The sequence below is a fragment of the Marinococcus sp. LNHM3E3-2.2 genome, from assembly GCF_056034385.1.
Genome location: NZ_JBQLIC010000001.1, coordinates 285,014 through 342,684 on the forward strand (window position 1 = coordinate 285,014; position 57,671 = coordinate 342,684).

General features: G+C 44.2%; 45 protein-coding genes (1 of these 45 cut by a window edge). 30 read left to right on the forward strand and 15 right to left on the reverse strand.

Features of this window, described 5'->3' with window-relative positions; all coding sequences use genetic code 11:
• Positions 1–2,447, forward strand: partial view of a helicase-related protein gene (locus ACTRXF_RS01475; RefSeq protein WP_474260601.1) — the 3' portion only. It extends 892 nt beyond the left edge of the window; the window shows 2,447 of its 3,339 coding nt (coding positions 893–3,339); its start codon lies beyond the left edge, outside the window; its stop codon occupies positions 2,445–2,447.
• 9 nt (positions 2,448–2,456) lie between these two features.
• Positions 2,457–5,711, forward strand: coding sequence for an Eco57I restriction-modification methylase domain-containing protein (locus ACTRXF_RS01480; RefSeq protein WP_474260602.1), 3,255 nt, complete (start codon positions 2,457–2,459; stop codon positions 5,709–5,711).
• 200 nt (positions 5,712–5,911) lie between these two features.
• Here ACTRXF_RS01480 and ACTRXF_RS01485 read toward each other — a convergent pair whose 3' ends face one another.
• Together ACTRXF_RS01485 and ACTRXF_RS01490 are read right to left on the reverse strand one after the other, a co-directional pair.
• Entirely contained in the window at positions 5,912–7,003 is a 1,092-nt protein-coding gene (locus ACTRXF_RS01485) for a DNA sulfur modification protein DndB (protein WP_474260603.1), read from the reverse strand.
• Entirely contained in the window at positions 7,003–8,076 is a 1,074-nt protein-coding gene (locus ACTRXF_RS01490; protein ID WP_474260604.1) for a DNA sulfur modification protein DndB, read from the reverse strand. The genes ACTRXF_RS01485 and ACTRXF_RS01490 overlap by 1 nt, the downstream gene beginning before the upstream one ends.
• A 677-nt stretch (positions 8,077–8,753) precedes the next feature.
• On the opposite strand from ACTRXF_RS01490, the gene ACTRXF_RS01495 reads away from it, so the two are divergent.
• From ACTRXF_RS01495 to ACTRXF_RS01540, 10 genes are all read left to right on the forward strand, one after another.
• A complete protein-coding gene (locus ACTRXF_RS01495; RefSeq protein ID WP_474260605.1) occupies positions 8,754–11,654 on the forward strand; it encodes a PD-(D/E)XK nuclease family protein in 2,901 nt (966 codons plus the stop codon).
• Entirely contained in the window at positions 11,647–14,787 is a 3,141-nt protein-coding gene (locus tag ACTRXF_RS01500; RefSeq protein ID WP_474260606.1) for a UvrD-helicase domain-containing protein, read from the forward strand. The genes ACTRXF_RS01495 and ACTRXF_RS01500 overlap by 8 nt, the downstream gene beginning before the upstream one ends.
• Before the next feature lie 30 nt (positions 14,788–14,817).
• Positions 14,818–15,243 (forward strand): PD-(D/E)XK nuclease family protein, encoded by a 426-nt coding sequence (locus tag ACTRXF_RS01505; protein WP_474260607.1) that lies wholly within the window; start codon positions 14,818–14,820, stop codon positions 15,241–15,243.
• The gene (locus ACTRXF_RS01510; protein ID WP_474260608.1) at positions 15,228–16,190 is read left to right on the forward strand and encodes a hypothetical protein; all 963 of its coding nucleotides are present in this window, start codon (positions 15,228–15,230) and stop codon (positions 16,188–16,190) included. Before ACTRXF_RS01505 ends, ACTRXF_RS01510 begins: the two co-directional genes overlap by 16 nt.
• 48 nt (positions 16,191–16,238) lie before the next feature.
• Positions 16,239–17,162 (forward strand): restriction endonuclease, encoded by a 924-nt coding sequence (locus ACTRXF_RS01515; protein ID WP_474260609.1) that lies wholly within the window; start codon positions 16,239–16,241, stop codon positions 17,160–17,162.
• Between the two features lie 38 nt (positions 17,163–17,200).
• Complete coding sequence (locus ACTRXF_RS01520) at positions 17,201–17,899, forward strand: CBS domain-containing protein (protein WP_474260610.1); 699 nt, start codon at positions 17,201–17,203, stop codon at positions 17,897–17,899.
• A 215-nt stretch (positions 17,900–18,114) separates the two neighbouring features.
• The gene (locus tag ACTRXF_RS01525; protein WP_474260611.1) at positions 18,115–18,501 is read left to right on the forward strand and encodes a hypothetical protein; all 387 of its coding nucleotides are present in this window, start codon (positions 18,115–18,117) and stop codon (positions 18,499–18,501) included.
• 446 nt (positions 18,502–18,947) lie between these two features.
• Positions 18,948–20,984 (forward strand): BglG family transcription antiterminator, encoded by a 2,037-nt coding sequence (locus tag ACTRXF_RS01530; protein ID WP_474260831.1) that lies wholly within the window; start codon positions 18,948–18,950, stop codon positions 20,982–20,984.
• 18 nt (positions 20,985–21,002) lie between these two features.
• Positions 21,003–21,269, forward strand: coding sequence for a PTS sugar transporter subunit IIB (locus ACTRXF_RS01535; protein ID WP_322524744.1), 267 nt, complete (start codon positions 21,003–21,005; stop codon positions 21,267–21,269).
• Between the two features lie 32 nt (positions 21,270–21,301).
• Positions 21,302–22,669: a PTS ascorbate transporter subunit IIC gene (locus ACTRXF_RS01540; protein WP_474260612.1), complete on the forward strand. Its 1,368-nt coding sequence runs from the start codon at positions 21,302–21,304 to the stop codon at positions 22,667–22,669.
• Positions 22,670–22,729: 60 nt separating this feature from the next.
• On the opposite strand, the gene ACTRXF_RS01545 is transcribed toward ACTRXF_RS01540, so the two are convergent.
• The 5 genes from ACTRXF_RS01545 to ACTRXF_RS01565 form a co-directional block, all read right to left on the reverse strand.
• Positions 22,730–23,701, reverse strand: coding sequence for a PD-(D/E)XK nuclease family protein (locus ACTRXF_RS01545; protein ID WP_474260613.1), 972 nt, complete (start codon positions 23,699–23,701; stop codon positions 22,730–22,732).
• A gap of 161 nt (positions 23,702–23,862) precedes the next feature.
• Complete coding sequence (locus tag ACTRXF_RS01550) at positions 23,863–24,993, reverse strand: DUF418 domain-containing protein (RefSeq protein ID WP_474260614.1); 1,131 nt, start codon at positions 24,991–24,993, stop codon at positions 23,863–23,865.
• A gap of 128 nt (positions 24,994–25,121) precedes the next feature.
• Positions 25,122–26,840 carry a gamma-glutamyltransferase family protein gene (locus ACTRXF_RS01555; RefSeq protein ID WP_474260615.1) on the reverse strand — a complete coding sequence of 573 codons (1,719 nt, stop codon included), beginning with the start codon at positions 26,838–26,840 and terminating at the stop codon, positions 25,122–25,124.
• Between the two features lie 361 nt (positions 26,841–27,201).
• Complete coding sequence (locus ACTRXF_RS01560; protein ID WP_474260616.1) at positions 27,202–27,369, reverse strand: hypothetical protein; 168 nt, start codon at positions 27,367–27,369, stop codon at positions 27,202–27,204.
• A 320-nt stretch (positions 27,370–27,689) separates the two neighbouring features.
• On the reverse strand, positions 27,690–28,463 hold the full coding sequence (locus tag ACTRXF_RS01565; protein ID WP_474260617.1) for an MBL fold metallo-hydrolase: 774 nt from the start codon (positions 28,461–28,463) through the stop codon (positions 27,690–27,692).
• Between the two features lie 165 nt (positions 28,464–28,628).
• Here ACTRXF_RS01565 and ACTRXF_RS01570 point away from each other — a divergent pair, with 165 nt between their 5' ends.
• From ACTRXF_RS01570 to ACTRXF_RS01590, 5 genes are all read left to right on the forward strand, one after another.
• On the forward strand, positions 28,629–29,402 hold the full coding sequence (locus ACTRXF_RS01570) for an SDR family NAD(P)-dependent oxidoreductase (RefSeq protein WP_474260618.1): 774 nt from the start codon (positions 28,629–28,631) through the stop codon (positions 29,400–29,402).
• Positions 29,403–29,551: 149 nt separating this feature from the next.
• Entirely contained in the window at positions 29,552–31,903 is a 2,352-nt protein-coding gene (locus ACTRXF_RS01575; protein ID WP_474260832.1) for a glycoside hydrolase family 31 protein, read from the forward strand.
• 463 nt (positions 31,904–32,366) lie between these two features.
• Positions 32,367–33,395, forward strand: coding sequence for a LytTR family transcriptional regulator DNA-binding domain-containing protein (locus ACTRXF_RS01580; protein WP_474260619.1), 1,029 nt, complete (start codon positions 32,367–32,369; stop codon positions 33,393–33,395).
• 124 nt (positions 33,396–33,519) lie between these two features.
• Complete coding sequence (locus ACTRXF_RS01585) at positions 33,520–34,368, forward strand: ABC transporter ATP-binding protein (RefSeq protein WP_474260620.1); 849 nt, start codon at positions 33,520–33,522, stop codon at positions 34,366–34,368.
• 2 nt (positions 34,369–34,370) lie between these two features.
• A complete protein-coding gene (locus tag ACTRXF_RS01590) occupies positions 34,371–35,078 on the forward strand; it encodes an ABC transporter permease (RefSeq protein ID WP_474260621.1) in 708 nt (235 codons plus the stop codon).
• Positions 35,079–35,172: 94 nt separating this feature from the next.
• On the opposite strand, the gene mqo is transcribed toward ACTRXF_RS01590, so the two are convergent.
• Complete coding sequence (mqo, locus tag ACTRXF_RS01595) at positions 35,173–36,669, reverse strand: malate dehydrogenase (quinone) (RefSeq protein ID WP_474260622.1); 1,497 nt, start codon at positions 36,667–36,669, stop codon at positions 35,173–35,175.
• 207 nt (positions 36,670–36,876) lie between these two features.
• A complete protein-coding gene (locus ACTRXF_RS01600) occupies positions 36,877–39,012 on the reverse strand; it encodes an MMPL family transporter (RefSeq protein WP_474260623.1) in 2,136 nt (711 codons plus the stop codon).
• Positions 39,013–39,272: 260 nt separating this feature from the next.
• Between ACTRXF_RS01600 and ACTRXF_RS01605 the strand changes: the two genes are divergently transcribed.
• The 5 genes from ACTRXF_RS01605 to ACTRXF_RS01625 all read left to right on the forward strand — a co-directional run bounded on the left by ACTRXF_RS01605 (position 39,273) and on the right by ACTRXF_RS01625 (position 43,770).
• A complete protein-coding gene (locus tag ACTRXF_RS01605; RefSeq protein ID WP_474260833.1) occupies positions 39,273–39,833 on the forward strand; it encodes a TetR/AcrR family transcriptional regulator in 561 nt (186 codons plus the stop codon).
• Between the two features lie 139 nt (positions 39,834–39,972).
• Positions 39,973–41,193 carry an MFS transporter gene (locus ACTRXF_RS01610; RefSeq protein WP_474260624.1) on the forward strand — a complete coding sequence of 407 codons (1,221 nt, stop codon included), beginning with the start codon at positions 39,973–39,975 and terminating at the stop codon, positions 41,191–41,193.
• Positions 41,194–41,426: 233 nt separating this feature from the next.
• Complete coding sequence (locus ACTRXF_RS01615; protein WP_474260625.1) at positions 41,427–42,257, forward strand: STAS domain-containing protein; 831 nt, start codon at positions 41,427–41,429, stop codon at positions 42,255–42,257.
• A 733-nt stretch (positions 42,258–42,990) separates the two neighbouring features.
• Positions 42,991–43,248, forward strand: coding sequence for a GlsB/YeaQ/YmgE family stress response membrane protein (locus ACTRXF_RS01620; RefSeq protein ID WP_474260626.1), 258 nt, complete (start codon positions 42,991–42,993; stop codon positions 43,246–43,248).
• Between the two features lie 123 nt (positions 43,249–43,371).
• Positions 43,372–43,770, forward strand: coding sequence for a hypothetical protein (locus tag ACTRXF_RS01625; protein WP_474260627.1), 399 nt, complete (start codon positions 43,372–43,374; stop codon positions 43,768–43,770).
• Between the two features lie 297 nt (positions 43,771–44,067).
• On the opposite strand, the gene ACTRXF_RS01630 is transcribed toward ACTRXF_RS01625, so the two are convergent.
• Positions 44,068–44,568 carry an NUDIX hydrolase gene (locus ACTRXF_RS01630; protein ID WP_474260628.1) on the reverse strand — a complete coding sequence of 167 codons (501 nt, stop codon included), beginning with the start codon at positions 44,566–44,568 and terminating at the stop codon, positions 44,068–44,070.
• A 319-nt stretch (positions 44,569–44,887) separates the two neighbouring features.
• On the opposite strand from ACTRXF_RS01630, the gene ACTRXF_RS01635 reads away from it, so the two are divergent.
• From ACTRXF_RS01635 to ACTRXF_RS01645, 3 genes are all read left to right on the forward strand, one after another.
• Entirely contained in the window at positions 44,888–45,202 is a 315-nt protein-coding gene (locus ACTRXF_RS01635; RefSeq protein ID WP_474260629.1) for an ArsR/SmtB family transcription factor, read from the forward strand.
• Positions 45,203–45,282: 80 nt separating this feature from the next.
• Positions 45,283–46,509 (forward strand): MFS transporter, encoded by a 1,227-nt coding sequence (locus ACTRXF_RS01640; protein WP_474260630.1) that lies wholly within the window; start codon positions 45,283–45,285, stop codon positions 46,507–46,509.
• A 297-nt stretch (positions 46,510–46,806) separates the two neighbouring features.
• The gene (locus tag ACTRXF_RS01645) at positions 46,807–47,631 is read left to right on the forward strand and encodes an STAS domain-containing protein (RefSeq protein ID WP_474260631.1); all 825 of its coding nucleotides are present in this window, start codon (positions 46,807–46,809) and stop codon (positions 47,629–47,631) included.
• 121 nt (positions 47,632–47,752) lie between these two features.
• On the opposite strand, the gene ACTRXF_RS01650 is transcribed toward ACTRXF_RS01645, so the two are convergent.
• Both ACTRXF_RS01650 and ACTRXF_RS01655 read right to left on the reverse strand, forming a co-directional pair.
• A complete protein-coding gene (locus ACTRXF_RS01650; RefSeq protein WP_474260632.1) occupies positions 47,753–48,310 on the reverse strand; it encodes an NADPH-dependent FMN reductase in 558 nt (185 codons plus the stop codon).
• A 12-nt stretch (positions 48,311–48,322) separates the two neighbouring features.
• Positions 48,323–49,381, reverse strand: coding sequence for an LLM class flavin-dependent oxidoreductase (locus ACTRXF_RS01655; protein WP_474277451.1), 1,059 nt, complete (start codon positions 49,379–49,381; stop codon positions 48,323–48,325).
• 406 nt (positions 49,382–49,787) lie between these two features.
• Here ACTRXF_RS01655 and gvpJ point away from each other — a divergent pair, with 406 nt between their 5' ends.
• The 3 genes from gvpJ (at position 49,788) to ACTRXF_RS01670 (ending at position 51,404) form a co-directional block, all read left to right on the forward strand.
• A complete protein-coding gene (gene gvpJ / locus ACTRXF_RS01660) occupies positions 49,788–50,024 on the forward strand; it encodes a gas vesicle protein GvpJ (RefSeq protein ID WP_474260834.1) in 237 nt (78 codons plus the stop codon).
• 230 nt (positions 50,025–50,254) lie between these two features.
• A complete protein-coding gene (locus ACTRXF_RS01665) occupies positions 50,255–50,695 on the forward strand; it encodes a universal stress protein (RefSeq protein ID WP_474260634.1) in 441 nt (146 codons plus the stop codon).
• 160 nt (positions 50,696–50,855) lie between these two features.
• Entirely contained in the window at positions 50,856–51,404 is a 549-nt protein-coding gene (locus ACTRXF_RS01670) for a dihydrofolate reductase family protein (protein WP_474260635.1), read from the forward strand.
• 170 nt (positions 51,405–51,574) lie between these two features.
• On the opposite strand, the gene bioB is transcribed toward ACTRXF_RS01670, so the two are convergent.
• Positions 51,575–52,588 carry a biotin synthase BioB gene (bioB, locus tag ACTRXF_RS01675; RefSeq protein WP_474277453.1) on the reverse strand — a complete coding sequence of 338 codons (1,014 nt, stop codon included), beginning with the start codon at positions 52,586–52,588 and terminating at the stop codon, positions 51,575–51,577.
• Between the two features lie 3 nt (positions 52,589–52,591).
• A complete protein-coding gene (locus ACTRXF_RS01680; protein ID WP_474277456.1) occupies positions 52,592–53,188 on the reverse strand; it encodes a biotin transporter BioY in 597 nt (198 codons plus the stop codon).
• A 252-nt stretch (positions 53,189–53,440) separates the two neighbouring features.
• Here ACTRXF_RS01680 and ACTRXF_RS01685 point away from each other — a divergent pair, with 252 nt between their 5' ends.
• Complete coding sequence (locus ACTRXF_RS01685; RefSeq protein WP_474260638.1) at positions 53,441–54,490, forward strand: homocysteine S-methyltransferase family protein; 1,050 nt, start codon at positions 53,441–53,443, stop codon at positions 54,488–54,490.
• An 81-nt stretch (positions 54,491–54,571) separates the two neighbouring features.
• Here the strand turns inward: ACTRXF_RS01685 and ACTRXF_RS01690 are convergent, their stop codons facing one another.
• Positions 54,572–55,384, reverse strand: coding sequence for a hypothetical protein (locus ACTRXF_RS01690; RefSeq protein ID WP_474277458.1), 813 nt, complete (start codon positions 55,382–55,384; stop codon positions 54,572–54,574).
• A 444-nt stretch (positions 55,385–55,828) separates the two neighbouring features.
• Here ACTRXF_RS01690 and ACTRXF_RS01695 point away from each other — a divergent pair, with 444 nt between their 5' ends.
• On the forward strand, positions 55,829–56,686 hold the full coding sequence (locus ACTRXF_RS01695; RefSeq protein ID WP_474277461.1) for an alpha/beta fold hydrolase: 858 nt from the start codon (positions 55,829–55,831) through the stop codon (positions 56,684–56,686).
• The last annotated feature ends 985 nt before the right edge of the window (positions 56,687–57,671 follow it).

The window sequence follows — 57,671 nt, forward strand, 5'->3', positions numbered from 1 at the left end:
AGGAGGAGTTTGATTCCGCTCTTATTATTGTTCCTAAAAATTTAATAGCTATGTGGGAAAAATATGTGAAAAATTACGAAATAAGAGCTAAGGTCATATCTTTAAGTATGGCTCATAAGTTAGAAAATTTAAGGAAATTTAGATTAGTAGTAATTGATGAGAGCCATAACCTAAGAAACAGAGAAGGAAAAAAATATAAAGATATTCAAAATTATCTTTTTAAACATGAGTCCTACGTAATTTTATTATCGGCTACCCCTTATAATAAATCATATTATGATTTATCTAATCAATTGCGTTTATTTGTAAATGATAATGAAGATTTAGGGATTAGTCCTGAAAAATTTATCAATGAAATTGGCGAAACAGAATTTATCAGAAGATATCAGTGTCATTTACGTTCTATTAACGCTTTTGAAAAGAGTCCCTATCCTGAAGATTGGCGCGAATTAATGAGTTTATTTCTTGTGAGGCGTACGCGAGGATTCATACAAGAAAACTATGGAAAAGTGGATAAGAATTCAAATAGGAAATATTTAGAATTTCAAGATGGTAGTAATTCATATTTCCCTGAGCGTGTTCCTAAGACAGTCAATTTCACCATGAATAAGGTTAATAAAAGTGATATTTATGCCCAATTATACGATGAAGCAGTAATAGATACTATTAATGATTTAAAATTACCGAGGTACGGATTAGCAAATTATGTTTCTTCTCAGAAGAAAGTTAATCCAAAACCAGAAGAAACAAAAAAAATAGCGGATCTTTCTAATGCTGGTCCACATTTAATTGGTTTCTCTAGAACTAATTTGTTAAAAAGATTAGAAAGCAGTGGCAAAGCTTTTAACAAATCTATTGAGCGTCATATTTTAAGAAACTATGTTTTCATTCATGCTTTAGATAATAATTTACCGATTCCTATAGGTACACAAGGCGCAAGTTTACTAGATGGAGATAATGAACAAGAAGAGTTAGAGATAGGAAATATCTTAACGGAAGAAAATAAAATATTTGAATCAAGTAAAACAAATGATAATTTTGAAGAAAAAGCAGCTACGATATACAATTTATATAAAAATAATTATTATAATAAGTTTTCATGGATAAATTCAAAACTATTTAAAAAGACATTAAAAAAGAATTTATTGAGTGATAATGATAAATTATATAGTGTTTTCGAAAAAAGTTTTTTATTAAATTATAAAAATGATAGTAAATTCAATGCTTTATTAAAATTAATAACAGAAAAGCATGCTGAAGATAAAATATTAGTTTTTACTCAGTATACAGATACAGCTGAATATTTAGAGCAATCATTAAAAAACTGTGCTATAAAAAAAGTAAAGAGCGTAACAGGTAATACTGAAAATTCTACTGAAATTGTAGAAAGATTTTCTCCTAAAAGTAATAACGAAGCCGTTGCTCAAGGTGACGAAATCCGTGTACTAATAGCTACTGATGTTTTGAGTGAAGGACAAAACCTTCAAGATTGTTCTATCGTAGTGAATTTTGACTTACCATGGGCAATAATTCGCTTAATTCAAAGAGCGGGACGAGTTGATCGTATTGGCCAACAAGCTCAAAAAATACTATGTTATTCGTTCTTACCTGCAGAAGGAATCGAAAGCGTAATTAGTCTGAGAAGTCGGGTTAAAGATAGATTACATATTAATTCGGAGGTTCTTGGCACAGATGAAGAATTCTTTGAAGGAGATGGACAAGGAAAAATTATTGATTTATATAACGAAAAAGCGGGAGTTTTAGATGAGGTAGACAATTACAAAGTTGACCTTTCTTCTTTTGCATATGAAGCTTGGAAAGAGATAATAGAGGTTAAGCCAGAGCTTGAAGATATAATTCCAAGTTTACCTCCGGTAATTTATTCTACCAAACACCATGAACCTAACACTTTAGAGCCAGAAGGGGTTCTTGTTTACTTCAAAAATAGTGACGGTAATGATGGATTGGCTTGGATTGATAAGGAGAATGATAAAATAATTACTCAATCTCCATTTACGATTTTAGAAGCAGCAAAATGTGAATTTAATGAAAAAGAAAGACCCCGTGACCGATTTCATCATGATTATGTAGAAAAAGCTGTATCGCAATTAGTGAATATCAATACTTCTTCAGGCGGACAATTAGGGCGACCTTCTGGTGCGAGATTTAAAACTTATGAACGTTTAAAGATTTTTCTTGAAGAGGGTTTACTCCTTGATTTCGAGAAGAAGCAAGTGAATACTGTTATTCAAGCAATATATAATTATCCGTTGCAACAACAAGCAATAAATACTTTAAATAAAAATTTAAAAAAAGGATTTGATAAGGAAGAATTATTTAATTTGGTTTTTGGTCTTTATAATGAAGAAAGTTTAATTATTGACTCAAAAGAAAATATTAAAGAAGAGCCGTTAATTCTTTGTTCTATGGGATTATTCATGAAATGAGGGGAAGTAATGATAAATAAAAAAAGAACACAAAAATTATTAGATCATTTTGATTTTGAAACATTATTTATTGAAGAGATGGGGTGGGTTAGCTTTAATGATAAAGCTATGAATTTTGAAATTGAAAAAGAATTTTTTACACTCACCCCTATTGCTAGGATGGGCGAATTTACAGTTTTTAAATGTTCTCCTGATAAAGAAGGCAATATACCCTTAAATAAAGTAAGGAAAAAAATAGAAAAAAGGGTGTCTCAATCTTATTATGAAAATTTTATTATTTTCATTAATGAAATTCAAACTGAACAAGTTTGGCAATGGGTGAAAAGAAAATCAGGAGTTAGTGAAATTTCAAGGCATATTAGGTACGAGCAAAATAAAAATTCAGAGTTGCTCATCCAAAAATTAAGCGCTATGTCTTTCTGGATAGATGAATTTAATGAGAGTGGAGAAGTAGAAGGTTATGAAGTGCGTAGCAGAGTAGAAAACAGCTTTGATGTAGAAGAAGTAACGAGAAAATTTTATGAACAATTTAAAAAAGAAAGAGATTCCTTTGTAGAGTTTATAGAAGGCATACCAGATAACGAATTAAAAAGTTGGTATGTTTCAGTTATTTTAAATCGTATTATGTTTATTTATTTCATACAAAAAAAAGGATTTCTAAATGATGATTATAATTATTTAAGGACTAAGCTTAATAAAAGTAGGGCACAAGGGGAAGACTTATTCTACAAAGAATTTTTAACAGCTCTATTTTTCGAAGGTTTTGCAAAAAAAGAAGAAAATAGAAATGAAATTATTAATAAAGTATTAGGTAAAATACCATTTTTAAATGGTGGTTTGTTTGCTGAACACGAAATAGAAAAAAAATTTCCCGATATTAAAGTAGAAGATAAGGCTTTTGAAAAAATCTTTGATTTCTTTGACAAATTTGATTGGCACTTAGATACAAGAAGATTAAGTAAAGGTAATGAGATTAACCCAGACGTTATCGGTTACATCTTCGAAAAATATATTAATCAAAAAGAGATGGGTGCTTATTATACTAAAGAAGATATAACCAATTATATGTGTAATAATTCTATATTGCCAAAATTACTTAAAAATTCTCTGGAAAAAAATTCATTACTTGAAGAAAATAATGAATTAAAGTTTAATTTAAGAATAAATCCTGATCGTTATATTTTTAATGCCTTGAAACACGGATGTTCGAATAAACTTCCAGATTACATAAGTAAAGGGATTCACGATATTAACCAGAGAGAAAATTGGAATTATGTTGCTAACAATAAATTTGGCCTTCCAAATGAACTTTGGAGAGAAGTAGTAGAAAGAAGAACGCATTATGAAGAAATAAAAAATAAGCTCATTACTGGAAAAGTTAATACAGTGGATTCGTTTATTTATTACAATTTAAATCTTTTACAGTTAACTATAGATTTAGTTGAGGAAACTGATAATACGGATTTAATTATATCATTTTATAAATCTGTAGAAAAAATAACTATATTGGATCCTGCTTGTGGTTCAGGGGCTTTTTTATTTGAAGCTATGAACACCCTGCAACCTGTGTACGAAGCTTTAATAGAAAAAATGGAAATAATAAACTATGAGCAGGTTTCTAATGAAAATTCAATGGAAAAAATTCCACTTTTTGAAAAAGTTTTAAATGAATTAAATAAACATGAAAATAAAGAATACTACGTATTGCGTAGTATAATTATAAAAAATCTTTATGGTGTAGATATAATGGAAGAAGCAACAGAAATTTGTAAATTAAGGTTATTTTTAAAACTAGTGGCACAATTAAAAGACGCTAATTATATAGAGCCCTTGCCTGATATAGATTTTAATATTAGAGCAGGTAACAGTTTAGTTGGTTTTGCTACTCAAAAAGAACTTGAAATAGCTATGAATACTAAATTAGACATTGATAATGAAAAAGAAATAATTAAAGCCAATGCTAACAAGGTAGCTACTCTTCATAACAAATTCCGCAATATTCAAGAAGGAAGTAGCTACAACAGTAAATGTATACAAGAAATAAAAGAAAATTTAAATGAGGAAATGAAAGACCTCTCTGAAAGACTGAACAAGTATTTAGCTCAAGGAAGATATGGAATTGACGTAGAAAATAATCTAAAATATGAAGAATGGATAAAAACACATAAACCGTTTCATTGGTTTATAGAGTTTTATGACATTGTAAATGCGAAAGGTTTCGATGTGTTGATAGGCAATCCCCCATATGTTGCTAAGAATAAGGTGAATTATAGTTTAATAGATTTTGAAACAAATTCCTGTAATGATATATATGCTCCATTTGTTGAGAGATCATTGTGCTCTTTGATAAATAATAAAGGTTATTTTTCTATGATTATTCCAATATCTAACGTATCTACAGAGGGTTATAAAAACTTAAGAGAAATTTATAGAAAAACAAATCGAACTTACTTTGCTGCGAATTTTGGAGTAAGACCATCAAAACTTTTCAACGGAGCTGATAAAAGAGTAACTATATTAACAGCCACAGAAAGGAAAAATGAATTCTCTTTTAATAATACGTCCTATAAGAGGTGGATGAGTTCAGAAAGGAAAAATTTGTTTGAACTAATATCGTATACTAGTATAGAAAAAGACTATTTTAATATAAGTGGTTTTCCTAAAATAGGAAGTGATATTGAAAAAACTATTTTAGAAAAGATGGATACAAATAGAAAAAAAATTCAAGCATACTGTAAACCTAAGTCATTTATAAAAGTAAATTATACAAGAAAACTACAGTATTTTATCCAATTTTTCATTGAACCACCGAGTATTTTCGATGAAAATGGAAAAAAAAGGCTTCCTTCAGAACTTAAGTCTTTGAATGTAAAGAATACTTTAGATAGAGATGTAATATTAAGTGTTTTAAATAGTAATTTATTTTTTTGGTATTATATTATCTTTTCTGATTGTCGTAATGTTAATCAAAGGGAAATACATAATTTTCCATTAGATATCGAAAAAATGAACGATGCTATTATATCTAAATTAATTCAACAGGGTAGAAATCTTTTACAAGACTTTAAAATTAATTCAGAAGAAATAGTACGAACAGATCAGCAATTAGGTAAGCTTAGAATTGAATCTTTTCAGCCTAGAGCATCAAAATCAATCGTAGACGAAATTGATTACATTTTAGCTGAACATTATGGCTTGTCGGAAAAAGAAACAGATTTTATAGTTAATCACAATATAAAATATAGGATGGGTCTAATAAACTAGCCTAAATAATATTACTTAAAATGTATCATAGAACTTATTTGCAAAATTACATTACATTTTATTTTTAGAGATTAGTGAAAGTTAGCCTAATATGGGAAAATAAAACATTGTGAACCAATATTTACAAGCATTTAGAAGTTGTAATAGTTCTTACACAAATAAGGAGCTGTGCCAAAAAAAGGCCAGCTCCTTATTTAATATTAAGAATAGATTCTTTGAGCTATAAGTTCTTTAAGGTCTATTGTATTTGAGTAAACATCGTTAAAAGTCATATATTCAAAAGCAGTATCTTTTCTACTAATTGTCATATAAGGTTTCCAATCTCTATTTTTTATAGACCAATTAATATATTGGAGTTGTTGCACATCATCTTCCCAATTCTCTACCCATTCAATACCAGTCTTACAATTAGTTATGATAGAAGTATGAAGATAAAGGGCTATAGAATTTTGAATAGGCTCATGACCTAATACATAATCTTTAACGTTGCCGGGTTCCGAAGGCAGCACTTCCCCTAACACTAGAAATAGCTTATCGAGAAAACTGAATAGCTTATCGTAATTATCTCGAACTAGTTGATCTTCTGTTTTGTTTAATGCAGGAGAACGTGAACCTATACCAGTTTCTCCAAACAAAAGAACTTTTATAAACTTTTTAAACCTAACACTTGTAGTAAAGGTTTTTTTATTTGGTCGAATGATACGGGCTTTTTCAAATTCAATGGTTAATTTGGTTTGAAGAGTCTTATTTGAATTATATAATTCTCTAGTAAGTAAATTCAGTATATCTCTATTATCGAATTTAGTAATTAAAGATCTTGATACTCGTTTAGCATTAGAATTGATATCTGTAAAAAGTTTTTTCTCGTCTTCTATAGATAACCCAAAATAAATTTGAGCAGTCAGATAGCTATTAGAAATTTTTTCTTTCTTCTCATTTAAAGTTTTTTTATCTTGCAAATAACGTTCTAAACCTTTAATTCTGTGCTGCCCATCAAGCACTATTAATTTCGAACTTTCGGGTAAAGTTAATATATTCTTTTCTTCATCCCAAAAAGGAGTAGGATCCTCGCGAAATGAAAATACTAAAGAAGGAAGAAAAATACCTGAATCAGTATCCATACTGTCAAAATAACTTACTAATTTAGGCATACGATGATAACCGAGGTCACGATTAACAGATTTATCAATTTGAGAGAAATTTAATATATCTTTTATTTTCATTTGGGTTGTCATAATAGCTTTATTATTACCGGGTGAAGCTATAGTTCCTTGAATTTCTAAACCTTCCATTAAGATTCACCTCTTATTTTTTCAAATTTATTCTGTAGAAAACTAGATATTTCTCTTATGGCTTTTAAAGAAGAATTAAAGTTATACTTTTTAGTTTTTTTGTTGTAGTTAGCGCTTTTTAAATTTTCGAATTCGCTATTTTTGTGACTCCAATCTACTTTATTTATAACTTTTTGAAACAAATATTCCATAGATGTATTTGGATATTTGAATTGGGTGTCATATATAAAGTAAGCAATTCCCATTATGATATTAGGTGTCATAATTATATATTTATTTCGATTTTCTCCATCAATAGGAGCGTATTTTCTTAATAGTGTTATGAATTCTTCTGATTTTTTCTGATGCATGGAATAATTTTGCTCGTTTAAAGAAGTTTTTTGTCTTAAGTTTAATGCACCATGATTTAAAATACGAGCGGTTTTATAAAAGGTAGAAACTGTCATAAGTTTAGTTGAAGTTGTTTTAGACCTTGTTTCTATGAGGTCTTGAGGTAAATTTTCAATTATTTCACGAATTAACTGTGCGTATAAATCATTTTTATTATACATAATAATCAAAGAAGAATTAACTAACGAAGCTTTTGTATTTATATCAGTGAACAATTGTTTTTCTTGAGTGGTGCTTAAATCTAGAAAAATTTGCACTGTAATAGGAAAGTTCATTATATAGTCATAATTCTTTCCTAGGTCGTCTATTAACTCCAAACGATTTTTAATATATTCAAAGGCTTTTATTCTATGTTGCCCATCTAATATAGCCATCGTTTCATTCATGTTTAAATTAAATTCATTGTTATTTTCATTGAAAAACCCTTTTCCTCTCGCGGAAAATATTAAGGGTGAAAAATATATATCATTACCATCTAATCCATATTGTATGTATTGGGCAATACTAGCTACTTTAACTTCATCTAATTCGCGTTGTACTTCACGATCAACTTCTAAAAATTTAATTACATCGTTTACTTTACATTGTACTGTTACTACATTGTGACCGAACTGATTCCCTTTAAACCCTTTTAACGTAATATAATTTGAATCATTTTTTGTTATCAGGTTAGATAAGTCCATAGTTGTCGCCCTCCTAATTAATTCATAAAAATTTTTCTTATATGAATATATAACTAATTAATAGTATGAAAATAAATCTATTGGACTATTCTATCATATGAATACACAGGTTTGATACTAGTTATTAGGAAGGGATTAACAAATAAAAATTTATTTAAGTACTATTATGCAAGTTCCTAATCTACAAATTTGAAGCATAAAAACCTCTTACATATTCACGATAGCGCATTTAATGTAACGGTCTTCACTAATGATCAGGAATTACATTTTACAATTTGAAACGACAGGTGGGAGGTGAATTATCATCTGCCTGGATCAGCGTCAGAAGGCGATTTTAAATCATTTGCTATAGGAGGATGCAGTCGTGAAAGTAGATCGTTAACGAAGCTGCTTGGTATCTCACAGCGTATCATTTATTACGAACTTCAACACATTAGGGACTGGCTCAAATGAAAAGAAAATTGTAAAATAGCTTCACTATGGGGAGTGGCTTGGGTTATCAAAGTTAGCTGGAAACTAGTTCTTAAGAGCTTTAAGTAAAACAATTCAGTCGATAGTAGTCTTTACTGAAAATTATAAAAAATTAAACTTAAAATTCTTAAAAATATAATATAATTTCTAAATTTGTAGTAGAATAGACCGTAACAATTCCCATTTAGAGGAAGGCGGTCTTTTTTATGTCTTTACACTCAAATAATTCGATATTAATTGTTTCAACATATTTAGAGTCAGAGGAAGTTTTATCGAGTTTAATAAGAAATCCTCTAACCGAAAATTCAATTGAGATAAAAACAATATCGGATACCGCTTATAATATTGTGCTTGAAACAAGAGATGTTCCTTTCTCTTTACTTAATAAAATAAATAATGTTGCTTTGATTGAGTCCCTTATAATAGATATAAATACTAATAATAGATTTCAATATTTTAAAAATATTAGCATTTCTAATGGGTTTGTCACAGCAATGCATCAAATGGTTAGTGAATTACGACTGGATGGCTGGAACAGTGAGAATTTACCAGGTAAAGCCTTTGCGCCAGTAAACAAGGGCGAAGATATTCGTATTCTTCTCGAAGGTTATGAAAAAAAGTTAGCAGAAAACGATTGGTTTGACGAAGCGAGATTGTATTCAGAAACTATCGAAGCTATAGAAAATAATGCGTTAGGTAATAATAACCATACATACTACATCTCACCAAATAAAGCGTGTAACTATCTAGAAACCTGTTTTATAAAACACCTAAAACTGGGGAGCGTAAAAGAATTACCTCTATACGATGCCGTTGCTGTAGACCGCCCAAAATCATTAAACGAGCATGCGGAATGGGAGAATAATAACGAATGGAAAGACTTTTGGGGAGGTAGCTCTCCCTCTATGAATGTGCAATTGTATCGAAGTGCGACGAAAGAGGTAGAAATAAAGGAAGCCTTTCAGCGAATACATCAAAATGCTGCTACTGCTGAGCAAACGCTATGGCTCTTTCCTGAGAACGAAGCTTATGAAAACCACTTGACTCATTTCTTAGATGCTAAAAACATTGCACATACAAGAGCTAATGGATTTTCGGCAATAAAAAGTACGTCTGGACAGTTGATCCAGGGAGTCAGCCAGTGGATTCACAGTCAATATAGTGCTAGTGAGTTATGTGCTATGTTGCGCGAAGGTATCATCAGTACTGAACAGCCAAACAAAATTGCTGCTGTATTAGAAAAAGCCGATATCCGTTGGGGAAAACCACAGTATGAAAAAAAATTAAACTATTATATAAATAGTTTAGAAGACGAGATAAAAATCAAAGAAGCTAGAGATGCCAAACGTTTTATCCGTTCTTTCTTTAAATTTATACCTGAAGAAGTCATCGAAATAGAGCAACAAGAATTTGCTCAAAGCATTATTCAATTAATCAATAAATTTAGTAAAGCATATAGCGCATTTGATGAAGTTTCTAAACAGAAGATCCTCGAATATCTGCAGCAAACGAGTGGATTTAACGAAGAAGCAGCCACTTCAAAGAAATTATTAAACGAACTCATTGAGTGGCTGTCTCCCTTAAAAGTATTGCCTTCAGGACCTAAAGCCGGCCACCTTCATTTAGCCCCTTTTTCCAAAGGACTGTTCGTGCAAAGAAACAACGTGCATTTCTTTGGTATGGACCAATCATCTGTGCCGGGGCAGGTAAGAGAAGATCCATTACTGTTAGATAAAGAACGGGAATCCCTAGGTGGAAGACTAACTACTTCAAAAGAAAAAATGACTGAAAAAATCTTTTGGCTCACGCAGCTCCTCATACAGCAGGAGGGAAAGCATGTAGGGTTAAGCTATACCACCTTTGATGCCATAGCAAATCGCTCTGTCTTTCCATCTAGCTTTTTTCTCCAAGCTTTCCGAAACATCTATCAATTGAAAAAAGCTTCACTAAAAGATATGGAAGAGCATCTGCCAATTTTGGCAGAAACCACAGGAAATACTGCTGTGGAAGAAAACCTTTGGAGAAGGGCACTCAAAAATCAGAAACATGTTCAAATTGGTGAAGATGCACAGGAGTTTTATCCGTTAGAAGCAGCAAAACAAGAACAGCGGGAGGCCCGCGAGAGAGAAACACTAACAGAGCATGACGGGAACGTACCTCTTCAAGAAGAGGCTTATGATCCAAGGGTAAATGAGGAGATTGCCATGAGTGCCGGGAAACTGGAACTACTGGGCAAGTGTTCTTACGCGTATTTCTTAAACAGTGTGTTAAAGGTGAATAAAAAAGAAGTACGGGATTTTGATCCATCCGTTTGGCTAGATGAAGCGGAACGGGGCACACTCCTGCACGAATTATACGAGACCTTTGTAAATAAATCGTTAGAGAAAAAGTCTAACTTATCCTGGGAAGCATTTTCACAGTTGGCAGAAGAAAAAGTTGAAGAATGGAAAAACGAAAATCAGCCGCCAAGTGAGCATGTTTTTGAACGGACGAAGCAAACTATAATACGGGCGTGTTACATCTTCTATCAAAATGAGCAGGAGAATGTAAGTACTAGAGTGCAGGCAGTGGAATACAGTTTCGGAATAGACGAAGATAAATTTGCGAAGATTCCGCTCTCTGATGGGACAGTTTTTCAATTAAGAGGAAAAATCGATCGAATAGAAAAAGCAACGGAGAAGAGTTTGCGCGTAATAGACTACAAGTCAGGAAAACCAACGCGATATTCTTTGATAAAGCCGTTTAAAGGCGGACGTATGCTACAGCATTATTTGTATGCAAAAGCGTTAGAGAACTTACGGGATTACGACGAAAAAGTTGTGGAGAGTGGCTACTATTTCCCCACTGATCGCGGTTACGGAGAAGCAGCAATACATGAAGTGACCAGCACCTATGAAGAACAAGGCGAAAATGTGCTCAATCATATGCTCAATACTGTGAAACACGGCGATTTTGTTATGACAGATGATCCTAAGGACTGCAAGTTTTGCGATTATGCGACCGTCTGCAAACGCGATCATTATGATGCAAATATTTTAAAGAAAAAAAATCAGGATGATAATGCCGCAGGGGTTCGGGCATACAGGGAGGCGAGAGAGGTTGAGTAATACAATAGCCGATCAAAAAGCACGGGAGCGAATCATCGAAGATCTGGACACGAACATGCTGGTAGAAGCGGGAGCAGGCTCGGGAAAGACCACAAGCATGGTTAGTCGAATGGGGGCTCTGATTATAACGGGAAAAGCAGAAGTAGCACAAATAACTGCCATCACGTTCACCAAAAAAGCAGCTGATGAACTGCGGTTTCGCTTTCGACAAACTTTAGAGGGAAAAGTGAAAGAGGCAGTAACGGATTCGGAACAAATAAATAGATGCCAGCAAGCGTTATTTAAAATCGATGAGTGCTTTATTGGCACGGTTCACGCATTTTGTGCTCGTTTATTGAGAGAACGCCCCATTGAAGCCGGGGTGGAGATCGCTTTCCGGGAAATTGAAGAGGATGAAGATGAAGAGCTTTTGTATGAATCATGGGTGGCCCATATTGAAAAACAGCAAGCAGCTTCTTCAGAGCAATATAAAATTCTGCAGGATATTGGTGTTTCAATGCCCGACCTTTTTCAAAATCTAAAATTATTGAGTCGATATCCCGAAGTCCAGTGGGTTCGAGAACAAACGACTAAACCCAATATAGATGCTGAGCTTTGGCAGCAGGTGGTTAATTTGTGTACAGAAGCGCAAAGCAAAATCACTTTGGATGAAAGAAAGCCAGATGACCTGGAAAAAATAATTGTAGAGTTTTTGCGAGAATGTAAATTCGCAGAGAACGATTCAGATAAAATATCTGCATTAGAATATTTTAAGAAATCAACCAAAGTCACACAAAAAAACTGGATCTCAAACGAGGAAGCTAAAGCGTTCAAATCAAACTTTGATGCCGTCATTGAAAGAGAAATTGAACCGCTGCTTACGCAATGGTACGAGTATAACCATTCACATATCCTAGCTTTTTTGGAAAAGGGATTAAAAGAGTATGAGCAGCTTAAATATGAAAAAGGTTGCTTGAACTATCAAGATCTCTTGTTAAAAGCTAAAGAGCTGCTCCAGTCACATACTCATGTGCGTGAAGACTTGCAGGAAAAGTACCGTTATCTGCTTGTAGACGAATTCCAGGACACCGATCCGATTCAGGCGGAAATCATGTTTTTGCTGACTGCGGAAGACCCAACATGTACAGAGTGGCAAACGTGTGTGCCAAAGGAGGCCTCGCTCTTTATCGTTGGAGACCCAAAGCAATCCATCTATCGTTTTCGTCGTGCAGATATTGATATGTATTTATCTGTTAAACAGCACCTTGAAAACACAGGGGGAGAAATACTGGCTTTAACTACAAATTTTCGAACGATTCCAGCCGTAACAAATCCATTTAACAGCTGGCTAGAATCCCAACTACCAGTGGAAGCTCATAAATATCAAGCCGAATACCAGCCGTTAATTCCAGATAAAAGTGATGCTGATAATAGTTGGGAAGGCTTTTTCATAAATGAGGTGGAAACTGGTGGAAATAGTGAAGTGATTGAAAACAGAGATGCTGAACAAATAGCCGCCCATATACAAAAAATGCTTAGTGAAGGACACGAGCCAAAAGATATGCTGGTGCTGCAGCGAAACAATAAATCATTGACCAAATACGCACGAGTTTTGGAAGAGTATGATATTCCGGTAAACGTTAGCGGAGAAATAGTGTATAAAGACATTCCTGAATTTGACGATCTTGCTTCTATTTTTGAAGCTGTAGCGGACGGAAGTAATGAATTAACTGTAGTGGCTGCGCTGAAAAGCGTGTTTTTTGCAGCTTCGGACGCTGAATTTTATGAATGGAATCATGCTGGAGGAGGTTTTCGAACGTACAGCGAGTCTCCATTCGGTGAGGATACTACGATAAATACTGCTTTAGAGAATCTACGTCATTATCAGCGGTATACTCGAAGTTATTCTGCTGCAGAAACAATGGTAGCGATTATTAAGGATATAGATCTGCTCAGACATCTTGCCTTAAATGGACGGGGAAAAGAATCGCTGCAGGGATATGATCTACTGATAGAAACACTAATGCAGAAATCTTTTTCTACATTGACGGATGGAGCCTTCTGGTACCATGTATGGATAGAAAAAACACAAAAAACGTTAGAGCAAAACATGCATGAAAACGCAGTTCGTGTAATGAATGTGCATAAAGCTAAGGGGCTGGAAGCTCTTATAGTGTTTCTAGCTAACCCTAAAGGTAGATTGAATGCTAAAGACCGAATCGATGTTCATATCGAGAGGGAAAATGAGTTAACTAAGGGTTATATTCTTTTTCAAAAAACTAATGGGTTTCAGAAGCGTCCTGTTGGCCAGCCACCCCAATGGGAAAAAGCAAAAGCAGAGGAAAACGAGTTCCAGGAGGCGGAAGCAGTACGTCTTTTATATGTAGCAGCTACAAGAGCAGAAAATATGGTAATCATTTCATCATCAGGTACGGATAATGCTAATTACTGGCAGCCATTATTAGAGAATATGGAAATAGGAGCGCTTGAAAATCAAGAGGTTGCTGCTAAGGAAATAGATGAACCGCTCATTGTAGATAAAAATCTTGTTGAGGCCAGCAGAAATTATGAAAGTGAACTAAATGAAGCAATTAAGCATTCGATAATAGAAGAGTGGTCTCCTACAGGTGATAAAGATCAGTCAATGCCAGCTATTGCAAGAGAAGAAGGCGGAGGAACAGAGTGGGGCACGTTTATCCACAGTGTCTTAGAAAAGGTAGTTCAGGGGAAAGCTGTAGACCGATTTATTCCGAACCTCGCATACCAGTATGAGTTCGATGAGAAGCAAATTCAAAAAGCGTTCTCGATCGTAGAAAGTTTTAAAGCCTCTGAACTCTATCAGGAAGTCAAAAATGCTCAAGCTGTTTATACGGAATGGCCATTTTATTTCGACTTAAGCCCTGAAGATGAAGGTTATACTGCTTTATTCGGGACAGAGAGAAAAACAAAAAGAGTGAAAGGGTTCATTGACTTGGTGTATTTAACCGAAAAGGGATGGAAAATTGTAGACTATAAAACGGATTTGTATATATACCAAGAAGATAAAGAGAAGCTGGAGTATTTTTATCAAAATCAGATTGAACAGTATAAAATTATTTGGGAGCTTATTAAAAAACAGGAAATACGTTCGACGAATATTTATTTTGCTCGTTAAACGATTCTAAAATTATAAAGGAGTGAGAGTATGACAATATCTTTAGATGCTATTGCTCATTTAGAACATTCACGAGAATATATGAACTTACACCAACAATTTCATCAATTTAATCCGTTGAAAGTTTTGCGAGTAGATCATTATGAAATAAGACATTCTAACGTTTTGGCTTGGTTATTAGATCCAAGTGAAAATCATCAATTAAACAGTTTTTTTATTAGTAAAATACTGACTAGACTTGCGACTAAGACTGAAAACGAAGACAAAATAGAAAAACTACAGTTTTTGCATTACAGTTATACACATTGGCAAGATACTCAAATTGCTCGTGAAAAGAAAACTGATAACCAAAAAGCTATAGACATAATGATCACGGTACCTAGTAAAAAAATGGTTATCATAATTGAAAATAAATTTTATGCTCAAGAATCAGAGGGCAATTGGAAGAGTACTTAAACTATGCTGAGTCTTTATATCCTAACTATAAGGTTATCCCTATTTTCTTAACTTTAGCTGGAGAGCAACCTACTAATGATAAATATTTTGTAGTTGATTATGAAGATATCTATAACATCATTGAGACAAAAATTGATTTACAGAAAGAAGCTATGCTTGCAGAAGTAGTTACTTTTTTAAATTATTATTTGGATATTTTACGCGAAGAGCTAGTCGAGGACGAACAAACTTCTCAATTAGCCCTTCAAATTTACGAGGAGCATAAAGCAGCAATAGATTTGCTTTACTTTTCTTCAAATAATAATATTTCAAAATATCGTAGGTATGAAGAGTTAATGAACAATTTTCAAACTTTAGATCTACCTGTAAGAGAAAGTATTCAAAAAATTTACAACGAAAAGAAAAAAACAATCGACTATATCTTTCAAATAGGTAACAATGTACTTCGAGAAGCATTCATTGCATTCGCTTATGAAAAAAAGATACCTGTCCATTTATATAAAACACATGAAAAAACACCAAATTTTCTACCAGTAGAATGGGAGATTATCAATCAAAAATTAGGGGCCCCAGAATTCAATTATTGGTTAAATTACGGATTTATTATCTGGTTTTCGCGTAAAAGAGATGACTATTTAAAAATAAACATTGAACTGGGCCCTCTACCATATGAAATTCGCGTAAAACTTTTAGACCTTTTGGAGGGATATGGAATTAATTTTCGTCCGCAAGCAAAAGAAGAAGGAAGAAAGTATACAAAAATCTATACTGATAAAATGTTTGTGAAAGAATGGACTTCAAAGGATACCGTCGCTAAGGCGTTAAATTCATTATATGAAAAAGCGTCCGTGCAACAATTAATAGAAAAAGTTTCAAATGCTATTACAGAAATGCCTCAGAATCAAAAATTACAAGAAGATAAAAGCCATCAACATATAACAGGTTAAAATTTTAAACAAAGGTGCTAAGATTTACAAATAAAAGGAGATTGTTTTATGTCTATTCCAGGCTATCAATCGTTTATGTTGCCATTTTTATCTGAACTAAAAGACTATAGAGAACATACATTGCAAGAACTATATCAAACTCTGGCCAAAAAACTCGAATTAACGCAAGAAGATCAACAGGAGCTGCTTCCTAGCGGAAAACAAATCACTTATAAAAATCGAATTGGATGGGCAAGAACTTATTTGATTAAAGCAGGTTTAATAGAAAGTACTGGCAGAGGAAAGTTTCGAATTACTGACCAGGGGCTTTTAGTATTAAAGAAAGCTCCAAATGATATTAATGTTCAATATTTAAAACAATTTTCTTCTTTTCGTTCATTCTATTCGCCTGGGAAAAATGAGTCGGCTAGAGATGCTGAACAAGTTAGAAGTGGTTTTATAGAACAAGACTCACGTACTCCAGACGAATTATTAGAAGCAAACTATTCAGCATTAAGAAAGAATCTTGCAGAAGAAATTTTAGAAACTATTAAAAAATGTAGCCCCAACTTCTTTGAAAGTTTAGTGGTAGATTTATTAGTAGCTATGGGATATGGTGGTTCACGAGCAGACGCCGCTCAAGTAATAGGTAGAAGCGGTGACGAAGGTGTAGACGGCATTATTAAAGAAGATAAGCTTGGACTGGATGTTCTTTATATACAAGCGAAGCGTTGGGGAAACACGGTAGGACGCCCAGATGTTCAAGCTTTTGCGGGAAGCTTAGAAGGAAAAAGAGCGCGAAAAGGAATCTTTATCACTACTTCTAGGTTTGCAGAAAGTGCTAAAGAATACGTGAAAAATATTGAAAAGAAAATAGTACTTATTAATGGAGAAGAATTAGCTGAGCTAATGATTGATTATAACGTCGGAGTCTCTACCAAAAATATTTATACATTGAAAACTATAGATTTTGATTATTTTAATGATGAATAATTATTTTATACTTAAATAAATTTTTAGAGGTGGATAAAATGAGTGAACAAGCAGAAAGATTTATATCAGCTTATAATCGCATTGATCAGAAAATTAATTTTAAAGATAAGGAGGGGCCTAAAGATAGTTTTCATCAAGCCTTATTGAAAGCAAAAGACAAAAATCCTGTAATTCGCAAAAATCTTTCTTTGCTTTTAAAGTATGGAGATTTACGTAATGCAATTGTTCATGAAAAAACTAGAGCAAACTATACGATAGCTGATCCACATATAGAAACAGTAGAAAAAATTGAGAATATTGCAGAACAAATAACAGCACCTAAAAAAGTTATACCAACCTTTAAAAAAAATGTACAAATTTTTCAAACGAATGATACATTAGTAGAGATGCTTAATGCTGTTGATAAAAAAAATTATACTCAATTTCCAGTTTATGATAAAAATAATTTTGAAGGACTTATAACCGAAAATGGTTTAGCAAGATGGCTTGCTAAAATTGCGGATAAAGACATACTATCATTGAAAGAAACGACCTTAAAAGAAGTATTAAGTAATGAAGAAGAAACATATAATTATCAATTTATAAGTAGAAATACTAATGTATATAAGATTGAAGATTTATTTAAAGACACTCTTCACAATAAGAGATTTTTAGATGCCCTTCTTATCACTGAAAATGGTAAAGAAACAGAGAAGCTTCTAGGTATTATTACGACATGGGACGTAATTGAGTATTGAAAAAATGAATGAGAGGTAGATCTCGTTAGTTGTTAAATTGATCTCATATTAAAAGTGTAACGATAATTCAGGAGTATATAATTTATTTACTAGCAGCCTGCTTTAGATTAATTTTAGAGCGAGGCTGTTTTTTATAGAGACAATCACTCTATGTACCCGATGAGAACGAAAACCTCGTTCACGTGTAAATTAAATAGTGCAAGGAGATGTCTGTCATGTTCAAGAAGCTTTTTAGAATAAAGAAGGAAAGTAAAAGCAATTCTCAAAAAGCACATCAAAATTCACTAAAGAAAAACTCAAATTTTGATACTCAAGTCGATAGAAACCTAAAAGGTAAAGAACTTGAAAGCCAAGGTAAAATTGAGAAAGCAAAAGAACTATATATTCAAAATGTTAATGAAGAGTTTGAAGGTAACCATCCTTATGATCGACTTGCGATTATTTATAGAAAAGAAAGAGCGTATGAAAAGGAGATTGAGGTATTGGAAAAAGCAATCAATGTTTTCGAGAAAAAGGTAAATAAACAAAGAGCAGATAGGCAACCAAAGCTGGAACGATTTAAAAAGAGACTTGAGGACGTGAAAAAGAAAATCGCTCAATAAGAATGGAAGCATGCACTGAAGGATATCCTTACAACAATCCTGAAAAGTGGGTTTAAAACGGTAATTGCTTTAGCTATGAAAATATTGAAAGGGAAGCATATAACTTTGTTTCTCTTTTTTTATTTATCTATTATTGAATATTTTACATCTTCATGATCTATTTCAATACATATATTCGATTTTAAATTACTCATTTATAAATAAGAAATTAACGTTTTAAAGAAAAAACAGGAGTACCATTTTGCAAATTACGATTCTACAAATTTGAAACATGGAAAGCCCTTACATAGTTGCGGGGGTTGTATTATAGTAACGGTATTCACTAGTGATGAGCAAATACATTTTGCAATTTGAAACAAAGAGGCGGGAGGTGAATCATCATCGTCCTGGATCAGCGCCGGACGGCGATTCTAAATTATGTGCTGCAGGCGGACTCAGTCGTGGAAATGGATCGGTTAACGAAGCAGTTCGGCATCTCGCAGCGCACCATCTATTACGACCTTCAGCAGATTGACGACTGGCTCGAGGAAAACAGGCTGAGACGCACCCAGCGGATTTACGGAAAGGGCATCTACCTGGACCCGGACACGAAACGAAAACTGCAGGATGTTACTCACATCGACAGCGACTGGGATTACCGGTTCGACCAGTGGGAGCGCATCTATCTGATTGTTCTGCATCTCCTGGTGGCGAAAGCGAACGTTCGGACGAACACGCTGCTTGACTGGATTAACGTAAGCCGCGGCTCGCTGTTCCGGGACATGAAAAAAGCCGCAGAGTGGCTGGAGCCAAAACGCATCCGCATTAAAAACGACAAGCACACCGGCTACTACCTTGACGGGAGCCGGGAGGATAAGAAGCAGCTGTTAAATACGATCATCAAAGATATTTTCTCGGAGCGCTTCTCGGAGCGGATGGAGGAAAAGGCGCAGCAGATGCTGTCGCCGGCGGCGCTGCCCCAGGAGGACCAGTTGTACACGCTGATCGAAAATGAAATCCGGCGCGTCGAGGCGATGCTTGAAGTGCAGTACAGCGATGAAATCATCCGCTCGCTCGTGCTGCAGCTACTCCTGGCCGCCCAGCAGCCTGGAAGCGCCCCGGCCGTCGACATCGACGCGGAGGAAAAGGAAATCATCCGGCAGACGAAGGCGTACCAGGCGGCGAAGGAAATTCAGCACAGCCTGGAGCAGCGAAAGCTGGTCGCTCTCGCGGAAGACGACGTTTATTACTTTGCGATGCATCTGCTCGGCTCCCGGGTTCAGCGGGAAACTGCGAAGCAGTCCAAAACGGAGGAAGAACACCAACTGCGCATGATCATCACAAAGATTGTCAACGACTTTCAGGTGGTCGGCTGCCTCGTGTTCGACGAACGAAGGCAGCTCGAGGACAACCTGCTGGCGCACTTAAAGCCCGCCTACTACCGGATGAAGTACGACATGCCGATTGCAAACGACTACGTGGAGGAAGTAAAGAAAAACTATCCGGAGGTGCTGCACCTGACCCGGCGGTCGATCACCCACCTGGAGTCCTACCTCGGCAAAACCGTTCCGGAAGAGGAGGCCGCCTACATTGCGATGCACTTCGGGGGCTGGCTGCACCGGGACGGGGTGCAAACGAATAAAAAATATACCGCCGTGGTCATCTGCGAAAACGGGATTGCGGCGTCTGCGCTGCTGCGGGCCCAGCTCGAGGCGATGATGCCGGAGCTGATGGTCGAAGACATTCTGTCCCGGCAGGAATACGAGGCGATGGATCGGCAGGTGGATATTGTGTTCAGCACGATTCCCGTACCGGAAACCGATACACCGGTGATCCTGCTGCCGCCGTTTTTAACCAACGAGGAGCGGGACGCCGTGCACGCCAGATTAAAAGAGGTATTTGCCGACAGCAGCCCCGGCGCTTTTGAAGAAGAGGCGCTGCTGAACGCCATTAGCCAGCACGCGACGATCCATGAGCGCGAACAGCTGGCCGACAAGCTCCGGCATTTCCTGAGGGGCGATATTTCAAAGGTAAAGGAGACAACCAAACCTATGCTGGAAGAACTGCTCAACGAAGACACTATCATAATGGAAGATTTCGCGGCGGATTGGCAGGACTCGATCCGCAAGGCTTCCACTCCGCTTACCGACAACGAGAGCGTGAACGCCTCCTATATCGAGGCGATGATTCAAAACATTGAAGAACTCGGCCCCTATATTGTCATCGCGCCGGATATTGCGATTCCGCACGCTCGCCCCGAGTCAGGTGTCAACAGGCTCGGCATGAGTCTTTTGCACCTGCAGCAGCCGGTCCATTTTTCAGAGGAGGAAAAGCACCAGGCGTCGGTCGTGATTGTGCTGGCGGCGATTGATAATGAAACGCACTTAAAAGCGCTGTCGCAGCTGACCGAGCTGTTGTCGGAGCCGGAAGCAAAAGAGAAGCTTATAAATGCATCATCCAAACAGGAAATCATGCAGCTGGTTAAAACGTATTCGACCCAATAATAACGAGGAGTGAGAAAGATGAAAAAGATATTAGTAGTATGCGGCAACGGACTGGGAAGCTCGATGATGGTGGAAATGAACGTGAACAGCATTTTGAAGGAAATGAACGAGGAAGCGGACGTGTCCCATACGGATCTGACGACCGCGAAAACAGAAAGCGCCGACCTGTACATCGGCTCGGCCGACATTCTAGGCAATCTTGACGACGGCACGCGCAACATCGCGCTTTTGAATAACCTTCTCGACAAGAAGGAGCTTCGGGACGCACTGGAAAAAAATCTGTAGAGCACCAGGGATTTATAAGGGGAGGTTGAGTGATGGTAGATTTATTGATGAACGATTTATTGGGAACACCGGAAATTCTGGTCGGACTGTTTGCCTTTATCGGCCTGATGATTCAACGGAAGGCAGCTTCAGACGTCGTATCCGGCACGCTGAAAACAATACTCGGCTTTGTGATTTTAGGGGCGGGGGCAGCGGTGATTACCGGGTCTCTCGACCAGTTCAGCGCTATGTTCAACCAGGCGTTTAACGTCGACGGGGTCATTCCGAACAACGAGGCGATCGTCGCGGTCGCCCAGGATGCCTTCGGGGCGGAAACGGCGATGATTATGCTGTTCGGTATGATCGTGAATATTATCCTGGCGAGAATTACACCGTTTCGCTACATTTTCCTGACCGGGCACCATATTATGTTCATGGCGTGCATGATCGCGGTTATTTTAACGACCGGCGGTATGACAGGTGTTCCGATGGTAGCACTCGGCTCCATTATCCTCGGTTCGCTCATGGTACTGCTTCCAGCGATGCTGCAGCCGTACACACGCGAAATCACCCAGTCGGACGACATTGCGGTCGGCCACTTCGGCTCCTTCGGTTACTTTGTTTCCGGCTTTCTCGCAAAGCGGATCGGCGACAAAAGCAAGAGCACCGAAGACATCAAGGTGCCAAAGTCGCTCGGGTTTCTGCGCGACACTACCGTTTCTGTTTCACTGACGATGGTTATCCTGTTTGTGGTAGTCGCACTGTTCACCGGACCAGCGTTTATTGAATCAGAGGTAAGTGAAGGCCAGAACTTTATCATCTTTGCGCTCATGCAAGGGCTTACCTTCGCAGCCGGCGTTTACATCATTCTCGCCGGGGTACGGATGCTTCTAGGTGAAATCGTACCGGCGTTCAAGGGAATTGCGGACAAAATTGTACCGAACGCCAAACCGGCGCTCGATGCACCGGCCGTGTTCCCGTTCGCGAATAACGCCGTAATCATCGGCTTCTTGTTCAGCTTTATCGCTGGCCTCGGCAGCATGTTTATCCTGCCGCTGCTCGGCCTGGCCGTGATCGTGCCGGGGCTGGTGCCTCACTTCTTCACCGGAGCGGCTGCCGGCGTATTCGGCAACGCCACCGGGGGAAGAGTCGGCGCCATTGTCGGCGCCGTGGCCAACGGTGTGATGATCAGCTTCCTGCCAGCGCTGCTTCTGCCGCTGCTCGGCGATCTCGGGTTCCAGAACACGACGTTCGGCGACGCCGATTTCGGAGTCATCGGCCTTGCGCTCGGTAACTTAATCATGCTCATACAGTCCCAGTGGTTGTACTCGCTGATTATCCTGGCGGTACTCGCAGGCATCTTCCTGCTCAGCTGGAACCGGAACAAGGGTAAGAAAAACGAAGAAGAGAAAGCGGCTTAATTAAAGCAATATAATATGTGGCCCCGGCGTATGAAGGCGTCGGGGCTTTTGTTTATGAAGTTAATAAGATGCTGCGTTTAACGCCTTTAAAACATCACGGCCGAGCTGTGGTGTTTTTTTCTTTTTACCGGAAGGGCTGTACAGCTCGACACCCAGGTCGAACTCTTGATTTATCTGACGCAGGAGGGGCTTGGCTATCTCCTTTTCTCCCAGGTCAGCGTTGTATACGATAACCATGCCGCTGGCGTATCGTTGAATTTGGTATCTAGTGCCTGCTAATGTAACCGTCACCTCCTGTTGCATGCTTCCAGAATCGGCAGGAGCACTGGAGCGTTTGGTAATGGACTGTTGACTGTCCATAATATGACGAATGAACGCTTTCAAAGTATGACGGACGTATTCGGAGATAGGATCAATCTCGCCCTTGGCTTCTTTTTCCAGCATTAATCGAATGAGAGAAACAATCGAGAAGCCGTCGTTTCCGGTCCAGGTACACCAGGCTTTACGGTGCGGGGCGATATCTTCCTCTCGTAAAGCCTCATATGCTTCCTGAAGTGGCCCCTGGGAAGCTTCCGGGGTTAAGTAGATCATTGTCACCGCTGTTTCATGTTGATCTTCAAGATCCTCGCGAACGGCGAAATACTCGCGCCGGAACTGGTCCTTCGTTGCCGCCTGCGGGCGGATTTTATTTTCGATCAATACGCGGTGTGTTTCTGCTGCTTCCGCTTGTGAACCTGAAGAAGGAATGGAGGAATAAAATCGCAGATCCAGATCGATAAACAACTTTCGTTCGTCCAGCTGATAGGGGCTTTCAAAAATAACTTCTGTTCCAGACAGAGAATGCTGGTCCAGTATATTCTTAAACCGCCCGTTTAAAGCCTCTGTCTCGTTTAAAGCTTCGAGGAAGCTTCGCAAAAACACATCACCCAGACCATGAGGCTCTTTGGGGGACAGCAGGTAGCCAAGCATTGCGCTCATATTTTCTTCATTTAATTTTCCGTTGCCCATACTAAGTGCTTGAAAGATATTCATAGTGAAACTCCTTTCTCTAAGGTATTAAGTAGGAGTTTTTTATGCATATTTACGAGAAAAATACTCCCTTCCAAGTAAAACAAATGATGTATTGCATCGATTTACTTAAAAGGAAGTATATTAGCCTGCGAGTGGTTTTAGGCGATAGATATTCTGTTCATTTACGATCGCTTCCGAATCATCGGCACCCATTTCATATGCGTCCCAATCCGCCACACCCATTCCAGTGGGCCGTAGTAAAAATACTTCAGCCACAGCGGGCTAGCTAGCAGCTGTGCGGCAAACACTAGCATGCCGATGGCAAATGCGAACACGTAGCCCGGCGGGTCCCAGATACCCACGCCGTTAAAAAACGTGCGGCCGCTCTCGCGGAACAGGCTCACGAAAATGAGCGACTGCAGAAGGTAATGGGTGAAGGTCAGTTTCCCAACGGCGGTAAATGGTATGAGAAACATGGAAATGCTTTTTTGGCTGGTACCGGCGAGAAGCAGTCCGAGGCCGATCCCCAGGCTCACCAGAAACGCGTACACATCGTCGAGATGAGCGACAAGCGGGCTGCCTACTCCGGCGTACAGAACGGCTTTTCCAAGAAGTCCGGCAAGAAGAAAGAGGAGGGCGAGCCGCCATTTACGGTCGCGGTTCTCCCGGGCTTTTAAAAAGACCCCGCTCCGGTAGGCGTACATCCCAAAAAAGAAATAGCCGAGGTGATCGATCATCGTCGACCATTCAATCAATAAGTATTCCACGCCGGTCGGATAAGCTTGATCCGGGGGCAGGGCGTCCTTCATCCACTGCTCCGGATTCATCTGCACGGATGTGTAGCCGTCCAGCAGGTCGAACCCGGTGGAATAGCCGAGCCAGAATAAAAAGGCGAGTCCGAGCAGCCACCGGGTGGGGAGCCGCAGGCAGGTGAGCAGCAGGATTCCCGCGGAGGCGTACATAAGCAAGATGTCCCCTGCCCAGATAAAGAACCCGTGCAGGCCGCCCACAAAAAACAGAATGACGAGCCGCCGGATAAGGGTCGGATAGGGGTTTGTCCCTTTCGTATTCATCCGGTCGAAAATGAGCACGAGGCTGATGCCAAACATCATCGCAAACAATGGCCGGGCGCTGTCCTCAAACACGACGGCGACGGATGTTTTAATGAAGGTACCAAGCCAGGTCGGATTGGCCGGATTCACTAACGCGAGCCCGAAAATATTAACGATAAAAATCGCAAAAAGAGCCACGCCCCGTATCTGGTCGAGTATATTGATGCGCTGTCCTGGAATGTTTTCCTGGGGGGATGTCATGTAAAAACCTACTTTCTACAAAGGGAACTTCTTCTCGGATGTTGATCTAAGGTGCGGGAAAGAACCCTTATAGAGGATAAACGAAAACGACAGAAAAACTAAAGAGCTATTCGTACTACAGGCTTTGTTCACTCTGAAGTACTGCTCTGCCAATCTGCTTCCCGCCGTGGGTCTCTCGCCCCGGAAAGCTCTCCACTCTCCTGGTCCAGGGCTAACGCCTGAATCGAGCCAAAGTACAGCGGCGTCGGCTGTTCGCGGATATCCTCGTACCCAATAGCGAGCAGCTCCTCACGCTGTTCCGTCTCAGGTGCCTCTTCCATGATCAGGTCGTCGCCGTCCAGGTGAAACCGTGGCGCTTCGACAGCTTCCTCGAGGCTGACGTCATTTTCCGCCCAGTCGGAAATGATTTGCGTCAGCATAATCGGAATCCGCTCGCCACCCGGACTCCCGATACCAAGCACCGGGCCGTCGTCATTTGCGACAAGCATCGGGGAGGACCACGTGACCGAGCGCCGTCCCGGCTCGGGTTCGTTAACGTCGTTTTCACCGATATCGAACCGGTCCATCTGGTTATTCAGAAAATAGCCGTCAGCATATTCCCCGGAGCCCCAGAAGTTGGTGAGCGTATTGGTCATCGACACAAACGTGCCATCCTCGTCCACAACGGTAATATGAGTCGTGTTGGGATCTCCGGTATAGGAGGAGGCTTCCGCATCGGAAATAACGCTGTCGCTGGAAATTTCCGCTGCGAGCTCCGCGTTCTGCTCCGGATCGGTCAGTTCATCCACGGGCACATCCACAAAATTCGGATCGCCGTAGTCCGTTTCAATAAACTGGGAGGCCAGTCTCCAGGACATGGCTGTATCGTGAATAAAGTCCGTGCTCTCCCGTCCGGCTTCCATGCTGCCGCGCTCCTCAAGCATCTGCAGCATCTGTATCACACTGATGCCGGGAAGCGGCGGGGCGGCGCCGATAATGTCATAGCCTGCATAGGTCCCGACGGACGGGTCGTTTTGGCTGATCTCAAAGGCTTCAAGCGACGCGGTGTCTATGCCTTCGATTTGAGAGGCCAGCGACTGCCCGGCGTCTCCCTCATACAAGGCACTGCTTCCGTTGTCGCGGATGGTACGGAGGGTGTCCGCGAGCTCCTCCTGCTCCACGGTACTGCCGGCTTCAAGAGGATCGCCGTCAGGGTAGAAATGGCTCAGCTCACTGACGGGCAGCCTGCTTTCTCCCGATTCGAGCTGGTCTGCGAGCAGTCCGGAAACCTCTGAGCTGTCAGCAAGAGCCACCGCAGGATCAAGCAGCTCTTCCCATTCTGCCGTGCCATGATCTGAATGTAATTCGTTCATGCCGGCCGTGAAGCCGGGAACACCTATGTCGGATTCAGGAATGCCTCCCTCGGGTACGACCTCGCGGTAGTCATATGCCTGCGGATCTTCACCCTGCTCCTGAATTAACACCGAGCCGCCTCCGCCGATACCGGAGGCAAACGGCTCGACAACTGAGACCGCATAGGCGGCTGCGACAGCGGCATCGACCGCATTTCCTCCATTATTGAGCACTTCCATGCCGGCATCAACCGCTGCCGGATGCCCGGCGCTTACACCGTAATCGGAGGGCTCGCTTGACTGCTCGGTTTCCTCTTCCTCCTGCGCTGTTTCCTCGTTTTCGTTAGTGTCGGTCTCTTCTTCCGGAGGCGCACTGTCATTATCGCTCTCTTCCTCTGAAGAACATCCACTTATGACGATGGCCGACAGGATAGCAGCGCTGGGGGCGAAGCGGCGAAAGTAATTAACAGAGGGGGACGGGGCTTTTTTTTGTACTGATATCACCTTTTTGTTCATGCATCATTCTCCTTTCGCGGTTCTTGCCTGATTCTGTTTTACATCGGCATTCTCCTGCCGGTACTTGTAACGAGGAAAAGAAAGCATACCACTGGACTGGCGGAAGGTAGAAATGAAATATGTATACAGCCATCGGGACGTGAAAACGCTCTTTTCCCTGTAATATCACTCCTATACCCTAAAATGACTGTATCAAAAGCCCCGGAATACCAATTGGGCAGAGACTTTAATTAGGATTGATATTAAATGAAATAACGTAAATTGGAGAAATTCCCACGACAAAGAGGCACCCAGATATAAATTGCTCTGAACGCCTCTTTAGCAGGTAGCTTTACCATAAGGTTAGCCCGGCTGTTAAAAATTATTTAAATAGTTTTCCGAGCCCTCTTCCAGTGGCTTTTCCAGCTATTCGACGGCCAACCCGTTTTCCAACTTTTCCTTTTTTAACAGCATTAATGTCTCCTAAAACCTTTGCTAAAGTATACAGAACCTTGCGGAAATCATTAATGCTGGATTTTTTTCTAGCCAAATAATCCTCTCCTTTTATATAACTGTTTGTTGTAGTTCATTAATTTTCCCCTCGTAAGACGAACCGATTAAGAGATGAAACAGCTAACTCCTAATAATTTCTACATCACCGTCTTTGTATCCTTTTATCATATATGGTAGAAAGAGTAATTTATGTGAGCTTTGCTATATTATCGGCATTACTATTATTGGTTTACAGCCCTGGAGAATGTTAATGCAGATAAATAATGAAAAACTCCGGCGCCTATGGAGGCCGGAGTCTTCGTTGTATATTGAGCGGGCTTTTTTATTCATGTAGTGAAATCTACTTATGAGTTCGATTTAAAAACGATAAATTTCCCCGTCCTCAGGCACCGACACATTCGACGAGATGCCTTTTTCTTTGGCGAACCTTTTTAATTCATTTTTCGATAACGTCCAGTGGTTCACCGCTTCCATGTGTACGGCGATAATCTTCGCGTCGGGAGCGGCCTGCTGCAGCTCGTACACATCTTCCTTGCCCATAACGAGCGAGCCGCCCTCGGCGAACTGATTGTCGCCGGCATTGACCACGATGATATCCGGCTGGTGGAGGTTGACCGCTTCCTGGACGCCCTCGTACCAGACCGTATCTCCGGCTACATACAGCGCCTGCTCTGATTCATGGCTGAACACGACGCCGCATACCGAGCCGACAACGTTTAAAATGTCACCGCGGCCGTGCTCGCCCTTTGTTTTGCTCAATCCTATTCCTTCAAAGACAGTGTCCTCGTGAAGCACCTCGACGTTCTGAAAGCCTTCGTTCCGAATAGTCTCCGCTTCATCGGCATTCTGTGTAAAGAGCGGAAGATCCTTGGACAGTGCTTCCTTCGCGGCCACGTCCCAGTGGTCCTGGTGCGTATGCGTGACAATTACTGCGTCAATGCCAGCGGTGATTTCCTGCAATGAAACCGGCAGCTCGGCGACCGGGTTATTCTTGTCGCCGTCCGGTGCATTGGCGGGTGGGTTCGGCAGTGGAGGATAGGCGCCTTTTTCTCCTAAATACGGATCGACCAGAAACTTCTTGCCGGCGTATTCGACGATGAGAGTAGCGTTGCGGATCTGCTGGATATTCATTTGGCAAAACTCCCTTTACGTTAAAAATATAACCGATCCCATCAATTGTAACCGAAACGGGCCTGGGACACATATAGAACGATGTTTCGAATACAACTGTCTGGGAATGGGGACTACGTCTAAGCGTAACGAGATGCTTAATATATAGTTAATGGAGGAATAAATATGAAAATACTACTGACAGGAGCGACGGACGGCATCGGTATGGAGACAGCGAGAATGCTGACTAAAGAGGGCCACGAGGTGCTGCTGCACGGGCGCAGCGGGGAAAAGCTTGCGGATGTGGCCAAAGAGATTGGAAACGAAAATGCTGAGCAGTATGTGGCCGATTTGTCCCAGATGGCGAATGTGAGAAGCTTCGCCGAGGCAGTGAAGGAGAAGCACGGGCATCTGGACGTGCTCATCAATAACGCGGGTGTATACACAGCCTCGAGTGAGAAAACCGGAGACGGGCTCGACATCCGATTTGCGGTGAATACGATGGCTCCGTATATCCTGACCAACGAGCTGCTGCCGCTTATGGATGAAACGGGCCGCATTGTGAACTTATCCTCGGCGGCGCAGAAGCCGGTCGATCCGAAGGCACTCTCGGGTGAGGCGGATCTTCAGGACGGAGAGGCATATGCCCAGAGCAAGCTGGCGCTCACGATGTGGACCGTAGAGATGGCGCACCGTGTCGAGCCGGTCATCGTGGCAGTGAATCCGGGGTCCCTCCTCGGTAGTAAAATGGTAAAGACCGCGTTCGGCGTCGAAGGTAACGATATTGCTATCGGGGCGAATATTCTGTATCAGGCGGCTCTGTCGGAGACGTTTGTCGACGCGTCCGGAAAGTATTTTGACAACGACAGCGGCGACTTCGGCGATCCTCATCCGGACGCCCTGGACCAGAAGAAGCGTACCGCGCTCATCAAGCAGATGGATGACCTTATCGGAAAGTAAAAAGCATAGCCAAATAAAAGCAGGACTCCAGCGGATGGGGTTCTGCTTTTTTTGTGGCCGCTCAAACTTGCTAATCCCGGGGGAACGCCGTAATATGAAGTAAATCAATTCGCAGGATTAAAGATAACCCAAAGAGGAGCATACCCGTGATGATAAAAGACCAGTTTATTTTATCAGAGCAAAAAAGTAATGTTTTAATCTTTGAAAATGCGCTGCAGCACATGTATTTATGCGTCTACGTGCTCGAGGACTCCCTGTACCGCGTGACGCTGACCAGAGAAAATCCGCACGTGAATATTCATACGTGGGCGGTAGCTCCCGGGGACACCGAAGTGCCGTTTGAAGGAATCGACCGGAATAAAATCGCCAGCCTTTTTACCCTGCCGGACTTTGACCTAACAGCCTATCCCGGGGAATATGAAATCGAAACCGCTTCGCTGAAGCTGAAAATAAATACGGCAAGGCTTCACTGCCGCTGGTATATAAAAACAGGCGCCGGAAAGGAAGACGTGCTGATTGCCGAGGACCGTGACACGCAGGCGTACGCCTTTCAAATTGCCGAAGCTGCGCCGACTGCGCACTATTTGAAACGAAGCGACAGCGACCGCTACTTCGGCTTCGGCGAAAAATCGGGAGAGGTGAATAAGCACGGGGAGCGCTTCCGGATGCTCAATATCGATGCCATGGGCTACGACGCCTCCGGGACGGACCCCTTGTACAAGCATATCCCGTACTACATCACGCATTCGCCGGAAACGGGCGTAGCCTACGGGCTGTACTACGACGATTACAATGAATGCCTGTTTGATATGGGACGGGAGAAAAACCATTACCACGGCCGGTACAGATATTTTGAATCGCGGTCCGAATACCTGGACTACTATTTTATTCTCGGTCCGGCGGTGGCCGACGTGACGCGGCGGTTTTCATGGATGACCGGGCGGCCGGCGCTCATGCCAAAGTGGAGCATCGGCTATTCGGGGTCGGCGATGACCTACACCGAGGCAAAAAATTCGCAGGAGCTGCTGATGAAATTCGTGGAGGACTGCAAAAAGCACCGCATTGACTGCCGGTCCTTTCATCTGTCGTCCGGCTATACCTCGATCGGCTCCAGGCGGCATGTGTTCAACTGGAACTATGACAAGTTTCCGGATCCGAAGCAGTTCACCGATGATTTTCATGCAAACGGCATCCACGTAATTGCCAACGTCAAACCGACGCTGCTGAGTGATCATCCCCAGTTCCAGGAGGTGCTCGACAACGATTATATTGTGCTGAACAAATATGATGATCCGCTGTTTGAGCAGTTCTGGGACGGGCTCGGCGTGCACCTGGACTTTACGAACGAACGCACGATCACGTGGTGGAAGGAGCACGTGAAGCATCAACTGCTGGCAAAGGGGATTGACGCCATATGGAACGACAACAATGAGTTTGAGGTGTGGGATCCGGAGGCCGATATTCACCTGTTCGGCCGGGGCGCAAAATTCCAGCCGTACCGGGCGATTTTTCCAATGCTGATGGCGAAAAGCTCACTCGAGGCCCAGGTGGAGTATAACGATGAACTCCGGCCGTACGTGCTCAGCCGCTCCGGAAGCGCCGGGCTTGGCCGCTACGCCCAGACGTGGACCGGGGACAATTATTCAAGCTGGAGGACGCTGAAATACAACATCAACATGTCGGTCGGGCTGAGCCTGTCGGGCGTATACAACTTCGGCCATGACACCGGAGGCTTTGCCGGCAATGCCCCGGGGCCGGAGCTGTTTCTGCGCTGGGTGCAGAGCAGCGTGTATTACCCGCGGTTTACGATTCACTCGTGGAACGACGACGGGACGGTAAACGAGCCGTGGATGTATCCGCAGATCATCGACCGGGTGACCGAGGCGATGCGCTGGCACGATCGTCTGGCCGGCTATATATTCTCGCTGCTGTATCACTCGGCTGCAACCTATGAACCCGTGGTCAAGCCGACATTTTTCGACTTTGCGGACGATGACCATACGTATGCCGAAAACGACGAATTCATGCTCGGCGAAGAGCTTCTCGTCTGCACGATGGTACGCCCGGAGGAACGGGAGCGCACGGTGTACCTTCCGGAGCATGCATCCGGCTGGTACGACATGTATACCGGGCGCTGGTACGAGGGAGGCTGGATGGTAACAGTGCCGGCACCGCTTACCTACACGCCGGTCATGGTGAAGGGCGGGAGCCTGATTCCGGTCGAAAAAAACGAAAAGCACGTGATCGACCTGTACGTGTATCCCGGGGAAAACGGGGTGGAGACGTCGTTTACGTATTATGATGACGACGACAGGCGCAAAAATACGGAGCATCTGCTGATTACGTGGACCATGGTACCCGGCGAAAACGACATCAGCCTGACCGTAAAGAAGGAAGGGACGTATGATAATGGCTTTACTGAGATGCACGTACGGACGCCCATCGGAGACAGCCGACCGGTGAGTATTAACGGTGTACGCCGGACATCCTTTATCTGGTGACGGTGGAGTTGAAAATCTGAGCCCCTGGCAGAAATTGCTGCGGGGGCTTTTTGGTATGGAGTTTTTTATTAGTAAACCTTCGGGCACCACAGCCATCAGCATTGGCGGGATAAAATACTTGCCAGCAAAACATTTTCGGTTACCCGTAAAGAAAATAAATTCTGGCCCCAAGCGTCAGAACGTTTTGACTACCAGGGAGGTAAAAACGGTGGCGAAGGTAAGAATTTGATTCGAGCTGCCGGTGCCAGACAGTAATAATGATCCCGGCTGTAGTTCTTCTGCGAGTGAAGAGTAGTTCTTTCTAAATATGCATATCAAAGAAAAGTTAATTATTTACATATTTCCGGGATAATAAAAAACGGGTGTCTGAAAAGCAAAACGTATCACCTCTACCATTATCAGGGTATTTTTATGTATACTAAACAAAAAGAGCTGGCGGAAAAATTCGAAAGGAGAACGTGAATTGGCTACACTATCACTTCAGCAATGGGAAAAACAAAACGAAGGAATCACGCTATTTCCCGCTTTTACCATGGAGGTAACCGAGCCATCGGTGCTTGCGGTCTATACACATACCCACATCCGGGAGGTGCTGCTTCAAGCATTTCTTGGCAAATCTGTTCTTTCAGAAGGGGCGACGATCGTAAACGGCGATCCGCTAAAAAAACGCCGGTCGTTTACCCGGGAGGTTGGCGTGTGCCGGCTGGAGGACGGGTTGTACGATCGTATCCGGGTCCGGGACCAGGTTCGCTTATTTCAGCAGCTGTACGCTTCCTCCTGGTCGGTAAATGAAATGCTTTCAATAGTGAAGCTGCAGGAACGGGCACATTCAGCAGTAAAACAGCTGACATATTCGGAAAAGCAGCGGTTAAAGCTGGCGCGCCTGTGCGCCCAGCGCGCGCCTCTCTGTGTGTTCGAAGAGCCGGATCAGAACGTTGACCTGGAAACTAGGCGCATTATCGCCCGTTTGTTTCAACGCCTGCAGGAAGAAGGAAGCACGGTGCTCGTGCTGACGGGAAATATGGAAAGTGCGGTTCTGCTTGCAGAAAACGTTTACCGTCTGGAATCCTCCGGGCTGCATTTGGTGGAGACGCAGACGGAAAATGAGGAAGAGGAGGCACCTGCAGCCGTGGAGGATAAAGAGCCGGGGCTGCCGTTTGATAAAATACCAAGCCGTGTAAACGAGAAATTAATTTTGTTTCATCCCACCGAAATTGAATTTATTGAAAGCGTGCAGGGCGAGGTGCATCTTCATGTCCAGGGAGAAACCTTCCCGGCAGTTTTTACGCTTGCCGAGCTGGAGGAACGGCTGCAGCCATTCGGCTTTTTTCGCTGCCACCGGTCGTATATTGTAAATCTGCAGAATGTGCGCGAAATTATGACCTGGACCCGCAACAGCTATACGCTTGTGTTAAATGATGCTTCCCAGGCGGAAATTCCGCTGTCCAAAACGAAAATGGCCGCATTGAAGGCGATGCTCGGCATCAAATAAGTGTTCCACTGAGAGCAGAATATGTATCATTGGGGGCCGGATATGCTCCATTGACCAGGAATATAATGCGCCAGACCGCGTTTCTTCGTATGCTGAAAGCAATCACATAGGAGGAGGCGCAATAATGGAACCGATTCTTCACCTTCAAGGTGTATCCAAGATGTACGGCAACCAGGTGGCCGTCAACGACCTGGATATCGACGTGCAGCCGGGCGAAATTTTCGGCTTTTTAGGCCCAAGCGGCTCAGGAAAAACAACGACTATTAAAATGATTACCAATCAGCTTGAGGCAACCGATGGCGAGGTGCGCGTCTTCGGCCGGTCTCTGCCGGTGCGGGCAACAAGCGACTTTTACCGGCGGTTTGGCGTGCTGACGGATAACAGCGGCCTGTATCAGCGGCTGAGCATCGAGGAAAATCTCGCGCTTTATGCCAAACTGTACGACGTGCCCAGGCAGCGCATTCAGGACGTGCTGGAGCTTGTGAACCTGCAGGACGCACGCCGCAGGTCTGTGGCCAAATTGTCCAAAGGCATGAGGCAGCGCACGGTTCTCGCCCGGACGCTGCTTCATGAACCGGAGCTGCTTGTGCTCGACGAGCCGACGTCTGCCCTTGATCCGGGGAATATGCAGCATATTCACCAGGGCTTGCGGGCATTAAACGAACGGGGAACAACGATTTTTCTTTCGACCCATGATATGCAGGAAGCGGAGACGCTCTGCGACCGGGTAGCCTTTATCCATGACGGGCGTCTGCAGCAGGTTGATACCCCCAAAAATCTTCGGCGTCGGTATTCCGAAGGCATGATCCAAGTAGAGCTGACGAACGGGGATGTGCATACGCTCGCGAATACCCCGGCGTATGCCAAACAGCTGTATGAATATATGGCTGACGAACGGGTGGCCGCGATCCATTCCCAGGAACCGACACTGGGAGACATTTTCGTCCGTTTAACGGGAAGGGAGCTGGTGTAACGATGATGGCTGTACAGCGTATGTATGCGATTTTTATGAAGGATGTTAAAGATTTATCGAAAAACCTGTTTGTGACGACCACTGTGATAACACCGGTTATCCTGGCTCTGTTTTACGGACAGCAGGACCAGCTGCCGATAGAAATTCATTACTTAACGTTCAACATCGCGCTGGTGCTTGTGGCGACATTTGTCCAGGCCGCGCTGATTGCCGAGGAAAAAGAAAAGCATACGCTGCGGGGGCTGATGCTGTCTCCGGCATCTCCGTGGGAAATTCTGGCCGGCAAAAATGTATTAACCTTTCTATTCACAGCATTGACGCTATTCGTATGTATTCTCCTCGCCGGCTACGAGCCTTCTCACGCAGGCATTGTCGGAGCGGGGATGGTGCTGTCGATCGGTTTTTACCTGGCGCTCGGTACGCTGCTGGGTCTTTTAGCGACGTCGGTCGTACAGGCGTCTGTCGCTCTGCTGCCGATTATGTTTGTTTTCGGGTTCTCGCAGATTATCGAAGAAATGGCCAGCCGCTACCAGGCAGCAGGGGTGCTTGAATACCTGCCGAACGTTCAACTGGTGGAGATCGCCCGCCAGGTGGAGCAGGGAGCGGCGTGGGTCGACGTGACGGCTCCGCTCTTATGGATTGTCGGCTGGACGGCCGTCATGTGGGGCGTCGTTTTCATCACCTACCAGCGGCGTCAGCTGGAGGATTAGGAAAAAGCTTTTTTAGATAAAAGGAAAGGAAGCACCGGGCGCCGTTTGGCACGTGGATGCTTCCTTTCTGTATTCTATACGGATGAAGAGCTTTTTATGCTTTAGATGCCGCCAGTCCAAGGGTACGCGACGTGGAATCGTGCACCATGTCCAACAGCTCAGGGTTATCCTCGAGGGATTTGCCGTAGGACGGAATGATTTCCTTCAGCTTCGGCTCCCACGCTTCCAGGTGCTCGGGGAAGCATTTGTTCAGGACCTCGAGCATTATTGACACCGACACGGAAGCGCCCGGGGATTCACCGAGCAAAGCGGCCATCGACTGGTCGCTCGCATGAATCAGCTTGGTGCCAAACTGCAGGGCGCCGCGGCCGCCTTCTTTTGTATCCTCGATTAATTGCACGCGCTGGCCGGCGACGAGCAGCTCCCAGTCCTCGCTGGAGGCATTCGGCACGAAGTTCCGCAGCTCCTCCATCCGGTTTTCCTTCGACATGCTCAGCTGCTGGGCCAGGTATTTGAGCAGCGGTGTATTCTTCGCGCCTGCTGCAAGCATTGTCAGCACGTTCGTCGGCTTGACCGAGCCGAACAGGTCCAGCGGCGAGCCCTGCTTCAGGAACTTGGGCGTAAATCCGGCAAACGGACCGTACAGGAGTGTATCTCTGCCTTCAATATGGCGCCGGTCCAGGTGGGGAACCGTCATCGGCGGGGTGCCGGCAGGCTCTTTGCCGTACACCTTGGAATGATGCTCGCGGACGACCTTCGGATTATCACAGACGAGGAATTCGCCGCTGATCGGAAAGCCTCCGATATGTTTGCTTTCGGGGATGCCGGTTTTCTGCAGCAGTGGCAGGGCGCCGCCGCCGGCACCGATAAAGGCGAAGGAAGCCGTATGTTCTTCCAAAGTTTCCTTTTCGTGGTTCTGTACCTTTACTTCCCACGAGCCGTCGTTTCGCTGGGAAATATCGTCAACGGAATGGTTGTAGCGGATCTCGATATTGTCCTGCTTCTCCAGGTTGGCGAGCATCTGGCGGGTCAGTTCCCCGAAATTGATGTCGGTGCCGTGGTCAACCTTCGTGGCCGCTATCGGCTCGTCAGCGTCGCGGCCTTCCATCATTAGCGGGATCCACTGCCTGATTTGATCAGGATCGTCGGAAAACTCTATGCCCTGAAACTGGGGATGACCGTCGAGAGCCTCAAACCGTTTTTTCAGAAAGTTCACGTGATTCTCCCCGTAAACAAAGCTGATGTGGGGGAGGGGACGGATAAATTCCTCCGGGTTTTGAAGATCGCCCTGATCCACCAGATGCGCCCAGAGCTGCCTCGAAACCTGGAATTGGTTATTAATATTGACGGCCTTGCTGATATCAATGGAGCCGTCCGGCTGCTCGGGAGTATAGTTCAGCTCGCAGAGCGCCGCATGCCCGGTGCCGGCGTTATTCCATTCATTCGAGCTCTCCTGGCCTGCGGAATCGAGCTTTTCAAACAGGGTAATGCGCCACTGCGGCTCGAGTTTATTCAGGAGCGTGGCGAGCGTCGCACTCACGATGCCGGCGCCAATAAGGATCACGTCTGTCGTAGTATTGCTGTGGTTCATAGTTTTTCCTCCTTAAAAAAGTGTAAGCGTTTGCCATAAGTAATATGGTCATCAGATGACTTGCTTTTTATGATAACATAGAAAGCTTTTAATTAGAAAAATAATTACAGGAAATTTCGCATTATTTCATGAATTGCCACGTTGAAGCTGCTTGAAAACAAACAAAAGCAGGGCCCCTTTGAGGGATACCCTGCTTTGTCATGGAAATTATTTATTCTGGTCTTTGCGGTGGCTCAGTTTTTCTCCTTCCACGTCGATGTCCGGCAAAAGGCGGTCGAGCCAACGGGGCATATACCAGGCGGCCCGGCCCATCAGCTTCATGACCGCCGGCACGATAGTCAGTCGGACAACAAACGCATCGAATAATACGCCGAAGGTTAAAGAGAGCCCAATGGACTTGACCATAGCATCCGGCGTAGCGATAAATCCGATGAATACCGCCATCATGATGAGCCCAGCGGCAACAACGACTTTACCGTTATCACGCATGCCGGCGAGAATGGCTTCCTGCGGATCGCCGGTCTGCGTATACACTTCACGCATGCGGCTGACTAGAAAGACTTCATAATCCATAGCCAGGCCAAACAAAATCCCGATGGATATAATAGGAAGAAACGCCAGAACGGCGCTTTCCCCGGGGAAGCCGAATAAATCGAGCAGGTGCCCGTCCTGAATAACAAAAACCACAAAACCAAGCGTGGCTGCAAGCGACAGCAAAAAGCCCAGCACGGCCTTCAGCGGCAGAAGAATCGAACGGAAAACCAGCACAAGCAGCACATACGCAAAGCCGACAACAAACAGAGCAAAAATCGGCAAGGCATCCTGAAGCTTGTCTGCAATGTCAATATTGACTGCAGTTGTGCCTGTCACATACAGTTCGGCGTTCTCATAGGAAAGAGAGCGGATATCTTCAACCAGGTTTTTCGTCTTCGGATCATTCGGCCCGGAGGTTGGGGTGACGCTGACAATATACGTGTCCCCCGCTTCGTTTGGAAACGGCTGGGCTACCTGATCGACGGCATCGAAATCCCCGAGGTCGGCGTTCATTTCCTGGAGTATCTGCTGAATGGCCTGCTGATCCATTGAATCGTCCACCTGCATTGCTACGGTCAGCGTGGCATGAACACCCTCCCCGTAGGCCTCCGTTTGAAGGTCATAGGCCTTGTGTTCGGTAGTGTCCTCCTGCTTCGCCGTGCCGTCGGTCGGCAGCCCCAGATTCACATGGGTGAAGGGGATGGCGATGATAACGAGAAGGGCCGTGCTTATAATCGTTACCAGCCAGGGGCGTCTGGTGACAAAGCCTCCCCATTTGTTTTGGGGCCGGTCGCCTTTTGAGGTCCGGGTGAATGCATTTAAAAACCGGTTGCTTTTAAACGGCGTAATGCGGTGCCCGAGAGCTCCCAGAAGCGCAGGAAGCACAATTATCGCCACGAACACCGCCATCAGGATGCTGATGGAAGCCCCGATACCCATCATGGTCAAGAACGGAATGCCTGTAATGGAGAGGCCGAGCAGTCCGATCATCACCGTGATCCCTGCGAATACGACAGCAGAGCCGGCGGTGCCGTTGGCAATGGCCGCGGCCTCCCGCACGGAGTGTCCCTCGGCCAGCTGCTTACGAAAACGCGTCATGATGAACAGGGAGTAATCGATGCCGACCGCAATCCCCAGCATGGCTGCCAGACTCAGGGATACGCCCTGAATATTGACGAAATTTGATCCGATGACAATCAGTAACAGGCTGATGCCAAGCCCGAGCATCGCTGAAAAAATTGGCATGCCGGCTGCTAAAAACGAAGCAAATGTTACCGCGAGCACGAGAAAAGCAACGACAATACCGATAATTTCCCCGGATCCGATGCCATGACCGGAAAATTCTACGTCGCCGGTGAGCTCGGTCTGAATGCCCTGGTCACGCGTTTGATCGACAGCTTCCTCCAGATTTTCAATCGAGGAGGCAGGCACCTCTTCAGCCGCTTCATCAAACGTCACCGTCGCATAGCCGACGGTTTCGGATTCATTGAAATTCTGAAGCTGGGACGGAGGAGCAACTGTTTCCACGTGATCATCGCTGTCCTGGATGGTGCTGAGTAAATCGTTAATTGCCTGCTGATTTTCAGGCTCCGTCAGGGTTTCGCCCTCGGGTGCCTGGAACACGATATCAGCCTGGGCGCCAGTGGCCGCTCCTGAGAAGGCTTCTTCGAGCACATCATTGGCCTCCTCGGCCGGAGTGCCCGGAATTGTTAAGGCATCATCAAACGATGGGCCCCATTTGACGGTACTTAAAGCTAACACCAGCAGGATTAGAAAAGCCCCGCTGATGACTGATTTTTTGCGGCGCACAGCCCAATCTCCTAATTTGTATAAAAGCGTTGCGATAGTCGGTCCCTCCAATAAGTATGTTTAGTGACGAAGTACAAAGAAAGAAAATAACAGCTGGGCCGCTGATCAGGCGATTGACAGCTCCTTCGGCCTTCTTTAATCTGAAGAAAAATAAAACACTTGTACTTACAGATGTTAGTATAAGGATGCTGACGTCCGGAATGCAATTCATTTGGGAGGAAAAGGCTGTAAAGCAAACACTTGGGGAGGATGTGTTCGTGATGAGAAAAGCACGGCAGGACAGCATCAATTCAAAGCAGTATATTATGGAAGCGGTCACCCTGCTGATTGAAAAGCAGGACATTGAGGATATTACGGTCACCGATATCTGTAAAAAAGCAGGAGTAGCCCGGGTGACCTTTTATAAGTACTATACGTCGATTTACGATGTGATGAATGCGTCGGTGGAACAAGAGCTGAACGCCTTTATCCGCCATTTATCCGGAGAAGCACAGCGCGAATACCTTACGCTGGAGTTGTTTACACAGCGCATGACCTATAAATTGAGCGAGCGCCGTATTCCTATGGCACGGCTCGTAAACTCAAATGCTCTATCTATCCTGCTGGATTATTTCACGTACGCGGTTGAAACATTTTCCGCAGCCAATACGCTGTTTCACAATAAGTTGGACCGGTCGTCCGTGTTATTTGTCGCCGGCGGCATGTTTAATATGGTAATTGAATGGATCCGGGAAGATTTTCGGGAGCCGGCAGAAACACTGGCTGGACGCATGGCACAGATTATACCTAAGGATATGCTTCAGGCCGATGAAGAAACGTAAATATGATAGTATGGCTTTGATTTTAAAGAACAACTCTGGACCCACGTCGATTGGATATGGCAGGTATTCTGGCGGGGGCTCCTTACTTCCTAACTATACATGAAGGACGGAAGCAGCATAGGTTTACAGGAGGGCACAGATGGCTGATTCATGGACTTCGTTACTAAAAAATAAAACGTTTGTGCTCGTATGGCTGTCGGGCATGACGGTGATGCTTGGCTTTTCGATCTTCTTTCTTTCCGTTTCCTGGTTCGTCGTCGATGAAATGCAGCAGCCGGCCATTCTCGGAATCGTCATGATGACGATCGCCATTCCGCGTGTGGCAATGATGATTTACGGCGGGGTGCTTGCGGACAAAATCCAGAAATCGCGTATTATGTTTACGACGAACGCACTGCAGGTGGTCGTTATGATCGTGCTTGTGGTGCTCGTGCAGCAGGACGCCCTGCAGACAACTTCATTAATAATTTTGGCGTTTGTCTTTGGGTTTCTCGATGCGTTCTTTTTCCCGGCGGCTTCGGCGATGATTCCGAGTATTGTCCCGGTGAACCAATTACAGCAGGCCAACTCCTGGTATCAGGGATCCACGGAGCTGATGTTTATTATCGGTCCGGTGATGGGCGGCCTGTTATTAACCTTTGGAGACTTTGCCTTTGCGTTTTCCGCAGCAGCTTGCCTGATCGCTGTATCCACTGTTCTGATTTACCCGCCGTTATTGAAAGACCCGGTCCCGGAAGCGAGAAGCGGGCGTCATACCGCCTGGATGGATTTGAAGGAAGGGCTTGCGTACGTGCTTCAGTCAGGCATCCACCGGGCCGGCACGATGGTGATTATTACGATTAATTTACTGATGATCGGACCGCTGTTGATAAGCATCCCGATGCTTATCAGCGCGCTTGGAGGCGCCCCGTGGCAGCTGAGCCTGCTGGAGGGAGGATTTTCGACCGGTACCTTTTTATTGAGTGTATTACTGGTTACGTGGTCGCTGAAGCAGCGGCGGGGCCAGTGGGTGTTAATCTCCCTTGGGGTAAGCTTTATTCTCCTCCTGGTATTCAGCCAGGTGGAGGCGCTGCCTGTACTGGTTATTGTGATCACGCTGATGGGAGGGGCGGGGATGCTGGTGTACCTGCCGACGATTACGATGATCCAGGAGAAAACCGACAACAACAAACTGGGTCGGGTGATGAGCCTGGTCAACTTTGCCTCCAGCGGATTTGAGCCTATCGCCTTTGCGCTCATTTCGTTTCTGGTGGCGGCCTCGATCCCTATTCAGGCGGTGCTCCTGTACACATCCGTCACAGGAATTGTGCTGACCGGATTGCTATTATGGCTCAGCCCGGAGTTTCGTCAGACCGATTAGTGTAACCGTGGAATCAATATGCATCTGGGGACAAGCTGAATGCTTGTCTCTTTTTTTACGGGTAAGCAGAGGCTTCAAATTCTTTTCTTTTCAAATCATATTAAGCATTTCTTTTTTTGAAATAGGTATATATAATACAAATAATTCGTACTTTTGTTTAAATATAGTAAATTGTTCATGCTCGTGGAATGAGTAATAAATAATGCGGGCGAAGGATCAGGGAGGAGGATACCATGACGTATTCATTTAACGATTCAATGACGTTAAAGAATTTCTACACCCAAAATGCTCAATTATTCGAACAAATGCTGATTGAAGAAGCCGCTACGGTAAAAAAAGAAGTCCGGGATATACTGCAGCGGGGCAATATTGATTTGGTGGCGAACGCCCACCAATTTGTTTCCCTGGCGTTTGATGAAAAAGAAGAGGAGCTGAAAGCATTCGCTGAACAGGAGGGCATCGTCTGGGCGTCGCAGGATATTGAGTTATCCTTCAGGCTGGAATGGGTACATGCGCTGCGCCGGACGATCTGGCTGTTAATCGAAGCCTATCAGGCACGTGCCGAGGAAAAAAGATTCAACGGTTTTTTTCAGTGGGAACGAAAAATAAATAACCAAATCGACGCTTTTTTACATACGTTTTTGAAAAGCTATTCAAACTACAAAGAAACCCTTATAAAAAATCAGGAGCAATTAGTCGACTATCTTTCGACGCCGGTCATCCCGCTCGGGCGCTCGATCTGTGTACTGCCATTAATTGGGCCTATCGACAGGCGGCGTCTGGAGCTGCTGGAGGAAAATGTATTGATGAAGGTGGCGGAGCAGAAAATTCAGGTTTTAATCATTGATTTGTCCGGCGCAGAGTGGATGGAGAAAGAGGAATTAAAAGACTTTATAAGAATCATTGAAGGGGTCTCTTTGATGGGAAGTGAAGCCGTACTCACGGGGGTGCCCAGAAAACTGGCGATGGATCCCGCTTTATTTCAGGAAACGGGTAATCCCCGTATCAGAACACTGGGCACGCTACAAAGGGCCGTTAATGAATATTTTGTAAGGAAGGGTTAAACCTGCCCTTGTGTGAAATTCTGCTTCATTACGGGAAAACGAGTGACCCATTAGCGCTGGTTCCTGAGCAGGAAGAAAAAAGAAAACTTAACGGGCTGATCAAATAATTATGAGTTGTGGAAAGATCGGCATGTTTTACCTGTAAATTAGGCGGGTAAATATGCATTATAACGTTAAAACCATAAAAGCTTTCATAGCGTTAAAAATAAATAATCGGCGGAAATGAATGGATACAAAAGCCAGTACATGAGCCAGGAAAAGGAGCGAAATCCTTTTTCTGGTTTTTTATTATCAAAACACAGTTGAAAATAGGCGTTCCGCGAAAAGAAATGGTGGAAGACTTATGTAAGGAATACAACCTGGTTAAGTAAGCGTGAAGGAAAATTATGAGTTTAAAGAAAGAGAGGAAATATAAACATGGAAATAGCAGCAGTAATTTTGTATGGCGTGTTTGCGGCGCTTTTGGTAGTGAATCCAGGACAGAAGACCAAAACGAAAAGCCAGTAACAGAAATAGATATGTAAATTCACCGGGTACCACCAGTGAGAACAGTGACCTGGTGGTTTCTTCTTGTTTCGGTGCACTAAAGAACTCGTTTGGAACGAACTACTCGAACATAAGTACAAAGGCCGTTAGCAAAAGCGGAGAGTAACGTTTGAAGAAGCCAGATGTAGGAAACAGAAGAAAATGAAAGTTAAAAGAAAATACAACCATCCTTAAGGAGATGAATAGCATGCTATCGTTTATTTGGAGTTTGATTATCGGCGGTTTGATTGGCTGGGCTGCAGGCGCACTTACCGGCCGCGACGTGCCATTTGGTATTATTGGTAACATTATCGCCGGTTTTATCGGCGCGAGTTTAGGCACCGCGCTTCTCGGCAGCTGGGGGCCGACTCTTGGCGGATTTGCCATTATCCCTGCCCTTATTGGTGCCGTTATTCTCGTATTGCTCGTAAGCTTTATTTTTCGGGCCATCAAGAAGAAGAAATAAAGAAAAGAAGCAGCACGACCGGAAGAAAGCTGTCTTTAATACAGGCAGCTTCCTTCTTTTGTTGAAAAACAAATAAAGCAGTTTTGAAAAATGCAGGGGGAGCTGCCCGAAAGGAGAAAATTTATGAAAATAGATACATTCACAGACAAAGTAGCGGAAAAATACGGTTCTACAGATGAACAAACGATTGTTAACGAAGGGGCTGCGTTTATTGCTGAGCTGGTAAGCGGAATGCAAAAGCAAATTCAGACAAAAGTTGGTGCCAACGTTCGAATGACGGGAGATGAAGAGGGTGGATCGGTGATTGGTGTAGGGCCGGTGGAGCTGCTGTTTCAAAAGCATGCCGATAATCCAATGATTGAAGTGCTGGTCTCCGATGAGAAAGAAGGCAAAAACAAGGAGCGTTTTGATGTGCTGGAAGTGCCGGAAGGACAAGCAGCACTAATAAGCACCCGTTTCCATCAGGAATTGAGTAAAGACGTTTTCGAAAAATATTTGAACGAGTTTCGGCACGTAGTTTAATGATCGTTTCTGTTCTATTTATAAAAAAAGGAGCCGGGCGTGATGCAAAAGCATCCATGCCCGGCTCTTCCTAATAGTACCCAGGGCGGCAAACATAAAGCCTTCTGTTTTAATCAGCCTTTGATTCATGCTCCTCGTCTCCTTTTTAATCCTCAAAATGAATGAAGATAAACTTATCATATAACGATTTGTCCGACCAGCCAATTGTTGAATCGCTTAAATGTTTAAATACATAATGGAGACTGCTAAACTCACTTAAAAGCTCTGGTTTCTATACGCATGAACGCGTTGGCATCGCTAGTTAAAGACGGGCGAATAGCCATGGAGATGAGCCTGAAAAAGGGCAAAGCTTAACTCTCCGTCAGAAAGCGTATTGTTTTTGACTTTATGTATGCATTCGGTAATAGGGAGAAAATAAACCTGAATGTTTTCATGGTCTTCGAGCTGCTGCTCCTGATGGGCCTTCAGGTCATCGGTAAAGAAAACGTGGGTACGGTCATTACTCCGCCAGGAGGCCGGAAGCATCGTTCCTAAATAATTTAGAGGTCCACACGTGTATCCTGTTTCTTCAGCCAGTTCTCTTCGGGCAGCTTGAACAAGTGTTTCGCCCGGTTCCACGCCGCCGCCCGGCAGCTGCACCACAACAGCATCGACTGCCGGACGGTATTGTTTGATAAGCAGAAAAGCGTCTTCTTTTTTTGCCAGAACGACGACGCCATCCGGTTCGTCCAACGTAATGTATTTTCTGCCCCGCTGATCTGAAATCACATGCTCGCCCTGTGCCTGATCCTCATTCATAATAACTGCCTCCGTTTATTAGTAAGTGATGATCTGTTTTTCGAAGGGGCTTCTACATGCCCCGCAGCTTGTCTGCTAATTCGTGCTCCGAAAAACGGATACGGGTGATCTGGTGTTCGTCATTTTCGCTCCTTTTTAAAGAAAAAGATCAATTTCTTTTCTTTTCCCATTTATTGTAAAAAAGTATCATAGGGGAAAAGAAAAGTAAATTCGAGCACAGAAAATATGATATACATATAAAAAATACATTTTCGTCAAATAGCTCCTTAAAAAAAGGAAGGGTTGACATATCGAGTTAAATCGATATACAATGCAGTTTATGGAGCCAATAGATCTGTTTAAAGCACTTTCAAATGAGACCCGTCTGAAAATTCTCTGGTGGTTGAAGGAACCGGAAAAGCATTTTCCCAAGCAGCAGGCTCACCTGCCAAAAGAGGTAAGCATCGAAGGCGGCGTGTGCGTGGGAGACATTCAGGAAAAGGTACAGGCGTCCCAATCCACGGTGTCCCACTATTTGAACATGATGCAGAAAGCCGGCCTGCTCGAATCTGTGCGCTACGGCCAGTGGACGTATTACAGGCGTAATGAAGAAACGCTTCAACAGCTGGCAGAATACTTAAAAACAGAAATCTGACCGTCGGGGTTTCTGTTTTTTTATGGCTCATTAAATCGAAAAATCTAGATATTTAATTATTAAGAATTGAGGTAGAAAAAATGAGTGCATACGAACAAGAAAGTCAATTGAGCCGCAAGCAGAAGGTACTGGCGTTTACGCTGACGCTGCTGACGTTTGTGATGGGAACGAGCGAGTTTGTTATAGTAGGACTGCTTTCAGAAATTTCCTCCGACCTGGGCATTCGCCTGGCGACAGCCGGAACGCTCGTGTCCGGGTTCGCGATTGCCTACGCGATTGGTACACCGGTACTGACCGCCTTTTTGAGCCGGTTTCCTAAATACAACATCATGATTATCCTGATTTTGTTATTTATCGCCGGCAATGTGATCAGTGCCTTGGCAGGCACGTATGCCGTGCTCCTGCTGTCGAGAATTGCGACAGCGATGGTGAGCGGCGTATTAACGGCCCTCGCAATGTCAGTTGCAGGGGACACGATGCCAACGGCTAAAAAGCCGGCGGTAATTGCCTCTATTTTTGCCGGCTTTACGATCGCCAACGTGCTTGGCGTGCCGCTGGGTACATTTATCGGCCAGCTGTCGAACTGGCACGTAACTTTCTGGGTGACAGCTCTTCTCGGGGTGGCGGCGCTTCTTATTAGTTTAGGCGTCCTTCCGAAGGATATCAAAAATGAAAAAAGCTCGATCAAGGACCAGGCTGCCCTTTTTACACAGCCGCGGATTTTATTGGCTTTCTTCATTCCTATTTTCAGCATCGCCGGCACGTATACGATTTATACGTACATCACGCCCATTATTGAAAATGGTCTGTTGATCCCAAGCAGCTATGTGAGTGTAGTGCTTCTCGGCTACGGAGCATTTTCGATTCTCAGTAACGTGCTGGCAGGAAAAATTGCCAGTCGCAACGGCATCTCGAGGCTTCGGTACGTGTTCGTTGTTCAAAGTGTGATCCTGCTATCGCTTTATTTCACCATGGCGTCGACCATCGCCGGTTTAATCAGCATCATGCTTATCGCAGTCATGATTTATGCCCTGAATGCCACGATCCAGCTATATTTAATGAATCTTGCAGAATTATATTCTCCTTCTGCAAAAGACCTGGCGTCTGCGCTGACGCCTGTTGCGGTAAACGTCGGGATCGCTCTGGGCTCTGCGGCAGGGGGGCTCGTTGTGGCTGCGGGAAGCATTGGGCTTCTTCCATGGGCCGGCGGTTTGTCCGCCCTGATAGCTGCAGGCCTTGCAACGCTTAGCTACGGTCTGGATAGAAAAGAAGCACGGACCCGCACAGAAAGTGTGCCGTCTGAATAAAATCAAATAAGCAAATTTCCGTTGTTCTCTGGTGCGCCTGAGGGCAACGGTTTTATAATTGGGTGCTTTTTCCGATCTACTTAAGTGTGAAACGGCAAAATACCGCCCGGGTTAGTGAAAGTTAGTATATAAATGTATCATTTTGTTAATGCATAAATGTATATATAAACCCATCCGTATGTCTTGAAGGTCTTTTTCGGCTATCATTTGCGAATCAAGGGTAATAGCAGGGAGTAGGTTTAATCTACCTTGATATTGTTAATAATAAAAGAAGAAATGGAAAAAAGAGGGATGCTTATGGCTAATATCGATACAGAACTATATAAACACTTTTTTACTCACCTTGATTACGTCGTTCACCGGATTGTCAGCCGTACATCCGAAGAACTCCAAAACCCGCTCTCCCCCCGGGAAGATGATCTGCACCAGGATCTGCTTTATAATTTGTTCATGACGATCAAGGAGGAGCTGGACGACCACCAGTCGACGGCAGCGGTCAATCTGGATTATGACCCGGCAAACGTATTAAGTGAACAGGGATATGATCTGGATGCTATTATTATGCTGCTGTCACAATTTCGTCTGCATGCCATTGAAGAGATTGAGGAGACATTTCAAGCATACGGGGTCGGATCCCTGAAAGACGCTTTTTACTTCATGCACCGGATGAGTGACATTTTTGACCAGGCTATGAAAAACTCCACGACCCATTTTAATAACCAATACCAATTAGACCTCCAACAGCTGAAAGAAGAGCTTTTACTGCTTTCAGCCCCCGTAGTACCGGTAAAAGAAGGCATATCAGTATTACCTATAGTAGGGTCTTTAAGTAAGGAGCGCACTGATCATATTATTGAGAGCGTTCTGCCGGAAGTAGCGGAAAACAGCGTTGATATTCTGATTCTTGATTTTTCAGGCACCCACAAACTTGATGATGAGGTGGCTCCTCGATTATTTTCGATTACGAGGACACTGCAGCTTCTGGGAGTTCGTCCTGTCCTGACAGGCATTCGTCCGGAAATGGCTCAATCGGCGGTCGAACACGGGGAGGCAATGAAGGATGTTAAGATGTACCGGGATGTCAAAAAAGCGCTAGAACAAATGGTGCCGTTTAGAAGTTGATCGTGTTTGGGCCAATTACTGTCTAACCCGATGGAAGTATAAAGAAAAAACCCGAATCATGCACGCTATTTCTTTCGTGTCCATGGTTCGGGTTTTAGTTTATTTTTTTCGTTACAGTCTGTTAAAAGTCATATTGATTTTCCCGTATTTGTTCAAAGGTCTGCGAAAGTACCACGGTATCTTCTGCGAGGCGGTCCAGCCGGGCCATTACATCAGTATTAATAATTTCTTTCTGGTGAAAGTCTTTTTCTTCAATGAATACATACGTCTGAACGATTTGAGCCTTCATATAGGATAAAATCGGCTTAAGCTGCAAATCGGCAACTAAATAATGCTTCGGCGATCCGGCAGTGACGAGCATGCTTATTGTTTTATCACGAAAGGCATCGACTGGAAGCAGATCGAATACGTTTTTTAACGCTCCCGGAATAGACGCCTGGAAGATCGGCATGCCGATAATAATAGCATCTGCTTCCATCAGCTGCTGGGTGACATAGCCGGTGTCTCCTTCGTAATCCAGGTAATGGCGACCATCGCTGAACTGCATGTCGTATTCCGCCAGATCAATGATTCCTGTTTCTATCTCAGGGTATTTTGCATTTACTTTTTTAATTGCTTCGTCCATGGCCGTTCTTGTTTTCGAACCGACCTGTGAACCGGATAAGCCAATGAGTCTCATTAGGTACGCTCCTTATTTTTTTGCCGTATATTTTTTAACAGCCGGCAGAATGGTGTCCCCGATCAATTCGATATTTTTTCTGATTTTATCCATCGGCATCCCGCCGAAATCAATCTGTGCAATGTAGCGCTGATGCCCGAATACTTCATGCTGGTGCAGGATTTTTTCAATAATTTCCTGGGGGCTGCCCGTGTTCATAATATTATGAGGCTCGGCGCCCTGGGCAAACAGCTGCTTCGGAAAGCCGCCGCCGTTGGTGCGTTTCATACCTTCATTAATATGGGGGTACAGGTCCTTCAGCGCCTGCTGGGTCGTTTCGGCTGCGTAAAAGAAGCCGGCTGTGGCGACCGGAAGCTGGGCCGGATCATGGCCGCCGGCCCGGGCGGCATCCCTGTAGGCATCAACGGTTTGTTTAAAACGGTCTGACGATCCGCCTAAATGAGCCATAAACATCGGCACTCCGGCATAGCCCGCTTTCATTGCGCTGGCCGGCGTTCCGCCGACGGCACGCCAGATGGGAAGCGATCCTTCCACAGGGCGGGGGAGCACCTGGGCATTTTTTAAGGAAGCCCGGAATTCCCCCTCCCAGTTTATCGTTTCCTGTTCATTAATCTGGCGGAGCAGATCAAATTTTTCCTCATACAGCGCCTCATAGTCGCGGACATTATAACCAAGCAGGTCAAACAATCCGATCCGGGAGGCGCGTCCTGCTACGAGCTCTGTGCGTCCTTTGGAAATGAGGTCAATTGTTGCGAAATTTTCGTACACCCGGACAGGGTCAGAGGTGCTGATGATCGTGGAAGAGCTGCCAATTTTTATTTTATTTGTCGCCTGGGCAATAGCTGAAAGAACCACCGCGTGGGCCTGCGTGGCAAAATATTCCTGATGGCTTTCCCCGACGCTGAAGAAATCCAGGCCCGCCTGTTCAGCAAGCGTGGCATATTCGATTAATTCATGAATCCGGTCCTGGGCTGATATTCTCTCTCCTGTATGCGGATCGGGCAGATGATCTCCCAGGGTATAAATGCCAAATTCCAATCCGTTCTCCGGATGAATGCGATATTGTTCCATAACGTAAAGGCCACCTTTTTTTATTTTGTCTAATGCTATTATAATTAATACCCGACATATTAGTAAGTACGTACATCAAAGTGGCATAGTATAAAAAAGGGTACCAGGGAGGGATAATTTTCTTGTTCTATCGATCCAAGTCATAAAACAGCCGCCCAGGCGATGTAAGAAATCGTCTAGGACGGCTGTTCGTCATGCGGACCATATTGGTACGCCTTTTTGTATTCTTGTTAACGCTGAAATGACTAAGAGAGGGAAGTGCAATTATTTTGTTATTCTTAACTACTTATTCAAGCTCTAATTGGAGGCGGTAACCCCGCCATCAATTTTTCGGTACTCTTCTCGTTTTTCCGGACTGATAAGCAGGAGTGAGACCAAGACCCAGTACTAGTCTTCAAAAGCGGGAATTGTCCCTGCTGGACGTTTTAGACTTCATCCTAAAAGGGGGTCGTGCTGCAGGGGGAATTTAACGATATCAATTGCCGGCATTGATTTAGTTTATGTTGATCTGCGGGTATTGATTGCCTTGATGGAAACGTGCCGCCAGGCTGAAACGAAAACACGTTATGCTTTTCTTACAATTTTCCAGTTGCCCCTCTCTCAAGGAATATCCTTACTTTGTAAATGTACGATAAACTTCTGAAAGCAATATCTCATTAAAATAAGAGAAAATCCGTTTTTTTATAGAGCAGAGGCTTTCTGTTAAACAAGGTTAAAAACGCATGGAATGGGGGAATGGTGAAATACCATCTTAATTGCAAAGAACGGTTCAGGACGCATGAGCCGGCGGTTCAACAAGAAGGATGCTTTCTTCATTAGTGGACAGGGGATATAGAAGGCCATGATCATCTTTTAAGAGTAAGGAGGCAAAATATGAGCAAATACCAACGAATTTTAGTAGGAATTGATGCTGTCGAGATTCCTACCTACACGGTGTTCGATGAGGCAAAGAAAATGGCGGCCGAGCACGAAGCTGAGTTAATTATCGCTTTCGTATTCGACCAGAAGAGCTACTCGACACTGGAACGCATGGACCCCAAGGGAATCGAGCGGCTGCAGACGAAGGCTTCCCTGTATCTTGAAGCTTGTCAGGAGGCTGCGTGGGCCCACGGGATTGAGCAGGTGGAAACGGTGATGGAAACAGGTACGCCCAAAAAACGTTTAGCGACTGATTTAGCCAAACGCTATCAGGCGGATCTTATTGTTATAGGCCAGAGCGGCGGTAAGTGGTTCGAACGCCTGATATTTGGCCACACCTCTCAAGCTATCCGCCGGAAGGCTGACTGCGAGGTGCATGTGGTGCAAAACAGCTGACGGCTTACGGGTAAGGGAGCCCCGGCGCTCCGGCCTGTCAGATGCACCTTCTTCGTTGCCGATCTTGGGCATTTAAACAATGGTAAACAAGCAGGTATTATGTACCCGGGATAGAAACGGCTTTTGGATGCTTCAATGAAAAAAGAAGCGGGGGACAGAGATGGCAAAAGTATGCTTGGGAATGATTTTATCGCTGGATGGGTACGTCAATGACCGGTACGGAAAGATGGAAAAGCTTTATGCCAGCTTTGAGCCTGATGAAGTGATTCAGGCTGAGATGGCTAAAACGGGTGCGGTAGTGATGGGGAGAAACAGCTTTGATGAAAGCGAAGACCCTGACGCCTATGCGGCGGACTACGAATTTCAAGTACCGCTGTTTGTATTGACCCATCATCCACCTGCCAAGCATCCAAAGGAAAATGAGAATCTTACCATCACCTTCGTAACAGATGGAATTGAAAGCGCGATTCAACAGGCAAGAGAAGCAGCCGGTCAGAAGAATGTGGTAGTACTCGGGGCAGACGTAGGCCAGCAGCTGTTAAAAGCGAACCTGGCTGACGAACTGCAGGTCGCGTTCGCTCCCGTACTGCTTGGCCGGGGTCTGCGGTTATTCGAGCATCTGGAGGAGCATGAAATTCATTTGGAAAAACTGCGGACCGTTGAGACTGCCCAGCAGGTTGAAATCTGGTATAAGGTCCTCAAGCAATAGGGAAGAAGATAATACCTGTAAAAACGGGGGGAGTCGAGCTACCTCCTTGATTTTCATGCAAATAATTGGTTGGCACGAGTCCCGGCTGGTATCCGGCTTATGCCGGCCGATTTTTATTTAAAGCCTTCGTAATTATAAAGAAAGGCGGTCGTTTTCTACTCGCAGCCATACTATCCCCCCGAATACATTTCAGCACTCTGGTTGAACGCATTTTCTTCGACTTCGAATCCTGCTTCTTCAATCATTTGAAGATCCTTTCGCCAGGCCTGTCCAGGCGTAGTCAGATAGTCGCCGAGAAAAATAGAGTTTGCCGCATACAATGCCAGCGGCTGCATGCTTTTTAAATTTTCTTCGCGTCCACCGGCCACACGGATTTCTTTCGAAGGAAGAATCATTCTGGCAAGGGCTAAAATACGGAGGCAATGCTCCGGCCGAAGCCCCTGCTGATCCTCAAAGGCTGTACCCTCGATCGCATGAAGAAAATTAATTGGTACAGAATCAGCCCCGATATCTTTTAACGCAAACAATACATCGATAATATCCTCATGGCTTTCCCCCATGCCGGCGATTAGCCCTGAACAGGGAGAGATACCTGCCTGTCTGGCTTCGTTCACCGTTTCGATCCGGTGGTCGTATGTATGGGTGGTAACAATGTTATCGTGAAATCGCTCCGAAGAATTGACGTTATGGTTGTAGCGGTCGACGCCTGCTGCTTTCAGCCGATCGCCCTGGCCTTCCTTTAAAATCCCCAGGCAGGCGCATACCTTTAACTGGCTCGTGGCTTTGATTTTTTCCACTGCTTCCTCTACGGTCTGCAGCTCTTTTTCCGAAGGGCCCCGACCGCTGGCTACAATACAATAAGTACCGGCTCCACGCTTTTCCGCTTCCCGCGCTCCCTGGATGATCTCTTCAGAAGGCATCATGCGATATTTGGAAATTACAGCTTTGGAATCAATAGACTGGGCGCAGTATCCGCAGTTTTCCGAACACAGGCCGGATTTTGTATTAATGAGCATGTTTAGTTTGACCTGATTTTGATAGTAATGAAACCGGAGCAGGTAGGCTGCTTCGAGCTGTTCGAGCAGGTGTTGACGAGGCTCCTCTAAAAACGACATGGCCTCCTCTTTTGTTAAATCTTTTCCTTTTTGTATCTCTTTGGCACGATCAATCCAGAATGTTCCCATAAACTATGCAGCTCCTTTAGTTGAATTTGTTCCTCGCTCTGTTTTTTTCAAAATACGCAGCAGGCGGAGTGCAAACCAGGCAGCTCCGACGGCTAAAAGAATATCCTTAGGCATCGGTGCGAGCATCCACAGCCAGACTGTTGTGTAAGAGAAGCCTCCTGGAGCGGCAAACCACCATTCATACGCCATATACATCCAGTTAGTTCCAATCACATAGTTAACAGCTGTGCCTGTGAGGGACGCCAGACCAAACGCTGCAAATGAACGCCTATGTCCAGAAAGGGCACCTGTGACGTAAGCCACGAGAACATAAGAAAGTAAAAAGCCGAACGTCGGGGAAATGACAGCATCAAGCCCTCCCGACCATCGGGAAAATACCGGCATGCCGGCAAGGCCGATGAGCAGATAAAGGGTCATGGCTAGCGGGGCATATTTTTTTCCGAGCAGTAGGCCGGCTAAAATGCAGACTGTCGTTTGAAGTGTAATCGGTACGCCGCCAATTACAAGGATGGGGGCGATGGATGTAATATTGGCCCCAATCATCATCAAAGCTGCGAATAACGAAGCTAAGACGAATCCGTGGACACGTGACTGAATCATGAACTTCCTCCTTTTTTCCACTAGTATATAGAACCTGGCTTTTATTGTAAACTTAAATTTAAAATGGGTTAACAATAAAAAAGTTTTTCATATCCGGTTGACATGAAAAAAGCGGACTGCGTATATTAGATTTATCTCTATGGAATATACGGACGTGGTTTTCGTATAAATGACTGAAAATACAAAAAAAGCGGTTGCCAGAGGGAGAGCAGTTGGGATTATTCAATAGGAAGAGAAAAGGGTGGAGAATGAATGAAGCGAAGCTTACAGGAGCGTTTAGAGCAGGGACCGGTCATCGCCGGAGAAGGATACTTATTTGAACTCGAGCGTCGGGGATATTTACAGGCAGGCACTTTTGTGCCGGAGGTTGCGCTGGAAAACCCCGAAGCCTTAAAACAGACGTACCGGGATTTCATGCGTGCCGGTTCGGATGTCATACTGGCGTTTACGTATAACGCCCACCGGGAGAAAATGCGCATCATCGGAAAAGAGGATCTCTTGGAGCCGCTGAACCGTCAGGCGATCCGTCTGGCGAAGGAAGTGGCCCAGGAGCACCCGGAGGAAGAGGCACTGGTGGCGGGCAATATTTCCAATACCAATATTTTCAACCCGGATGATGAAGATTCCAAAACCGCTGTCCGCCAGATGTTTGCAGAAATGATCGGCTGGTGCAGCGAGGAAGGCGTCGACTACATTAAAGGGGAAACCTTCTATTATCACGAGGAAGCGCTGATCGCTCTTGAAGAGATTCAAAAGCAGGGTCTCCCAGCCGTTATTACACTTGGATTAATGGGCGAAAACATCCTGCGGGACGGATACTCAGTGGAGGAATCCTGCCGCATTTTATCGGAAAGCGGCGCTTTGGTCGTTGGCATGAACTGCTTCCGCGGTCCGAACACGATGCAGCCGTATCTAGAAAAGATCCGGGAATCAGTTCAGGGGTATATAGCCGGTCTTCCGGTCCCTTACCGGACCACAGAGGAGCACCCGACCTTTTTTAATCTGCCGGATTCTGGATGCAGCTGTCATACACCTCTTGAAACAACCTTTCCTACTGCGCTCGAGCCGCTCTACCATAACCGGTACGAACTGGCCGAATGGGCGAAGGAAGCGACAGATGGCGGTGTGAATTACATCGGGCTGTGCTGCGGTGCTTCCCCGGCTATGCTCCGTTCAGTAGCTGAAGCAGCAGGCCTGCAGACCATCAGCTCAGAGTACTCCCCGAATATGGAAAAGCACTTCCTGTTCGGTCAAGATGAAACCCTTCAGGACCACAATACGAGCTACCGGTCGAAGGCATAATAAATAACGAAGCTCTCCTGCTAAAATCGCAGGAGAGCTTTTCTTGTTTAACGAACGTCTGAATAAATAAGGAAGTATTTTTTAGTTCATGGAATTTGTAATCTTTAAGGCTTCCACCGGCGGAAGACTGGTCCGTACCGCATAGACCATTTCTCCTTCCTGCCAGCGGATATCCACAGTCACATCCTCACTGGCCGGGGCGTAATAAATGTCGACAACCCCCTGTCTGGCAGAGGCGGGGAGAGGGTGATGCTTGAGATATTCTGATATTTGAAGAAGAACAGCTTTCTGATTGAGATTTTCCGAAGATGAGGAAGAGAGGCTCAACAGCCACTGATCCTGCTGCCCGCTGTAATGGTACTGATCTGCGCCTTCCTGCGCATGTCCGGGCAATCCGTGCCGAAACTCCTTTACCCCTGGCCGGGATGGATTGACGGTTTTGCCTTCACGAAAAGCTTCAATTTCATTGGAAGCTTCCTGGATTCCCATGTACTGGGCAGCTGTTACGTGTGCCAAAGGCTCTCCGGTACTCGTATGGTATTGAACACTGTAGGTGGCTGAATTGTTGGAGGCCACTGATCCCTGGACCTGGCTTATGCGCTGGCCGGGAAAGATTGAAGGCAGTTTGACCAGGTTGTCGTCTATCAGAAGCTCCTGGTGTATTTTTCCGGCGTCCAGTTCCGAAGGTGTAGGGGAGGATATATTTTCCCTTTGCGGCTCCGGCTGGGAAGATGGTTCTTCTTCTACATCCTTCTTCGGCAGATCATCTTCATCCTGAATAGCAGTTTCCTGGGCATTTAAGGTCTGAGGAGTTTCTTCTTTGCTTGTACAGCCAAACATAACTGCAATAAGCAGGATTCCTGGCAGAATAAAAAACAGGCGCAGTTTTTCCAAAAGGGTCCCTTCTTTCTGAATAGGGAATAGCACTAGACTGAATTGAAATTTTTTCCACAAACAAATAAAAAGCCAGAAAAAGAATTATGCTCTTTTCCTGGCTTATGGAGTGGCTGTAGTCTCCATCCATTGCTGCCTTATATGTCGTTGTAAATTCCCCGCAGAGAAAGTAATAAAACCGGTAAACTAATGAGAAGAGTCAATAATCAGAAAATTATTTAAATCTTTTTAAAGTATATCATCGTGATAAAAATTTCTGAATAAACAATTTATAACTTTTTGGAGCGGAAGGAGAATCTTCGCTGTAAGCTGGCTTACATTTAATCATATACAAACGCGGGAATGGGACAAAAGAATACGTTTACAGGAGGCTGGTTTGTCTAAAGCTATCTGTTCATAGAAACGTAGTGAAACCGGCAAAAAAATTCGTAAGGAGGCAAAGATATGCAGCCCAACAGAACAGTAACGGAAGCAGAATTTAAACAACGCCAGCAATCGGTCACGCTTGAAGGAGTGGTAGAGGAACCAGTGAAAATAAACTATACAGATGTAGGATCCGGGCCGCCGATCGTGCTGCTGCACGGCATACCAACCTGGTCGTACTTGTACCAGGCCGTTATTCCGCAGCTTGAAGAGGAGTACCGGGTGATTGTTCCTGATCTGCTGGGGTACGGCTATTCGGATCAAAGGGACCGCTTCGACCGCTCGCTTCATGTGCAGGCGAAAATGGTGATAAAGCTGATGGATCAGCTGGAGCTCGAACAGGTGCACTTGGCAGCGCATGATATCGGGGGAGGCGTCGGATTGATCCTTGCACTTGATGAACCGAATCGAATCAATAAGCTTGTCCTTTCCAACACCGTTGCCTATGACTCCTGGCCAATTGAAGAAATGCTGATGGCGGGCCATCCATCGTGGAAAAACAAATCTCTTCAGGAGATGGAAGATTTTCTTTCGAAGGGCTATAACGATGTATTTGCCCAGCGGGAGCAGCTGACGGATACCTTTTTGGAAGGGATTATGGCCCCGTATTTACATGAAGAAGGCAAAGTCAGCCTTGTCCGCAACGCTGCTGCCCTGAACACGAACCACACCACCGCGCTGACGCATAAGCTTTCGGATATTCAACACCCCGTGCTGCTGTTATGGGGGACCCAGGATCCGTGGCAGCCGGTAGAAACGGGGGAGATGCTGGACAGGGATCTTCCAAACAGCGAGTTGGTAAGAATAAACCAGTCGGCCCACTGGGTGCCTCAGGAAGCGCCGGAAGCGTTCGCCGCTGAAATTAAAAGGTTTATTTAGAGGAAATATTGCTCCCGTTCTTTGGGAAGTAATTATCGAAGAGATCAGCCTGATGAGCTGGTCTCTTTTTGTTGAAGCGAAATTTTATGCATCTTTATTATTTCCTAGAGATCTGTGGCAAGGCCGTGACTCAGTTGAAGAAGGGAAGCTGCCAGCAGCAAACTCATAGAGATCATTAGCTTTTTGTGCCTGCGAGCTTCTTTTGGCTTTCGATATTCTATAAGCATTATGATGCCAGCGATTGCAATAAGTAAAAAACAAACAGCGTAAACGCCTATGCTGATGCCACTCATCCTGTCGCTCCTTTATTAGATAGACTTGTACATTGCATTTTAAATGCGCCTCCATTAAATTACAATCACATATCTCCGACATTCTCTTTTACTGCATTGGTTGGCACGAAAAATAGCCAAGTGAGCGCAGAAAGTATCACGCTTTAGAAATAAGCAAAGAGAAGAGATAGGGTGAAATGAAGTGAACCTTCAACAATTGTAAATAATGTAAATCAGTAATAAACTGAGAAAAATTCAAATGGTATTATGGTGAAGGCTATTAAAATAGGCGAAATGAGCAGTTGATATAATCGGGGAGATGAGCGTTCACAGCAACCCGGGAAAGGGGTAGTATAGGGGCATGAAGATAGTGTTAAAGCGTATGGCGTGGATAGTGTTGAGCGTGTACATAATTTTATTTATTGCTGCTGGAGTGAGGACCGGGGAATGGAATATTCTCTTTTTTATCATAGGTTTTATTGTTTTCGGCAGCGTTTTCTTAGGTTCTTATTATAAAAATTATCCGCCAAAGGCATAAGAACAAATATATTAAGCCAAGTATATACTTCCATAAAATTGTAAGATAACATCTAAGAAGAAATCAAAAGTTATGCAGAAATCAATACGTCGGAAGTGCAGCAGCTGGATAGGTTGCCGATGCCGCTATGGGTATAGGAACCTGCAGTCGTTAATTTTGGCGGAATGATCGAAAG

What these genes read in the sequence shown, in the direction of transcription:
- ACTRXF_RS01480 (WP_474260602.1), top strand. Translation starts at nt 2,457, where the DNA reads ATGATAAATAAAAAAAGAACACAAAAATTATTAGATCATTTTGATTTT.
- ACTRXF_RS01485 (WP_474260603.1), bottom strand. Translation starts at nt 7,003, where the DNA reads ATGGAAGGTTTAGAAATTCAAGGAACTATAGCTTCACCCGGTAATAAT.
- ACTRXF_RS01490 (WP_474260604.1), bottom strand. Translation starts at nt 8,076, where the DNA reads ATGGACTTATCTAACCTGATAACAAAAAATGATTCAAATTATATTACG.
- ACTRXF_RS01495 (WP_474260605.1), top strand. Translation starts at nt 8,754, where the DNA reads ATGTCTTTACACTCAAATAATTCGATATTAATTGTTTCAACATATTTA.
- ACTRXF_RS01505 (WP_474260607.1), top strand. Translation starts at nt 14,818, where the DNA reads ATGACAATATCTTTAGATGCTATTGCTCATTTAGAACATTCACGAGAA.
- ACTRXF_RS01515 (WP_474260609.1), top strand. Translation starts at nt 16,239, where the DNA reads ATGTCTATTCCAGGCTATCAATCGTTTATGTTGCCATTTTTATCTGAA.
- ACTRXF_RS01520 (WP_474260610.1), top strand. Translation starts at nt 17,201, where the DNA reads ATGAGTGAACAAGCAGAAAGATTTATATCAGCTTATAATCGCATTGAT.
- ACTRXF_RS01525 (WP_474260611.1), top strand. Translation starts at nt 18,115, where the DNA reads ATGTTCAAGAAGCTTTTTAGAATAAAGAAGGAAAGTAAAAGCAATTCT.
- ACTRXF_RS01530 (WP_474260831.1), top strand. Translation starts at nt 18,948, where the DNA reads ATGGATCGGTTAACGAAGCAGTTCGGCATCTCGCAGCGCACCATCTAT.
- ACTRXF_RS01535 (WP_322524744.1), top strand. Translation starts at nt 21,003, where the DNA reads ATGAAAAAGATATTAGTAGTATGCGGCAACGGACTGGGAAGCTCGATG.
- ACTRXF_RS01540 (WP_474260612.1), top strand. Translation starts at nt 21,302, where the DNA reads ATGGTAGATTTATTGATGAACGATTTATTGGGAACACCGGAAATTCTG.
- ACTRXF_RS01545 (WP_474260613.1), bottom strand. Translation starts at nt 23,701, where the DNA reads ATGAATATCTTTCAAGCACTTAGTATGGGCAACGGAAAATTAAATGAA.
- ACTRXF_RS01550 (WP_474260614.1), bottom strand. Translation starts at nt 24,993, where the DNA reads ATGACATCCCCCCAGGAAAACATTCCAGGACAGCGCATCAATATACTC.
- ACTRXF_RS01555 (WP_474260615.1), bottom strand. Translation starts at nt 26,840, where the DNA reads ATGAACAAAAAGGTGATATCAGTACAAAAAAAAGCCCCGTCCCCCTCT.
- ACTRXF_RS01565 (WP_474260617.1), bottom strand. Translation starts at nt 28,463, where the DNA reads ATGAATATCCAGCAGATCCGCAACGCTACTCTCATCGTCGAATACGCC.
- ACTRXF_RS01570 (WP_474260618.1), top strand. Translation starts at nt 28,629, where the DNA reads ATGAAAATACTACTGACAGGAGCGACGGACGGCATCGGTATGGAGACA.
- ACTRXF_RS01575 (WP_474260832.1), top strand. Translation starts at nt 29,552, where the DNA reads ATGATAAAAGACCAGTTTATTTTATCAGAGCAAAAAAGTAATGTTTTA.
- ACTRXF_RS01585 (WP_474260620.1), top strand. Translation starts at nt 33,520, where the DNA reads ATGGAACCGATTCTTCACCTTCAAGGTGTATCCAAGATGTACGGCAAC.
- ACTRXF_RS01590 (WP_474260621.1), top strand. Translation starts at nt 34,371, where the DNA reads ATGATGGCTGTACAGCGTATGTATGCGATTTTTATGAAGGATGTTAAA.
- mqo (WP_474260622.1), bottom strand. Translation starts at nt 36,669, where the DNA reads ATGAACCACAGCAATACTACGACAGACGTGATCCTTATTGGCGCCGGC.
- ACTRXF_RS01605 (WP_474260833.1), top strand. Translation starts at nt 39,273, where the DNA reads ATGAGAAAAGCACGGCAGGACAGCATCAATTCAAAGCAGTATATTATG.
- ACTRXF_RS01610 (WP_474260624.1), top strand. Translation starts at nt 39,973, where the DNA reads ATGGCTGATTCATGGACTTCGTTACTAAAAAATAAAACGTTTGTGCTC.
- ACTRXF_RS01615 (WP_474260625.1), top strand. Translation starts at nt 41,427, where the DNA reads ATGACGTATTCATTTAACGATTCAATGACGTTAAAGAATTTCTACACC.
- ACTRXF_RS01620 (WP_474260626.1), top strand. Translation starts at nt 42,991, where the DNA reads ATGCTATCGTTTATTTGGAGTTTGATTATCGGCGGTTTGATTGGCTGG.
- ACTRXF_RS01625 (WP_474260627.1), top strand. Translation starts at nt 43,372, where the DNA reads ATGAAAATAGATACATTCACAGACAAAGTAGCGGAAAAATACGGTTCT.
- ACTRXF_RS01630 (WP_474260628.1), bottom strand. Translation starts at nt 44,568, where the DNA reads ATGAATGAGGATCAGGCACAGGGCGAGCATGTGATTTCAGATCAGCGG.
- ACTRXF_RS01635 (WP_474260629.1), top strand. Translation starts at nt 44,888, where the DNA reads ATGGAGCCAATAGATCTGTTTAAAGCACTTTCAAATGAGACCCGTCTG.
- ACTRXF_RS01640 (WP_474260630.1), top strand. Translation starts at nt 45,283, where the DNA reads ATGAGTGCATACGAACAAGAAAGTCAATTGAGCCGCAAGCAGAAGGTA.
- ACTRXF_RS01645 (WP_474260631.1), top strand. Translation starts at nt 46,807, where the DNA reads ATGGCTAATATCGATACAGAACTATATAAACACTTTTTTACTCACCTT.
- ACTRXF_RS01650 (WP_474260632.1), bottom strand. Translation starts at nt 48,310, where the DNA reads ATGAGACTCATTGGCTTATCCGGTTCACAGGTCGGTTCGAAAACAAGA.
- ACTRXF_RS01655 (WP_474277451.1), bottom strand. Translation starts at nt 49,381, where the DNA reads ATGGAACAATATCGCATTCATCCGGAGAACGGATTGGAATTTGGCATT.
- ACTRXF_RS01665 (WP_474260634.1), top strand. Translation starts at nt 50,255, where the DNA reads ATGAGCAAATACCAACGAATTTTAGTAGGAATTGATGCTGTCGAGATT.
- ACTRXF_RS01670 (WP_474260635.1), top strand. Translation starts at nt 50,856, where the DNA reads ATGGCAAAAGTATGCTTGGGAATGATTTTATCGCTGGATGGGTACGTC.
- bioB (WP_474277453.1), bottom strand. Translation starts at nt 52,588, where the DNA reads ATGGGAACATTCTGGATTGATCGTGCCAAAGAGATACAAAAAGGAAAA.
- ACTRXF_RS01680 (WP_474277456.1), bottom strand. Translation starts at nt 53,188, where the DNA reads ATGATTCAGTCACGTGTCCACGGATTCGTCTTAGCTTCGTTATTCGCA.
- ACTRXF_RS01685 (WP_474260638.1), top strand. Translation starts at nt 53,441, where the DNA reads ATGAAGCGAAGCTTACAGGAGCGTTTAGAGCAGGGACCGGTCATCGCC.
- ACTRXF_RS01695 (WP_474277461.1), top strand. Translation starts at nt 55,829, where the DNA reads ATGCAGCCCAACAGAACAGTAACGGAAGCAGAATTTAAACAACGCCAG.